This window comes from Pseudomonas sp. NFACC41-3, from assembly GCF_900109505.1.
GTDB classification, from domain to species: domain Bacteria; phylum Pseudomonadota; class Gammaproteobacteria; order Pseudomonadales; family Pseudomonadaceae; genus Aquipseudomonas; species Aquipseudomonas chlororaphis.
The window spans coordinates 57,672-114,583 of record NZ_FOAE01000005.1 but is presented as its reverse complement, the minus strand read 5'-3'; the positions used below and the strand labels follow the sequence as shown (position 1 = coordinate 114,583).

At 63.2% G+C, this 56,912-nt stretch carries 48 protein-coding genes and 1 pseudogene (2 of these 49 cut by a window edge); 29 read left to right on the top strand and 20 right to left on the bottom strand.

Going from position 1 to position 56,912, the window contains the following annotated elements; all coding sequences use genetic code 11:
- From BMY68_RS22160 to BMY68_RS22135, 6 genes are all read left to right on the top strand, one after another.
- Positions 1 to 431: the 3' portion of a monovalent cation:proton antiporter-2 (CPA2) family protein gene (locus tag BMY68_RS22160; protein ID WP_085534359.1), read on the top strand. The gene continues 1,324 nt to the left of window position 1, outside the view; the window shows 431 of its 1,755 coding nt (coding positions 1,325-1,755); its start codon lies beyond the left edge, outside the window; its stop codon occupies positions 429 to 431.
- Complete coding sequence (locus BMY68_RS22155) at positions 428 to 985, top strand: DUF924 family protein (RefSeq protein WP_085534361.1); 558 nt, start codon at positions 428 to 430, stop codon at positions 983 to 985. Before BMY68_RS22160 ends, BMY68_RS22155 begins: the two co-directional genes overlap by 4 nt.
- Positions 986 to 993: 8 nt before the next feature.
- Positions 994 to 1,911: a LysR family transcriptional regulator gene (locus BMY68_RS22150; protein ID WP_085534363.1), complete on the top strand. Its 918-nt coding sequence runs from the start codon at positions 994 to 996 to the stop codon at positions 1,909 to 1,911.
- 571 nt (positions 1,912 to 2,482) lie between these two features.
- Positions 2,483 to 3,232, top strand: a complete 750-nt coding sequence (locus BMY68_RS22145; RefSeq protein ID WP_085534364.1) for a glucose 1-dehydrogenase — start codon at positions 2,483 to 2,485, stop codon at positions 3,230 to 3,232.
- Positions 3,233 to 3,288: 56 nt separating this feature from the next.
- Complete coding sequence (locus BMY68_RS22140; RefSeq protein ID WP_085534366.1) at positions 3,289 to 4,302, top strand: alcohol dehydrogenase catalytic domain-containing protein; 1,014 nt, start codon at positions 3,289 to 3,291, stop codon at positions 4,300 to 4,302.
- 1,209 nt (positions 4,303 to 5,511) lie between these two features.
- Positions 5,512 to 6,504 carry a lipase family protein gene (locus tag BMY68_RS22135; RefSeq protein ID WP_085534368.1) on the top strand — a complete coding sequence of 331 codons (993 nt, stop codon included), beginning with the start codon at positions 5,512 to 5,514 and terminating at the stop codon, positions 6,502 to 6,504.
- A 232-nt stretch (positions 6,505 to 6,736) separates the two neighbouring features.
- On the opposite strand, the gene BMY68_RS22130 is transcribed toward BMY68_RS22135, so the two are convergent.
- The 11 genes from BMY68_RS22130 to BMY68_RS22085 form a co-directional block, all read right to left on the bottom strand.
- The gene (locus tag BMY68_RS22130; protein ID WP_081232172.1) at positions 6,737 to 7,021 is read right to left on the bottom strand and encodes a hypothetical protein; all 285 of its coding nucleotides are present in this window, start codon (positions 7,019 to 7,021) and stop codon (positions 6,737 to 6,739) included.
- 123 nt (positions 7,022 to 7,144) lie between these two features.
- Positions 7,145 to 7,327, bottom strand: a complete 183-nt coding sequence (locus BMY68_RS30180) for a RidA family protein (protein ID WP_239694122.1) — start codon at positions 7,325 to 7,327, stop codon at positions 7,145 to 7,147.
- 15 nt (positions 7,328 to 7,342) lie between these two features.
- Complete coding sequence (locus tag BMY68_RS30175) at positions 7,343 to 7,621, bottom strand: RidA family protein (protein ID WP_239694121.1); 279 nt, start codon at positions 7,619 to 7,621, stop codon at positions 7,343 to 7,345.
- Between the two features lie 78 nt (positions 7,622 to 7,699).
- The gene (locus BMY68_RS22120) at positions 7,700 to 10,882 is read right to left on the bottom strand and encodes an efflux RND transporter permease subunit (RefSeq protein ID WP_085534370.1); all 3,183 of its coding nucleotides are present in this window, start codon (positions 10,880 to 10,882) and stop codon (positions 7,700 to 7,702) included.
- Entirely contained in the window at positions 10,879 to 12,108 is a 1,230-nt protein-coding gene (locus BMY68_RS22115) for an efflux RND transporter periplasmic adaptor subunit (RefSeq protein WP_085534372.1), read from the bottom strand. Before BMY68_RS22115 ends, BMY68_RS22120 begins: the two co-directional genes overlap by 4 nt.
- Before the next feature lie 42 nt (positions 12,109 to 12,150).
- A complete protein-coding gene (locus BMY68_RS22110; protein WP_085534374.1) occupies positions 12,151 to 12,819 on the bottom strand; it encodes a hypothetical protein in 669 nt (222 codons plus the stop codon).
- Positions 12,816 to 13,382 carry a DUF2165 family protein gene (locus BMY68_RS22105; protein WP_062822769.1) on the bottom strand — a complete coding sequence of 189 codons (567 nt, stop codon included), beginning with the start codon at positions 13,380 to 13,382 and terminating at the stop codon, positions 12,816 to 12,818. The genes BMY68_RS22110 and BMY68_RS22105 overlap by 4 nt, the downstream gene beginning before the upstream one ends.
- Positions 13,382 to 14,080 carry an HAD family hydrolase gene (locus BMY68_RS22100; protein ID WP_062822768.1) on the bottom strand — a complete coding sequence of 233 codons (699 nt, stop codon included), beginning with the start codon at positions 14,078 to 14,080 and terminating at the stop codon, positions 13,382 to 13,384. Before BMY68_RS22100 ends, BMY68_RS22105 begins: the two co-directional genes overlap by 1 nt.
- 49 nt (positions 14,081 to 14,129) lie before the next feature.
- Positions 14,130 to 14,936 carry an AfsA-related hotdog domain-containing protein gene (locus BMY68_RS22095; RefSeq protein ID WP_085534376.1) on the bottom strand — a complete coding sequence of 269 codons (807 nt, stop codon included), beginning with the start codon at positions 14,934 to 14,936 and terminating at the stop codon, positions 14,130 to 14,132.
- 117 nt (positions 14,937 to 15,053) lie between these two features.
- Positions 15,054 to 16,232, bottom strand: coding sequence for an MFS transporter (locus BMY68_RS22090; protein ID WP_239694120.1), 1,179 nt, complete (start codon positions 16,230 to 16,232; stop codon positions 15,054 to 15,056).
- Between the two features lie 162 nt (positions 16,233 to 16,394).
- A complete protein-coding gene (locus BMY68_RS22085; RefSeq protein WP_009044382.1) occupies positions 16,395 to 16,913 on the bottom strand; it encodes a MarR family winged helix-turn-helix transcriptional regulator in 519 nt (172 codons plus the stop codon).
- A gap of 309 nt (positions 16,914 to 17,222) precedes the next feature.
- On the opposite strand from BMY68_RS22085, the gene BMY68_RS22080 reads away from it, so the two are divergent.
- Positions 17,223 to 20,102, top strand: coding sequence for an ATP-binding protein (locus BMY68_RS22080; protein ID WP_085534380.1), 2,880 nt, complete (start codon positions 17,223 to 17,225; stop codon positions 20,100 to 20,102).
- A 92-nt stretch (positions 20,103 to 20,194) separates the two neighbouring features.
- On the opposite strand, the gene BMY68_RS22075 is transcribed toward BMY68_RS22080, so the two are convergent.
- The 4 genes from BMY68_RS22075 to BMY68_RS22060 form a co-directional block, all read right to left on the bottom strand.
- Complete coding sequence (locus BMY68_RS22075; RefSeq protein ID WP_085534382.1) at positions 20,195 to 21,307, bottom strand: alkene reductase; 1,113 nt, start codon at positions 21,305 to 21,307, stop codon at positions 20,195 to 20,197.
- 287 nt (positions 21,308 to 21,594) lie between these two features.
- Positions 21,595 to 23,832, bottom strand: a complete 2,238-nt coding sequence (locus BMY68_RS22070) for a xanthine dehydrogenase family protein molybdopterin-binding subunit (RefSeq protein ID WP_085534384.1) — start codon at positions 23,830 to 23,832, stop codon at positions 21,595 to 21,597.
- Positions 23,829 to 24,302 carry a (2Fe-2S)-binding protein gene (locus tag BMY68_RS22065; RefSeq protein ID WP_009044378.1) on the bottom strand — a complete coding sequence of 158 codons (474 nt, stop codon included), beginning with the start codon at positions 24,300 to 24,302 and terminating at the stop codon, positions 23,829 to 23,831. The genes BMY68_RS22070 and BMY68_RS22065 overlap by 4 nt, the downstream gene beginning before the upstream one ends.
- Positions 24,299 to 25,564: a c-type cytochrome gene (locus BMY68_RS22060; protein ID WP_085534386.1), complete on the bottom strand. Its 1,266-nt coding sequence runs from the start codon at positions 25,562 to 25,564 to the stop codon at positions 24,299 to 24,301. The genes BMY68_RS22065 and BMY68_RS22060 overlap by 4 nt, the downstream gene beginning before the upstream one ends.
- Before the next feature lie 302 nt (positions 25,565 to 25,866).
- On the opposite strand from BMY68_RS22060, the gene BMY68_RS22055 reads away from it, so the two are divergent.
- The 3 genes from BMY68_RS22055 to BMY68_RS22045 all read left to right on the top strand — a co-directional run bounded on the left by BMY68_RS22055 (position 25,867) and on the right by BMY68_RS22045 (position 28,861).
- The gene (locus BMY68_RS22055; protein WP_085534388.1) at positions 25,867 to 27,081 is read left to right on the top strand and encodes an MFS transporter; all 1,215 of its coding nucleotides are present in this window, start codon (positions 25,867 to 25,869) and stop codon (positions 27,079 to 27,081) included.
- 116 nt (positions 27,082 to 27,197) lie between these two features.
- Positions 27,198 to 28,097, top strand: a complete 900-nt coding sequence (locus BMY68_RS22050) for a LysR family transcriptional regulator (RefSeq protein WP_085534390.1) — start codon at positions 27,198 to 27,200, stop codon at positions 28,095 to 28,097.
- Positions 28,098 to 28,204: 107 nt separating this feature from the next.
- Positions 28,205 to 28,861, top strand: a complete 657-nt coding sequence (locus BMY68_RS22045; protein ID WP_085534392.1) for a DsbA family protein — start codon at positions 28,205 to 28,207, stop codon at positions 28,859 to 28,861.
- A 70-nt stretch (positions 28,862 to 28,931) separates the two neighbouring features.
- On the opposite strand, the gene BMY68_RS22040 is transcribed toward BMY68_RS22045, so the two are convergent.
- On the bottom strand, positions 28,932 to 30,290 hold the full coding sequence (locus tag BMY68_RS22040) for an OprD family porin (RefSeq protein WP_085534393.1): 1,359 nt from the start codon (positions 30,288 to 30,290) through the stop codon (positions 28,932 to 28,934).
- Positions 30,291 to 30,696: 406 nt separating this feature from the next.
- Between BMY68_RS22040 and BMY68_RS22035 the strand changes: the two genes are divergently transcribed.
- The 3 genes from BMY68_RS22035 (at position 30,697) to BMY68_RS22025 (ending at position 34,028) form a co-directional block, all read left to right on the top strand.
- Positions 30,697 to 31,341 carry a hydrolase gene (locus tag BMY68_RS22035; RefSeq protein WP_092160535.1) on the top strand — a complete coding sequence of 215 codons (645 nt, stop codon included), beginning with the start codon at positions 30,697 to 30,699 and terminating at the stop codon, positions 31,339 to 31,341.
- 109 nt (positions 31,342 to 31,450) lie between these two features.
- Positions 31,451 to 33,058, top strand: a complete 1,608-nt coding sequence (locus tag BMY68_RS22030) for an MFS transporter (protein WP_085530516.1) — start codon at positions 31,451 to 31,453, stop codon at positions 33,056 to 33,058.
- A 565-nt stretch (positions 33,059 to 33,623) separates the two neighbouring features.
- On the top strand, positions 33,624 to 34,028 hold the full coding sequence (locus tag BMY68_RS22025; RefSeq protein WP_009044370.1) for a DUF3077 domain-containing protein: 405 nt from the start codon (positions 33,624 to 33,626) through the stop codon (positions 34,026 to 34,028).
- A 210-nt stretch (positions 34,029 to 34,238) separates the two neighbouring features.
- Here BMY68_RS22025 and BMY68_RS22020 read toward each other — a convergent pair whose 3' ends face one another.
- Positions 34,239 to 34,961 (bottom strand): pirin family protein, encoded by a 723-nt coding sequence (locus BMY68_RS22020; protein ID WP_085530517.1) that lies wholly within the window; start codon positions 34,959 to 34,961, stop codon positions 34,239 to 34,241.
- Positions 34,962 to 35,183: 222 nt separating this feature from the next.
- Between BMY68_RS22020 and BMY68_RS22015 the strand changes: the two genes are divergently transcribed.
- Positions 35,184 to 36,134 (top strand): GlxA family transcriptional regulator, encoded by a 951-nt coding sequence (locus BMY68_RS22015; protein WP_085530518.1) that lies wholly within the window; start codon positions 35,184 to 35,186, stop codon positions 36,132 to 36,134.
- Between the two features lie 152 nt (positions 36,135 to 36,286).
- On the top strand, positions 36,287 to 37,783 hold the full coding sequence (locus tag BMY68_RS22010; protein ID WP_085531527.1) for an ATP-binding protein: 1,497 nt from the start codon (positions 36,287 to 36,289) through the stop codon (positions 37,781 to 37,783).
- Here BMY68_RS22010 and BMY68_RS22005 read toward each other — a convergent pair.
- On the bottom strand, positions 37,730 to 40,546 hold the full coding sequence (locus BMY68_RS22005; RefSeq protein WP_085530519.1) for an ATP-binding protein: 2,817 nt from the start codon (positions 40,544 to 40,546) through the stop codon (positions 37,730 to 37,732). The two genes, BMY68_RS22010 and BMY68_RS22005, sit on opposite strands and share 54 nt — an antisense overlap.
- Before the next feature lie 383 nt (positions 40,547 to 40,929).
- On the opposite strand from BMY68_RS22005, the gene BMY68_RS22000 reads away from it, so the two are divergent.
- From BMY68_RS22000 to BMY68_RS21970, 7 genes and pseudogenes are all read left to right on the top strand, one after another.
- A complete protein-coding gene (locus BMY68_RS22000; protein WP_085530520.1) occupies positions 40,930 to 41,505 on the top strand; it encodes a flavodoxin family protein in 576 nt (191 codons plus the stop codon).
- Between the two features lie 32 nt (positions 41,506 to 41,537).
- Complete coding sequence (locus BMY68_RS21995) at positions 41,538 to 42,362, top strand: alpha/beta fold hydrolase (protein ID WP_085530521.1); 825 nt, start codon at positions 41,538 to 41,540, stop codon at positions 42,360 to 42,362.
- A 348-nt stretch (positions 42,363 to 42,710) separates the two neighbouring features.
- The gene (locus BMY68_RS21990; protein ID WP_085530522.1) at positions 42,711 to 44,786 is read left to right on the top strand and encodes a type VI secretion system Vgr family protein; all 2,076 of its coding nucleotides are present in this window, start codon (positions 42,711 to 42,713) and stop codon (positions 44,784 to 44,786) included.
- Positions 44,783 to 45,631, top strand: coding sequence for a DUF4123 domain-containing protein (locus BMY68_RS21985; RefSeq protein ID WP_085530523.1), 849 nt, complete (start codon positions 44,783 to 44,785; stop codon positions 45,629 to 45,631). The genes BMY68_RS21990 and BMY68_RS21985 overlap by 4 nt, the downstream gene beginning before the upstream one ends.
- A pseudogene (locus tag BMY68_RS21980) lies at positions 45,628 to 46,416 on the top strand (hypothetical protein); the annotation flags it as partial. The gene BMY68_RS21985 and the pseudogene BMY68_RS21980, both read left to right, overlap by 4 nt.
- A 100-nt stretch (positions 46,417 to 46,516) precedes the next feature.
- Positions 46,517 to 47,305, top strand: coding sequence for a hypothetical protein (locus BMY68_RS21975; RefSeq protein ID WP_085531529.1), 789 nt, complete (start codon positions 46,517 to 46,519; stop codon positions 47,303 to 47,305).
- Entirely contained in the window at positions 47,302 to 49,548 is a 2,247-nt protein-coding gene (locus tag BMY68_RS21970; protein ID WP_085530525.1) for a lipase family protein, read from the top strand. The genes BMY68_RS21975 and BMY68_RS21970 overlap by 4 nt, the downstream gene beginning before the upstream one ends.
- A 133-nt stretch (positions 49,549 to 49,681) precedes the next feature.
- On the opposite strand, the gene BMY68_RS21965 is transcribed toward BMY68_RS21970, so the two are convergent.
- Entirely contained in the window at positions 49,682 to 50,107 is a 426-nt protein-coding gene (locus BMY68_RS21965; protein WP_085530526.1) for a helix-turn-helix transcriptional regulator, read from the bottom strand.
- 278 nt (positions 50,108 to 50,385) lie between these two features.
- Here BMY68_RS21965 and BMY68_RS21960 point away from each other — a divergent pair, with 278 nt between their 5' ends.
- The 6 genes from BMY68_RS21960 (at position 50,386) to ycaC (ending at position 56,151) form a co-directional block, all read left to right on the top strand.
- Positions 50,386 to 51,375, top strand: coding sequence for an MBL fold metallo-hydrolase (locus BMY68_RS21960; protein ID WP_085530527.1), 990 nt, complete (start codon positions 50,386 to 50,388; stop codon positions 51,373 to 51,375).
- A gap of 35 nt (positions 51,376 to 51,410) precedes the next feature.
- On the top strand, positions 51,411 to 52,334 hold the full coding sequence (locus tag BMY68_RS21955) for a LysR family transcriptional regulator (protein ID WP_085530528.1): 924 nt from the start codon (positions 51,411 to 51,413) through the stop codon (positions 52,332 to 52,334).
- A gap of 126 nt (positions 52,335 to 52,460) precedes the next feature.
- On the top strand, positions 52,461 to 52,877 hold the full coding sequence (locus BMY68_RS21950) for a DoxX family protein (protein ID WP_085530529.1): 417 nt from the start codon (positions 52,461 to 52,463) through the stop codon (positions 52,875 to 52,877).
- A complete protein-coding gene (locus BMY68_RS21945) occupies positions 52,870 to 53,499 on the top strand; it encodes an antibiotic biosynthesis monooxygenase (RefSeq protein ID WP_085530530.1) in 630 nt (209 codons plus the stop codon). Before BMY68_RS21950 ends, BMY68_RS21945 begins: the two co-directional genes overlap by 8 nt.
- A 118-nt stretch (positions 53,500 to 53,617) precedes the next feature.
- Complete coding sequence (locus tag BMY68_RS21940; protein ID WP_009049582.1) at positions 53,618 to 55,456, top strand: amidohydrolase; 1,839 nt, start codon at positions 53,618 to 53,620, stop codon at positions 55,454 to 55,456.
- A gap of 68 nt (positions 55,457 to 55,524) precedes the next feature.
- Positions 55,525 to 56,151 (top strand): isochorismate family cysteine hydrolase YcaC, encoded by a 627-nt coding sequence (ycaC, locus tag BMY68_RS21935; RefSeq protein ID WP_007924341.1) that lies wholly within the window; start codon positions 55,525 to 55,527, stop codon positions 56,149 to 56,151.
- On the opposite strand, the gene BMY68_RS29695 is transcribed toward ycaC, so the two are convergent.
- Positions 56,138 to 56,560 (bottom strand): hypothetical protein, encoded by a 423-nt coding sequence (locus tag BMY68_RS29695; RefSeq protein WP_139214900.1) that lies wholly within the window; start codon positions 56,558 to 56,560, stop codon positions 56,138 to 56,140. The two genes, ycaC and BMY68_RS29695, sit on opposite strands and share 14 nt — an antisense overlap.
- Here BMY68_RS29695 and BMY68_RS21930 point away from each other — a divergent pair.
- Positions 56,520 to 56,912: the start of a LysR family transcriptional regulator gene (locus tag BMY68_RS21930; RefSeq protein ID WP_085530531.1), read on the top strand. It continues 513 nt past the right edge of the window; the window shows 393 of its 906 coding nt (coding positions 1-393); the start codon lies at positions 56,520 to 56,522; the stop codon falls past the right edge of the window. The two genes, BMY68_RS29695 and BMY68_RS21930, sit on opposite strands and share 41 nt — an antisense overlap.

Genomic DNA, 56,912 nt, shown 5'->3' with positions numbered 1-56,912 from the left:
ACGCCAAGGATTTCGGCTTCAAGGTGTACTACGGCGACGGCACCTACCCCGACATATTGCATGCCGCCGGGGCGCACCACGCCCGCGCCATCCTGGTATGCGTCGACGACCGCAAGGCTGCCACGCGAATCGTCGAGTATGCCAAGACCCGGTTCCCCCATGCCCGTGTGCTGGCACGCGCACTCGACCGGGAGCACGCTATCGAACTGATCAACGCCGATGTGGATTACCAGATCCGCGTCACCTTCGAGTCGGCCATGACCTTTGGGCAAGAGGCATCGAAGGTGCTGGGCGCGACACCCGATGGGGCCGAGGAGATTGCCGCCGATCTACGCCGCAAGGACGCCGAGCGCCTGGCGCTGGAAGTAGCGGGTGGCATTTATGCCGGCAAGTCCATGATCCTGGGCAATACGGTCGCCAAGGACCGATGATCATGGCCTCTATCATCGACACGCAGGCAACTGCCGTCGTCCGGTTCTGGCGGGAGGCGGGCGCCAGTCAGTGGTTCGCCAAGGACCCAGCGTTCGACCGACGCTTTCGCGAGCGTTTTCTCGACCTGCATCGGTCGGTGGTTCGCGGTGAACGCGACGCTTGGCTGGATACCCCCGAGGGCGCGCTGGCGCTGCTGATCCTGCTCGACCAGTTTCCGCGCAACGCCTTTCGTGGCACCGCGGACATGTACGCAACGGACACCCTGGCCCGACATGTCGCCCGCCTGGCGCAGGCAGCGGGGCATATGGAGGCGGTCGATGCTGATCTGAGGCTGTTCTTCTGCCTGCCCTTTGCCCATTCCGAGGACCTCGTCGACCAGGATTTTTCGGTCCTGCTCAATACTCGATTGGGGCAACCCTGGCTCGCCCATGCCGAAGGGCATCGAGATGTCATCCGCCGATTTGCTCGTTTCCCCCATCGCAATCGACTGCTCGGACGCGAGAGTACGCCTGAGGAAAAACGTTTTCTGGAGGAGGGGGGCTTCGCCGGTTAGGCATTATTATGGACAAGCTTATCCAGTACCGTATTTTCATCCAGGTCTCCGAAATGGGCAGCTTCATCAAGGCGGCCCACATGCTCGAATTGCCGCGGGCTTCGGTATCTGCCGCTATTCAGGAGTTGGAGACAGATCTGGGCGTACGGCTATTGCATCGAACGACACGACGGGTGCAATTGACCGCCGATGGCACTCAGTTGCTGGAGCGGGTACGACGGCTACTGGCGGATGCTGACGACATCCAGCGGCTGTTTCAGCTGCATCAACACCAGGTCTCTGGACGCTTGAACATCAATGTTCCCAGCCGTATCGCCCGAAGGCTGATCGCACCGGCCCTGCCGACTCTCAAGCGCAGCTATCCAGAGCTGCAGCTCGCTTTGGGCTCCACAGATCGCGCTATCGATCTGGTGCAGGAAGGGGTCGACTGCGTCGTCCGCGTTGGTCATCTGCTCGACAGCAGTCTGTTCGCCCGGACGATCGGGCATATCGCGCTGATCAACTGTGCCTCCGTTGATTATCTTCGCCAGCATGGCACCCCGAAGGAGCCGGGAGACCTGACACATGGGCATTTCTCGGTAGGGTATGCCTCGCCGAATAACGGTCGTGAGCTACCTTGGGAGTATGTAAGCGATGGCAAGACCCATGAGGTGGCAGTACCCAGCTGGGTGATCGTCAATAACGCCGAGAGCTATATCGCCTGCTGCATGGCGGGAATGGGGTTGATTCAGATCCCCCGGTTCGATGTGCAACACCTGCTCGATTCCAGGCAACTGGTGGAAGTCATGCCCGAGTTTCGGGCCGCGTCGATGCCTGTCTCGCTGCTGTACCCACATCGACGCCAACGCTCGCGTCGGCTCAATGCGTTCATCGAATGGTTTGAGGGGTTGATGCTGTCATCTCTTGAGGCTCCGGATTCGCTCTGATCCGCTCATGTTCGTTCAGCATCCGCCACTCGCGGCGCGGACTTTGCCTCGGCCTGTCATCAGCTTGACCTCCAGTACTTCGCCAATGTCGGAGGCGCTATGCAAGGGCGCAATATTTGTATCGAAGTTGAAGTCCTGGAGGGTGGTCGGACCGATGTGGTCGTCTCATCTATATATGTGTCAGTCGCCGTGGCCGTTATCCAGACCGATAGACACTTGCTGATTCTGATGTTCAGAGACGAACAAACACGGAGAGGTTTGCCACTTCGAATAAAGCGATCTATCAACCAGCCTATCAAGTTGAGGTCATAGAACTTGACGCCTCGAAGTCAGAAACGGTTGCCAAACTGTACAAGCAGTATCCGCAAGGGATTGGATGTTTTTCCTGGATTGTTTGTCTGGATTTTATGGGCTTTCCATTGAGTTCCGATTAATTACACTTAATCTTCAGACATAGAGGACTATCTAGCTGTAAACAGGATGACCGTGATCGACGACTTCGTCGAATACACTCACATACCCCACGCCTCCAGTTTTATTCAACGCAGTTAATTAACAGGAGTATGCAGTCATGAATTTGCAAGGAAAAGTTGCAATAGTCACGGGGTCGTCCAAGGGGCTCGGGCGCGCCATTGCGCTACGCCTGGCCGAACGCGGTGCCAATGTCGTGATCAATTACTCGAGAGACAAAGCACCTGCTGATGAAGTAGTGGCTGCGGCGATAGCTGAAGGTGTCAAGGCGATCAGCGTACAAGCAGATGTGTCCAACGTTGTTGAAATTGAAGCGTTGTTTCAGGCCGGGCTCAGGACATTCGGCAAAATCGATATTGTCGTGGCCAACGCGGGCATAGAAAAGGTCAACATTCAGGTGGTCGACGTGACCGAGGAGGACTTTGATCTACTATTTCGCGTTAACACCAAGGGTCCCTACTTCGTCATGCAGGCTGCAGCTCGCCACATCGCTGATGGCGGCCGAATCATCAATATTGCCTCCAGCTCGACATCGCGCCCGCAACCAGGACTTGGTCTTTACGGGACTAGCAAATCCGCGCCGAAATATCTCGTGCGGGTGTTAGCCCAGGAAATCGGTCATCGCAAAGTCACCGTCAATTCACTTGTCCCTGGCCCGATCGACGGCGCCGGCATCTTCACCGGAGTCGGTGACGACGATCCTTACAAAAAGAGTTTGCTCGAGACGATCCCGATTGGGAGGCTCGCAAAGGCACAAGATGTCGCTGATATCGCGGAATTTCTCGCCAGCGACCAATCGTTCTTCATTACCGGTGAAGAGATTCTGATGAATGGCGGCTCAAGCAACTGAATCGGGCAAACGAAACCGCATCCGGTTTCTATTGCCCTCTAATTGGGAGGTGTGTAATGACTGAGACAATGCTAATGAAGGCGGTACAGGCCGTAGAGGTAGGTGGAACTTTCGTCGTGTCCCAGATTCCCGTACCCGTACCTGGTCCAAAACAGGTTAGGGTCAAAGTACATGCGTGTGGCGTCTGTGCTGGGGAAAATATTGCTCGAATGGGCATGCTGGGTGTGACTTATCCCCGAGTACCTGGGCATGAAGTGGCCGGTGAGATCGACTCGGTAGGCGCCGAGGTGACGACCTGGAAACCTGGAGACCGTGTGGGAGTTGGCTGGCACGGGGGGAGTTGTTTTAACTGTGAGTATTGCCGTCAGGGCGACTTCACCAACTGCATCGACCGTATGATCGTGGGGGCGAGTTACGATGGAGGGTATGCCGAATATATGGTGGTACCGCAAGATGCTCTAGCGCGGATTCCCAATGTGCTGTCTTTTGCGGAGGCTGCTCCGCTGATGTGTGCGGGTATTACAACATTCAACGCGTTACGTCATTCTGGCGCTCGTCCGGGCGATACAGTTGCGATTCATGGCGTGGGAGGGTTAGGCCATCTTGCCGTTCAGTTTGCGAATAAAATGGGGTTCCGCACGGTAGTGGTGAGCCGTGGTCGCGCCAAGGAAGTCCTGGCCCGCAAGCTTGGAGCTGACGAATACATCGACAGTACTGAGGGGAGCGCAGGAGAGGCCCTGGCACGTTTAGGTGGAGCGACAGTAGTGCTCTCAACGGTAGGATCAGGCGTAGCACAGGTGGATCTGACCTTGGGTCTCAAGCCTAATGGTCGTCTTGTGTTTGTAGCGACCGACCATCAGCCTCTGGGTGTTTCCCCTGACTTACTGGTATTTGGTCGGCGTAGTATCGCTGGTTGGTATAGTGGCAATGCCAAAGACAGCGAGGAAACTATGGCGTTTGCGGCGCTCAAGGGGGTGCGGGCAATGATTGAAACCTATCCGCTTGAAGACGCAGAGGAAGTCTTCCTGAATATGAGCAAAGCGAAATTTCGTTCGGTGCTTACGATTTAACGCATTGTGTAGAAGTGCGGGTCTGATCTGACAGTTGCTAGGCTCTCTAGTTTTGACTGTCAGATCGATCCTCAATCGACCCCAAGTTGATGGAATACCAGAAGGTGCAACTCACCTGCACTTACCAACAGCAGTATGTCAGCCACGTGTTGAGCGATGTGATGGCGACACAAGTTGGAAAGTCCGAAGTAAGCAGAAAATTAAGATGAATCCCGAATTGAGGTACTTACTTCTCGTCTTGGTTGTTACCTGTGGTGTTTCTGGCTGTGACTCGCGAAAGAGTTGGCTGCAAAGGTCGCCAGGCCGGGCACCATTCTCGAAATGCTTTCAGGAATGCTGTTAATGTCACCAGGTGATTTTCCGGATGCCGGGCGAGCGCCAAGTCTATTACAGGCGGGGCATCAACCAGCGGTCGAGCCACTACATCTTGTGAAAACAGGCGCGCTGGCTTGATGATCGTTCATCCGATTGACTATGGGTAGAATCCAGTAGCGTAGCTTGGAATCACTCCTTCTTGGCCCTTGATACACCCCAAAAACAAGTCCAGAGTTGAGTCTTTTCCTACTTTGGCAAGAAAAGAAATCCCTTAGATTTCAATGGGTAGGACGCTAGATGCGAGTCTCGTTTCCTGCTCCAAGATTCAGAAAAAAGCCACTCAGATGAGTGGCTTTTTTTTGCCCTGTTGTTTCCCGTTTCAGGCTCTGTGCGAAATCCTTTGAAGCCGCTGCCGCACTTGAGCACCGGGGTTCGGTAGAGTTCGTGGCCATCGAAGGCAGTAGGCCACGATGGCAAAACGGTACGAACCCCCGATGCGGCTGGGGAGCGGGTTGCTGAATCTCTTCGAACAGCCCCGACGAAGTGGCCGACCGATGGCTACTCCAGTGGCTGCCCATCAAGTTGAACGAGCAGGGTTGAGCGCATCGCGTCGACAAACTTGCAGAAAGCTATGCAGCGATGGCCTCGTTAGTTTGAGCCATGCGGTGTTTGCGACGTTACTTTGCGTACAGAACTTAGCGAATAGGCACTGCCGCAGGGCAGCCCTCTGACCCTTGGCCATCGGGGCGAATTGCGGCGATGCATTCGTCCAGTGCACCGTACTCACGCTTCCAAAACTGCGACTACACTCGATCTTGCTGGCCCGGAAGGATCGACGGCAGCCATAAGTTTTCGTTGGTCCCTTGAAAATTTTCTTCGAGACAAGGAGCAGTCATGACTTCGCTAGACTCACTTCAGCAAAGGCAAATCAGTCTTACACACGCTTTCGTGGTCAATAATGCGGCGAGGTATTCGCCGACCTGGGAAAACATCAAGAACCCTTCACCAAGCCAGGTTAAAGACAACATTCTTTCGCGTCTTAATGGCTCCAAGGTAGGCGGCGGCTATGGCGTAGCCTGGGGCCCCGCGCTGGTGATGGATGGCGATTACACGGCTCACATCACAGTGGTGCTGATCGGCGGGAAAAATGAGAACGACATCGTAGTAGTGACAAGCGGGACCCTTCTCAATTCTCCCTTGGATCAGCTGGACGATCTTGATATTTTTCCAATGGTGCCGTTGCAGAAACTTATCAAGAGCTGCCCGGTGCCGGCGAACATATCTCAGGGAACTGAGGGGGGGGTACACGCGATATTGCATACGGCATCCAAGATCGGTTCTCAGGGCACGCTGTGTGATTTTCTAGGGAAGCAGCGAAGCGGGGCGACGATCCGGTTGGTCGGTCATAGCCTTGGCGGGGCGCTCATGTCAGTGGTCGCGCTTTATCTGAAAGACAAATTCTCGGGCTTTAACTTTTATTGCGAAACGATTGCTGCACCAACGGCTGGCGATGGTTTTTTTGCGAGCTATTTCAATAAGCAAATGGCCGGTAATGCGCTACGGATATACAACACTCTGGATGCTATACCGATGGCGTGGTGCGCCACTTCTCTCGACTTCTCCTTGACGCTCTATGAACCAACCAATGTCATTGATGAAGACACGAAGAAAGCGGTTTGCCTTGGAATAGATATCGTTACAAACAATAATTTGAACTATACGCAATGGGGCATGGGCAGCGCACAAATGGAGCTGCGGCTCTGTGGGAAACTGCAATCCAGTTGCACAAGCTATAAGGCCCAATCCGGCTATCAGCACATCTACGAGTACATGTCGCTGCTGGGGTTGCAGCCTGGCGATATACCGATGCCACCGTTTGGCAGCTAGTGCGATAGTCTCGTCGCCAAGATGTTCGAGTTGCAGTTGTCGGCATTGCTTCGGGAAGCCTGCGCAACTGCAATTCGCGCATCCGGGAACGGCTTGGGAAGCTCCGGACAAGTTCCCAAGCCTGCTGAAACAGGGCCTCACTGCAAAACTGGTTCTCCCTGAGTGATCATCGAGCGCCTACCCGAGGGTCTAAGTTAGCGCACGATAAGGTGTAACGAGACGCTGAACAACGTTAGAGTCGGGCATCAATCCAGGCCCAAACATCTTTGTTAAGCCAACCTTGATATTCCCCTTTGTTCAGTTTGGTGACGAAGATACGGTCATTGCTGTCAAGTTTAAGTCGAAGATCTTCATCGATCTGGGCTGCTGTGGCGTTACTGCTAATCCAGCGAACAGATTCCAGCCCAGGATCTTTAACATTCTGATAGCGATCCAAATGTTGGATGAACACTTGGCGAGCTTGAGCGTAATTGCCGCGTTCCTTGTTGAGATTCCATGTGACCAAAAAAACAGACATCTGCTACCCCTTGTTTTCATCATGGGAACGCCGGGCATGCCAATTGCTGGCACACAGTGGGCGTCGATATAGGGATGGCGCCTCTTCTCCGATGAGGGCCAGCCACAGGTTCGATGGCCGAACTCAGCCAGGTACTGCGAATACCGCCTCGATCTCGATATTGACCTCTGGCGAGAACAAGCCGGCCACCCTCACCAGTGAGCTGGCCGGGTAGGCACCGCCATAGTTTTTCGACAGGACTTCACGCAATGCGCCGACTTCGTCCATCGAGGTCACGAAGATGGTCACCTTGATGAGGTCGCGCATGCCGATTCCTTCGGCCTAGGTGACGCGCTTGATCTGTTCGAATATGGCTTCGGCCTGCCTGGCGATGTCTTTGCCCTGGGCCGGCGTACCGAAGGCTGTCATGCCGGACAGGTACAGGGTGCCGTTGTGACGAACCGAAACGGAGTAGGGGCCGGCCGGTTCGGGCAGGGTGGGATAGTTTTTTCTGGTGACCACTGAGGTTTCTCCATTACCGGAAATTGGGCTATCTGCCGCCGATGCGGGCAGAGCATTGACCAGGCCTGCCAACACACAGGCAACTGCAAGAGCTTTCATAACGCTACTTCTCCTTCGACAAAAAATGCTGCTTCAACTGGGCTGCCAGCCTCCGCCAAGAGTCCGATAGCAGGCGGCTCATGTTTTGCCCTCCCAACGCATCTTCTTTATGGTCGCGCGCCGTTGGGCGCGTCTTTCCACCAGGCGACGCAGCCATACATAGAAGACCGGGGTCAGGAGCAGGCCGAAGAAGGTGACACCGACCATCCCCGAGAACACCGCGACTCCCATGGCCCGGCGCATCTCGGCGCCGGCACCGGAGGACAACACCAAAGGCACCACGCCCATGATGAAGGCGATGGAGGTCATCAGAATCGGGCGTAAGCGCAGATGGCAGGCCTTTAGCACTGCACTGACGCAATCCAGGCCCTGCTGCTGTTTCTCCCGGGCAAACTCCACCAGCAGGATGGCGTTCTTGCACGCGAGCCCCGCCAATACGATCAGGCTGATCTGGGTGAAGATGTTGTTGTCGCCGCCGGTGAGCAGCACCCCGGCAATGGCCGACAGCAGGGTCATCGGGACGATCAGCACCACCGCCAGCGGCAGGCTCCAGCTCTCGTACTGCGCGGCCAGCACCAGGAACGCCAGCAGCACGCACAAGGGAAAAACCAGCAGGGCGGTATTGCCGGCGAGAATCTGCTGGTAGGTCAGCTCGGTCCACTCATAGGCCATGCCGTTGGGCAGTTCCTGCTGCAACAGCCGTTCCATGGCTGCCTGGGCCTGGCCGGAGCTGTACCCCGGAGCCGGGCTGCCGTTGATCTCGGCGGACAGGAAGCCGTTGTAATGCATCACACGGTCGGGACCGGACGACTCCCGTATCCGGACGAAGGACGACAGCGCAATGAGGTCGCCCTGCCGGTTGCGTACTTTCAGCCTGCCGATCTGCTCCGGCGCCACGCGGTATGCCTGCTCTGCCTGGACATTGACGTGGTAGGTCCGCCCGAAGCGGTTGAAGTCGTTGGCGTACATCGAGCCCAGGTAGACCTGCAGGGTGTCGAAGATTTCGTCGATCGCCACCCCATGGACCTTTGCCTTGTCCCGATCGATATCGGCGTCGATCTGCGGGACGTTCACCCGGTAGCTGGAGAAGACGCCGGCCAGTTCGGGCAGCGCCCTGGCTTTGTCCACCAGCGACTGAATCTGCTGGTAGAGCGCCTCATGCCCCAGGCTGCCGCGGTCCTCGATCTGCACCCGGAAGCCCCCGATAGAGCCCAGGCTTTCCACTGGCGGTGGGGGAACCACCATCACGAAGGCCTCCTGGATCCGCCCATATTCAGCGGCCAAGGCCTGGGCGATGGCGGTGTCGGACATCGAGGCGTCCTTGCGTTCATCGAAGGATTTGAGCGGGATGAACATGAGCCCCGCGCTTGCGCTGTTGACGAAGCCGTTGATGGACAGGCCGCTGAAACTCACGGTATTGGCCACTCCCGGATGCTTCAGGGCAAGCTCGGACATCTTCAGGATGACGGCCTCGGTGCGGTCCAGGCTGGCGCCTTCGGGCAACTGGGCAAAGGCGACCAGGTACTGTTTGTCCTGCTGAGGGATGAAGCCCGTGGGGGTTTTCTCCAGCCCCAGATAGGCCAGTCCCACCAGGCCGACATACAACATCAGGACGATGGCGCCTGCTCGCAGCAGTCGCGTGGCGAGGCTGACATAGCCCGCACTTGCCCGCTGGAACAGTCGGTTGAACGGACCGAACAGCCAGCCCCCGAACAGTCGGTCGATCAGCTTCGACAGACGATCCTTGGGCGCGTCCTTGCCTTTGAGCAGTATCGCCGCCAGGGCGGGCGACAAGGTCAACGAGTTGAACGCCGAGATCACCGTCGATATCGCGATGGTGAGCGCGAATTGCCGGTAGAACTGCCCGGTGAGGCCGGAGATGAAAGCGGTCGGAATGAACACCGCGCATAGAACCAGGGCGGTGGCGATGACCGGGCCGGTCACTTCCTTCATGGCCTGGCGGGTCGCTTCTACCGGCGACTTGCCCATGTCGATGTTGCGCTCGACGTTCTCCACCACGACGATGGCGTCGTCGACCACGATACCGATAGCCAGCACCAGGCCGAACAGCGATAGCGCGTTGATGGAAAAGCCCAGCAGTTGCATGACCGCGAGCGTGCCGATCAGGGACACTGGCACTGCGGCTAGCGGAATGATCGACGCACGCCATGTCTGCAGAAAGAGGATGACCACCAGCACGACGAGCGCGACGGCCTCCAGCAGCGTATACACCACCGCGGTGATGGAGCTGCGCACGAAGATCGTGGGGTCGTAGCCGATCGAGTACTCGACGCCCGGTGGGAAGTCTTGAGCGAGCTCACTCATCCGCTTGCGAATCCGGTCGGACAACTCGATGGCGTTAGCATCCGCGTCCTGGAAAATCTGCAAGGCGGTGGAGGGGCGACCGTCGAGGTGCGCGCGCAGGGCGTACTGGCTCGAGCCCAGTTCGATGCGCGCGACGTCGCGCAGGCGGACGATTTCGCCGCGCTCGCCGACATGCACGATGATGCGCTCGAACTCGTCCTCGTCGACCAGCCGGCCTTGGGCGTTAATGAGCAACTGGAAGGCGTTGTCGCTGGCGTTTGGCGGTGCGCCGAGCGAGCCGACGGCGACCTCCCGGTTCTGCTCGCGGATGGCGCGTATTACATCCGTCGCGGCCAGATTGTAGGAAGCCACCTTGTCCGGATCCAGCCAGACCCGCAGGGCATAATCGCCCATCCCCAGCAGGCGGATGTCGCTGACACCCTCGATCTTGTACAGCTCGTCGATGACGTGAATGGTCAGGTAGTTGGCAAGATAGGTCGGGTCGTACTGGCCGCTCGGCGAATACAGGTGAACGACCTGCGCCAGTGCCGGCGACGTCTTGTCCACCGTCACGCCTAGCCGCTGGACATCGGGAGGCAGCTGGGTGGTCGCGCGGGTGACCCGGCTTTGCACCTGGACCAGCGCGGCATTGAGGTCCGTGCCCAGCGCGAAGGTCAGGGTCAGGGTCATCGAGCCGTCCGAGGTCGACTGGGAGGACATGTAGAGCATGTTCTCCACGCCAGTGATGGCCTGCTCCAGCGGTGAGGCTACGGTCTTGCCGAGCACGTCGGGGTTCGCGCCCGGAAATTGTGCCCGCACCACAATAGTGGGCGGCACGACTTCCGGATACTCGCTGACCGGCAACTGGAACAGAGAAACGATTCCGCCGATCAGAATGAGCAGCGACAGGACGATGGCGAAGATCGGGCGTCGCACAAAGAACTGCGAGATGTTCATGGCGATGTCCTCCGCTCCGGGCCTTGTAGTGCGACAGGCGTCGGTTCGGTAGAGGCATTCAGCCGCGTCAAACGGGCCAGCACCTCAGCGGTCGCCATGGTCACCGGTTCCGGTGCAACCCTGGCACCGGGACGGGCATGCTGCAGGCCATTGACCACGATGCGGTCTCCTGCCTTCAGGCCGTTGCGGATCACGCGCAGGCCTTCGACCTTGGGGCCAAGCTGGACGGCGCGATAGCTCACCACCGCATCTTTGCCCAGCACCAGTACGAACCGATTGCCCAGGTCGGTGCCAATCGCTTCGTCCCGGACCAGCGTGGCGGGGTAGCGGTCGCTGGCGGGTAATTGCAGGCGAACGTAGAGCCCGGGAGTCAGCTCGTTTTCGCCGTTGTCGATGACAGCACGTGCCTGCAGGGTACCGGTACGCGGATTGACTTGGTTGTCGAGGAAGTCCAGGCGACCTTCATACGCGGGTCGTTCGTCGGTACTCAGCGCCAAATGCACCGGCACACGGGAAGGGGAGAAGGCCTTTTCGCTTCGTATGCGGCGAATCTGCTTCAGGTAGGTGGCTTCATCGATATCGAAGTACGCATAGAGCTCCTTCGTGCTCACCAGCGTGGTGAGCAGTGTGGCCCCCTCATTGACCAGGTTCCCGGCGGTCACCCGCGCGCGACCGATGCGGCCGTCGATGGGCGCCGTGATGCGAGTGAAGCTCAGATTCAGACGCGCGGCCTCGAGTTGGGCGCGGATCGCCGCAACGGCGGAACTGGCTTCCTGGTACGCCGTCTTGCGCGCGTCGGCCAGCTCGGCGGAAATCGCCTGGTTGGCCCTCAGCTTCTCGCCGCGCTGGGCTTCACTGGCGGCGCGGGTCTGTTTGGCGCGGGCCTGCTGAAGTTGTGCGTCGAGGCGACTGACCTCCGCCTGCAAGGGCCTGGGGTCGATCTGGAACAACAGCTCGCCTTTCTTGACGAGCGAGCCGTCTCGAAACAAAACCCGGTCGATATGCCCGGAGACCCGTGGCCGTAGATCGACTGACTCCGGGGCTTGAAGCCTGCCCGAGAATTCGTCCCAATCGGCGAGAGACTGGACGACGACCTCCGCGACGCTGACGACGGGAAGGGGTTGTTCCGTACTCGCTCCCTGGTTGGGCTGGCCGCAGGCGCCCAGCGTGCTGACGGCGACCAGAGCCAAGACGTGCTTGATGCTGCTGGAACTGGATATACGCATGGTTGACTCCCAAAGATGGTTCACCCGGCCCTGACAGCGGCGTCAGAGTGACTGGGCCCAAGCGCCTGGTTGCTTTGCCAGCCAGCTGTCATGCAGCCATTTCTCGGTCTGGCGCTTTCCGGGGAAGGTGATCCAGACGATGTCGCGTTCGAACACCATGGGCTTCCCGTCGCTGCCGACGATGATCCAGAACCAGCGACCGTCGGCCAGATTGCGTGCCTTTACTTTCATGCCGCTCAAGGTCACGACCTCTTCGTGGCCGTCGCGCGTAACCTTCAACGGTTCATCGTGGGGTTCGATCCAACTGATCTTCATACGCTCGATCAGGTCGGGGGCATGCAGCTGGAGAAACAGCCTGGCAATTTCCTCGGAGCGTTCGCGCGACGGCAGTGGCTTGCCGACCAGATCCAGCGACATATTGGCGAAGCCCTTGAGCACGCCGGTGTCCGAAACCACGGTGCTGAAGTGTTCGCCATCCAGTCCTGAGTTGCGGCCATCGCTGCGCACGTAGCGGGTGAGTAGCGCTTGCTCGCCGTCGACAGTCACCTGGTGGCGAGCGGACTCCTGGTAGATGGAAGGCACTGCGATCGGGCGGGTGGCGGGCTGGTGCATGGCAGGTTTCTCCTTGGGCGAATCGGTGTTGGCGGTGGCAGTGATCGCTGCCAGAGCCATGGCGAGGGCTATGCTCGTGGTGCGGACCGGCGAGTTCATGGAAGGCTCCTTTCGAGTGGTTGACTGCCAGGCGTGGCAGGGGCTGCGGGCTGTACAGCTGGCCATGATTGGGGCTCGCCTTGAACGAAGAGCAGTGCCACCAGGCCTATCAGAATCAGCGTCATGTGCACCGATTGAATGGCGCCCTGTTTCAGCCAGTAGCCGAACCACAGGCCTCCGCAGATGAAGCCGAACCACAGCAACAGGAAGCAGGTCAGGGCGACGACGGCGCGGTTGCGGGCGACGTCCAGCGCGGTACGACTGCCCAGGCGCCAGGCCTTGGCGTAGGCGAATGCCGCATACCAGAGCAGCATCGAAACGACGACCTGGATGCCTGCCACCGCGTACAGCGCCGTTTCGGCCCAGTGCGCTGGCCAGGCGCGCCAGCGTAGGGCCGCGCCCAGCAGTTCCTCTTCTTCCAGCAACACCATGGAAAGCGTGTTGCCGATATGGAAGCGGTTGGTTTCCGGGTCGGTGAGGTTGTTGAGTACGGCGATGCTCAACCAGAGGGCAAGGCTGGCCAACACCGCCAGGCGGCTGAAGGAGAACGGGTGAAACGACATCATGGTTCTCCTCGATGCATGGCCGCGTCGGGGTAGAGGATGGGCCAGTCACGTTGCTCCGCATGCCTGACCAGGGCCGGGTCGCCCGCCACTACCGTAGGTTTCCCGATGCTCATCAGGAGGGGGAGGTCCGTCAGGTGATCGCCGTACCCGTAGCAGTCGGCTGGATCGACGCTGAGCGTATCCATCAGGCGCAAGGCGGCTTGCTGTTTACCCAGGCCAATGGTTTGCGGCGGGATGAGCCGGCCCGTAAAGCGCCCATCGCGTGTTTCCAGCCGGTTTGCCAGAACATGGGGCACACCCAGCTCGGTCGCCAGTGGCGCCAGAAACTCCACGGCCGAACCTGAAACGAAGGCGACGATGTCTCCGTTGCCCTGGTGCTCCTGAAGTGCCCGCAGAACTGGAAGGATGAAGAATTCCGAGCGCGTCCTTTCCTGTACGTACCAGGCCAGGGCCGCCTCGGCCACCAGTTCGGGCTGGTGATCGCGCAAGTCTTCGTAGAACAGCGTGTTGATGGCAGAGCGATCGAAACCTTTCCTGACGTACTCATCGATACGTTTGGCGGCGGCAACTTCCGCCTCACCGCCACGTTCCTCTCCCCATAGCCGGCGAAAGTAGAACGCTCGGAAACTGAACATGCTCTTGAGGTCGATGAGGGTTTCATCGACGTCGAAGAAAGCGATTCTTCGTGCTTTCATTACGATTACTCGAAAGGCGCTTGCACCTGGGTGCAAGCGGGCGATGGGATCAAAGGGTGGGAATCGGCTCGGTCATCAACTGCGCATGCGGGTGCGGGGCCAAGCGCAAGCGGCGGCGCAAGGTGTCGACTTGAGAGGACAGGGCGCGAGAGGCAAGCGTGGCCTCGCGCAGACCGAGGCGTTCGGCATCCATGACGGAGAATTTGACATCCACGCCCGTGACGGATTGTTCGCCCTGCCAGACCTCCATCGTCGCCTGCACTTCGACGCGGTCGGGGCGCGGTTGCTTCAGGTCGATCAAGCGATAGCGGATCTGCGCCGGCAGGGGGAAGGCGAAGGCGGTGTAGCGGACATTCATCTCGTTGAGGACGAAGTAGCGTTTATGCGGTTTGTAGTCGTCCAGATGGAAGCGCTCCGTCACCGCCAGGAACATCTGGCGGCACGCTTCGAGCAGCACCATGCCTTGCACATGCTGTCCAGTGAGGTGGTCGAGCATCAGCTCGTTTTCGGCATGGAGCAGGAGGCTGGCGGTATAGAGGCCTTCCTCGTTCCTCTCCGGAACGGAGATCAGCACGTTCTTGCGCTGGCGCTTGTGGGCGAGCTCCTGGCCCGCCAGCTCCGCGCCCGTCCACAGGTCCCAATGATCGAACTCATCGGCATGCCCGCTGGCGATCGCCATGCGATAGGCATGCTGAATTTCCTTACGGCCAAGCCCCTGCCCGGCAACGACCTTGCAACCTCTCAGCACGGATGGTCCCGATGTCTTCAGCACCTGCAGCAGCGTGCTGTAGGACATCACGTTTTCATGCCTTGTGAAGTCTTCGAACTGGTTTGCAACTACAACGTAGATACCCATCAATGGATTCCCTTTCTATATCCGGGGCCTTCGGCAGGTCGTTTGGCCGATACCGGATTACTACAAAAACAGACCTACTTCCCACTGACGTCCTGCGTGGAAACCAAGGTCGGTCGACTAGCGCACACGGGAGCTGTCATCTACCCGTACTGCGCTGTACAGCGCTGCAGCGCCGAGCCCCGCTGCGAGTACCAGAAGAAAAGATTCCACCTGCCAGGCGCGACTGATGTTTCCCAGCCAGGGTCCAAGGCTCGCCCCGACAAAGAGCACGAAGGTGTAGAAGGACACCGCCAGGCCGCGAACATCGGGCGATGCCGCCGCGGCGATTCGAGCGATCAGCCCGGGGACACTGATGGCCACTCCCGCGACATAGACGACACTGGCTGCCAGCAGCAGGGGAATGTGTTCTTGACCCGCACTTGCACAGAGCACCAGCCCAAACGCCGCGACGCCCAGCCCGGTGGTGGCGACCCGGTTGGCTCCCCAGCGACCAATCAATTTGGCGGCGAGCAGTGGCGCGAGAAACGCCGGCAACGCCACGCCACGTGCCTGCATCCTGCTGATGCCCTGGCTTTCGATGAGCTCGCCCAGGTGCATATCCAGTCCTATGTAAAAGGCGACGAATGACATCAGCAGCAGGAGCGCGGGCAGATAGACACGGCGCAGGGCCGGGTTACCGAGCAAGGTGAAGATGGGTCGATATCCTTCCCACATCGAGCTCATCGGACGTGCCGCTCGAGTTCCTTCCGGGACTGTGGCCAGCCGCAACGCGGTCGCGGCATAGATCACCACCAGCGGCATAAGGGCGTAACCCAGGCCCCAACGCCCCGCGACGAGGCTGCCGTAGATCTGCCCGAGCAAACCTGCCGACAGGAATGCCGTACTCATCCAGGCCACTCCCCACACACGTTGCTTGGGAGTACCGCGCTCGGACAAGTAGGCGAGGGCCACGGGCGGGAAGGAGGCGGCGGCGAACCCCTGCAATGCACGGCCGCAGATGAACAGGGTCGGCGTCTGCACCCATGCGAGCCCCAGCGTGATGATGGCCAGCAGCACCAGGCCGCCGACCATGACCGTCCTGCGGCCAAGGCGATCGGATAAAGGCCCGAACACCAGAAAACCCGTGGCGTACGCGAACCCGAAGGCGCCCAGTGCGAGGCCAGCCTGTTCCTGCGGCAACTGATAGGCCTGTGCCAAAAGGGGCAGGATAGGCACCGGGATATACAAGAGAGAGACCACGGCGAGCGCGCAGAACACCATCTGCACCAGCAGAGTTGCTGTGGGTTGTTGAGCCATATCCTGTGTAGATGTGTGCATTGCTACATATCTCGATCAATAGAGGCGCCAGGGCATTGAAGTCACGGCGTTACTGGCCGCGACGCGAGGGAGCCGCCCAATATTTAATTTTCTGTAGGTTGCTGTGTAGCGTGCTACATGATTTTTAAAAGACTCGGCCGATCAGCCGAGTTCCGTTTCCAGGCGCATTGTCCGCAGGGCAGGGGCCACCCTCATCATCAGCTTCACCAGGAGCTCGCGTTCATCTTCATTGAAGTGGCGCATGAACCTGGCGACCCACTCGTAGTGTTTGGGCAGCACCCGGCCAAGGGTGCTGTCGCCCTCCGGGGTCAGCCGGACGATCCAGTAGCGCCCATCGTCCGGGTCCGGATGTTTCGTACAAAGACCGGCAGCTTCCATCTGCTTGATGGCGCGCGTCATCGTCTGCGAAGCCACGGCTACCCCATCAGCCAGCGCACCGATCGAGAGCCCCCCGGGGTTACGCTTGAGCAGGAGCAGGACGAAGAACGGTGTCTGTGCAAGATTCTCGTGCGCGAGGTTGGCATTAAACGCCGAGAGCATTTCATCCGTCGCCGATGCCCATACCAGCCAGGTATAGAGCCCTTCGACATCGGGGTTGTCATAGAGCTTGCCGAAGTGCTCGAGGGTTTCGCGCGAAGGCAGGTCTTTCAGTTCGAACATGATATCTGTGCATGGCTGTGTAGTCGGCTGCATGTTGGTGACCGAGTCGTCGGGATGTCAAGCCAAGGCGAATTGGGCTGACCAATTCAGATAAATCATGGAGGGGGCGAGAAGCAGCGGTACTCATTGTGCGGTATTCGTCTGTCAGTCCCTGTCCTCGATGGTCTACGATGCGGTATTTGCTGTCGGCAAAGCCGCCAAGACCTAGAGTTGCAGTTGAGTTCACGACATTTTCGACCGCGCCGCAGTGACCGCCTGCGAATCGCCACCTGCCGCAAATCCCGCAAGTACCTCAAGGAAGGTTCCCCCATGCTACTGAGGTCCCTCGCAGCTATCGGCATTCTGTTGCTGGGTTTTCTTTCACCGATATTTCCGGCTCACGCGCAAGACATCGCGTTGTCCGGTCGGATGACCACCAGCAGTCACCCCTGGCTGGATGCCAGGGCGCGGCAGTGGCTGGAAGGGCGGGGGCCGCTCACGGTGGGGGTCGTGCGTCTCGATTATCCGCCCCTGTCAGTACTCTATGGCGACCGCTACCAGGGCATCACCGCCGACTATCTGGCCCTGATGTTCGAGCGGCCGCCCAAGGTGCGCGCCTACTCGTCGCGGGCATCCGCGCTGGCGGCCTTGCGCAGTGGCGAGATCGACCTGCTGGGCGTGGGCAGCGATGTCGAAGGCCGGGAAAATGGCCTGCTGCTCAGCGAGGCTTACCTGCCCGACCGGCCGGTGCTGGTGACATCGCAGGCCCAGCCCTTCGATCCCGACCAGGCCGGTAGCGTTCTGGGAATGACCGTCGGCTATCTTCAGCAACAGGCGGTACGAGAGGTCTATCCCCATAGCAAGGTCGAGCTTTTCGATTCGCCCCAACGCGCGCTCGAAGCGCTGGTACTGGGAGATGTCGACGCAGTGTTGGGGGATGCGCTGTCCTCGCATTACCTGATTCAAACCCATTACCTGCTGGGCCTGCGCATCGACAACTTCGCTCCTGTCGACAGCCAGGGTTTCCGCTTCCTTCTGCGTCCGGGCGACGAGCCGCTGAGGGGCATCATCGACCGGGCGATCCCCAGGATATCCAAGCGCTATGGGGACGACATCCTGCGCAGCTGGAGCGCCGGCCGCCGCTTGAGCATCGACGAAGCGCGGGTGAAGCTGGCGCCCGCGGAACAGCGCTGGCTGGACAGCCACCCGCAGGTCCCCGTGGCCATCAATTACTCGCTTGGGGCGCTGGGCGAGCTGGGACGGGATCGCGACGTCACCGGCATTGGCCGCGACTACCTGGAGTTGATCAGCCAGCGCAGCGGCCTGAAGTTCTCCTACCTGGGCACGCCAAACACCCTTGAAACCAACAAGCTCATCGCCGAGGGGCGCGTGCTGTTGACCCCGGCCATGCCTCAGTCCGAGCTGTTCGAGACGCCACTGGATGTCTTGCCGCCGTACCTGCGCAGCTCCACCGTGCTGATGACCGCGGCCGGTGCTGGCCGCCACGCCGGCAGGCGTTTCACCGGGCTTGCCGATCTGAATGGGAAGACGCTGGCGACGGGTGAAGGCTACTTTTTCATCGATACCATAAGACGTGACTATCCGGCGATTCAGCTCAAGGTATACCCCACGTTCCTCGAGGCCATGCGCTCGGTCGATTCGGGGCAGAACGAGGTGTACCTGAGCAGCGACTACACCGGCCGCTATCTGTCGGCCCAGTACTTCGACAATCGCATCCAGGTCACCGGGATCCTGCAAAGCACCTCCACGCCCATTGGCATCGGGGTGGCGAAGAACCAGCCGGAGTTGCGCAGCATCCTGGAGAAGGCGCAGCTGGCAATCACGCCTGAAGAGGTCGCGGAAATAGTCAAAGCCTGGGAGCCGCGTTTCTCCAGGGGCGGGAGCGACTTCTGGCGTGACCATCGCGACAAGATTCTCCAGTTGGGCAGCCTCTTCGCGATCCTGATCGCCATCTCGCTGATCTGGGCCTTCTACCTGCGACGCCAGGTCCGCAGGACCCGGGCGGCCGAGGAACGGGCCGAGGCCGCCAACCAGGCCAAGAGCGTCTTCCTGTCGACGATGAGCCATGAGATACGCACGCCGCTGAACGCGATCATCGGCCTGCAGGAACTCGCCCTGCGCAGAGCGAACCAGGGGGAGGCCGACAGCGTATCCCTGTCCGTGGCCCAGGAAGCGGCCCAGGGGCTCCTGTTGCTGCTGGGCAATGTGCTGGATATTTCTCGCATCGAGTCTGGAAAGATCGATTCGTTTCCTGAGCCGGTGCTCATCAAAAAACAGATTGAAGGCGTCGCCTCGGTCGTCGCGGGCATGGCGCGACAAAAAGGCCTGACCCTGGACGTCAAGGTCGAAGGCGACCTGCAGGCATGGGTGCTGCTGGACCCGCTGCATTTCAAGCAGGTGCTGTTCAACCTGCTCAGCAACGCCATCAAATTCACCGAGCGCGGAGGCGTCACCCTGCAGGCCCGCATCCGCCGTGAGGGGGAGCGCTTGTGCCTGGACCTCGATGTCATCGATACGGGCATCGGTATTGGCGCCGAAGACATGGGCAAGCTGTTCAAGCCCTTCTCCCAGGTGGGCGTACCAGGCACTGAGCAGATGTCCGGAAGCGGCCTGGGGCTGAACATCAGCCGCCGCCTGGTGCAACTGATGGGGGGCACGATCAACCCGCGTAGCGAACCTGGCAAAGGGTCGTGCTTCAGCCTCGAATTGAGCCTGCCCATCTGCGACCCTCCAGCCGCTGTCGAGGGCGAAGCTGCGCAGCAGGAGCCGCCCGTTTCTGCCCAAGTGCAGCCATTGTCCATCTTGCTGGCCGAAGATAACGCCTTCAATCGCGTCACCCTCAACACCCAGCTTGAGACCCTGGGGCATCGAGTCGTGGTCGCGGAAGACGGGCAGGAAGCCTTCAAACGCTGGCTGAGCGCGGACTTCGACATCGTGCTCACGGACGGCATGATGCCCAGAATGGACGGCTTCGAACTCGCCAGGCGGATCCGCTGGGAGGAGTCCCACAGCGGCCTGCGACGCTGTCGCATCATTGCCCTGACGGCCAGCATCGAGGCGAGTGCCGTGGAGCGCTGCATGGCCGCCGGGATGGACGAGATTCTGTTCAAGCCCGCGACACTGGAAACGCTTCGGCAGGCTATCGCGTCCAGCCCGGCAGGCGGAACCGGCCCCGAGCAGCCCCGATAAGCCGAAGCGGCCCTTTGCACGCTGGGTATCGGCCGCCCCCGCAAGCGCGGCCGATTCGATGAACCCGGGAGCAGGGTCACCGGGATCGCTCCTTATGGATGAACGGGGTAGTCGATGTATCCGCGCTGGTCGCCGCCAAAGAAAGTGCTTGGGTCGGGTGCGTTCAGCGCCAGCCCGTCGCGGATCCGCCGGGGCAGGTCGGGGTTGGCCAGGAAGGGGCGGCCAAAGGCAATGAGGTCGGCGCGGTTGGCGGCCAGGGCCTGCTCCGCCGATTGCGGATCGTAGCCGCCGGCGAGCATCAGCACGCCTTTCCACTCCGTGCGCAGTTGCCCGATGATCGCGTCCCAGCGCGGGTCGAAGTTCTCGTCCTTGACGGTGCCGACCACAGCCGGTTCCACAAGGTGCAGGTAGGCCAGGGGCCAGCGGTTCAGGGAGCGGACGATATGGCCGAAGGTGGCCTCGGGCGTTGCGTCGCCCATGCCCATGAAGCGCCCCATGGGAGTGAGGCGTACCGCCACTCGTTCGGCGCCCACCTCATCGGCGACGGCCTCCACGACTTCCAGCAACAGCCGGGCGCGATTTTCCACGCTGCCGCCGTACTGGTCCTCGCGCTGGTTGCTGTTGCTGTTGATGAACTGGTCGAGCAGGTAGCCGTTGCCCGCGTGGATTTCCACGCCGTCCATGCCGGCCTTCAGGGCGTTACGCGCCGCGCGCCGATAGTCGTCGACGATCTGCGCGATCTCCACCACTTGCAGGGCGCGCGGCACCGGCACATCGCCCCAGACGCCGTTGCCCTCGTCGTCGACGATAAAGGTCTTGCCTGGAACCGGCAGTGCGCTGGGTGCCACCGGCAGGGCGTTGTCGGGCTGGAAGCTCGGGTGAGAGACACGCCCCACATGCCACAGCTGCATGAAAATCAGCCCGCCGGCTTCGTGCACTTGGCTGCTCACCTGGCGCCAGGCCGCCACCTGGGCATCGCTGTAGATTCCCGGGGTCCAGGCGTAGCCCTGGCCCTGGCGGGAAATCTGCGTGGCCTCGGTAACGATCAGCGCGGCACTCGCGCGTTGCCGGTAATACTCGGCGTTCATGGCGGTCGGCAGGTCGCCCGGCTGGCCGGCGCGGGAGCGGGTCAGAGGGGCCATGGCCACGCGGTGAGCCAGGGTGTAGGGGCCGACCGCAAGGGGTTGGAACAGGTGCTGAGTCATGGGGTATTTCCTTATGAGGGCATCGATCGGGATGCTGTGGGTGCTCAGGCGGACGGTGCCTGGTTGAACAACAGGTGATTGCCGATTGCGTGTCTTTGCTGGGCACTAACCTAATCTGCCGGGCCGTGGTTGATAATCCAGCCGCCGCTCTACGCTGCATTGCGTGAAACGCAACGCCCTGAAGGGCGACGGAGGCATGGCGATGTGCCCGCTCGATTCTCGATGCCTTGGTAGCGCGCGAAGGACCGCCGCCGAAGCAGCGGCCTGGCCCTGTGCCGGACTCCAGGCTAGGCCGGCTGCTCGGAGCGGGTCAGGGGCAGGTTCAGCCAGCGCCGGCCGGTGGCATTGGCCACGGCATTGCCGATGGCGGCGGCCATGGGGCCCTGGACGATCTCGGCGGCGCCGAGGAACGGCTGTCCCGGCTGATCGAGCAAATGCACCTCGACCTGCCGGGGCAACTGCGGAAAACGCAGGATCGGATAACCGCTCCAGTCGTAGCTGCGCACACCGCCCGGGTCGTAGCCGACCTTTTCGAACAGGGTCCAGCTGGCGGACTGCACGATGCCGCCTTCCACCTGGTTGCGCAGGCCATCGGGGTTGACGATCTGGCCCACGTCCACCGCTGTGACCACTCGATCGAGCTGGACCTCGCCGGTCTGCGGATGCACCCGCAGCAGGACGGCGATGGCGCAGTAGCCCATGATGTTTTTGTAGCGGGCAAACGCGAAGCCGATGCCCGCGCCGGGCTCCTTGCCCTTGTGCGGCCAGCCGCTGGCGTCCCGCACCCGTTCGACCACCGCCCGTGCCCGCGGGTCGCTCAGGTGGGCGAGGCGCAAGGCCACCGGATCGGCGCCGGCCCGGGTGGCCAGTTCATCGATGCAGGCTTCGATGGCGAAGATATTGATGTGGGCCCCCAGCGAGCGCATGGCGGAGGTGCGAAACGGCATGCGGGTGACGAAGTTCATGTCGATGCGGGTGGACGCCAGGCTGTACAGCGGCACGGCATTGCGATCGCCATCCCCTTCGGGCTGGGCGATGGGGATCGACGGCGCGGAAACGAACGGCCGGGCCAGCAGCCGCGCGGGGATCAAGCGGCCGGCATTGACGATGCGTTCGTTGTGCGGCGTGGTCCACAGCTCATAGGCCCAGTCCTGCAATCGGCCCTGGGCGTCGAGGCTGGCCTGGACCTCGGTGAGCATGGCGCTGCTGTAGGGCTCCCAGAGGTTTTCCTGCTCGCGCATCCACTGCACCCGCACCGGCGTGCCGGCGAGCCGCATTGCGATCAGCGCGGCATCGGCGGCCGCGTCGTCCGCGCCGTTGTGGCCGTAGCACCCGGAGCCCTCGGTATGGATGCAGCGCACCCGCTCCGGTGCCAGCCCGACCATCTCGGCGATCCCCGCGCGCAGCGGATAGACCCCCTGGGTGTGGGTCCAGACCGTGAGCACGCCGTCCTTGAACCAGGCCACGGCGCAGGACGGGCCGATGGAACCGTGCATCAGGTACTGCTTGCTGAAGCGCGCGCGATAGCGGGTGCTGGCGCCGGCCGCCGGGTTGCCTTCATGGCTGATCGGGTAGCGGCGCGCGGGCAGGCGGGTCAGTAGCGCGTGGATGTCCCGCGCTTCGGGGATCGCTTCTCCGGCGCTCCAGCGAGCCAGCTCATAACCGTTGCGCATCGCCTTGATGGCTTGCCACTCATCCCGGGCGATCACCGCCAGGTAGTTGCCGTCCTGCACCACCCGCACCACGCCGGGCAGGGCCTTTAGCGCCTCGGCATCGAAGGCTTCCAGGGCGCAGCCAGGGCGGGGCGGGCGGATCACCCGGGCATGCAGCATGCCCGGCAGGCGCAGGTCCTGGACGAACGCGGGGCCGCCACTGACCTTGGCCGGGATGTCCAGGCGAGGCAGCGAATGGCCGATCAGCTTGAACGCGGACGGCGGCATCGAGGGCGATTGCGCCTGCGCATAGTGGTGCAGGTCCACGCCCTTGACCGCCTCGGCATAGGGCATGCGCTGCCCGGCCGGGCTCTGGATCACACCCTCGTGCGTCGTCAGCAGCGCGGCGTCGACGGCCCAACTGCGTGCCGCCGACGCCAGCAGCAATTGCCGGACCTGGGCCGCGGCGTTGAACAGGGCCGTGCCGCTGTCGAAAATGCTGTGGCTGCCTGCGGTGTAGCCTTCGTTGGGCGTCAGGGCGGTGTCCGCGGTAAGCAGCGTGATCGCGCCTGGCGCGAGGTCCAGGCGTTCGGCAGCAATCTGCAACAGCGCAGTTTTCACCCCCGTCCCCAATTCGGCCTTGCCGGTGTAGACGGTGACGCCTTCGGCCGCGACGCGGATCCAGGCATCGAGGTAGGGATTGGTGCGCAGGCTGCCCGGGAGATCGGGCGCCAGCACCAGCGTGCCGAGGGTATCGACTTCGCTGTCGGCCAGCGCCTGGCGCGCCGCCGGGACCAAGGTGAACGCCAGTATCAGCGCACCACCACGCAGGAACGCGCGGCGCCCCTGGTCGACTTCATCGTGCCGGGTCATGGGGCGCTCCGCTCTTGCCTGGCCACGCGGCCGATGGCGTCGATGATCCGCAAGTGGGTGCCGCAGCGGCACAGGTTGCTCGCCATATGCTCGCGAATGGTGGCTTCGTCCGGATGAGGGTCGCGCTCCAGCAGCGCCTGGGCGCGCATCAGCATGCCGGCGATGCAGTAGCCGCACTGGGCGGCCTGGGCCTCGATAAAGGCTTTTTGCAAAGGCCCTGGACGCACCGCCGTACCCAGGCTCTCCACCGTGCGGATGGCCTTGCCCTCCAGGCCGCTGCAGGGTGTCAGGCAGGAGAAGACCGGCTGGTCATCCACCAGCACCGTGCAGGCTCCGCATTGTCCCAGGCCGCAACCGTACTTGGCGCCATTGAGCCCCAGGTGATTGCGCAGCGCATACAGCAACGGCATGTCGGGCTCCAGCTCCAGCGCATGGGGCGAGCCGTTGACGTTGAGGGTCATGTGGGTCATTGCGCCTCCTGGCGTAATTCGTGAAGGGTGGAGGAAAGGTCGGCCCACGGCTGGCCCGGGCTGGCCTGTTCGCGCAGGAACGAGGCCAGCACCGCCAGCTGCTGGTTGTCCAGGCTGGCGGCGAAGGGCGGCATGACCGGGCCGGGCAACCCCGGGGTGGCGGGCACGCCTTCGAGCACGGTCTTGAGAAAGTTGCGCGCGCTTGAGGCATGCAGCGCCGACGTCCGCGCCAGGGCCGGGCGCCCATCGATCTGGCGCATCGGCGCGGCCGGGCCATGGCAACCGGCGCAGGCACTCTGGAACAGCTGGGCGCCAGGCGCCTGCTCGACCACCTCGGCAGGGCGCGCGGTGGCTGAAGCGGGTGCGGCGGGAGCGGGGTCCTTGAGGCTCAGCAGGTAGTCGGCAATGGCCTCGACGTCGCTGCCCGGCATGGTGCCCAGGCTGAGGCTGACCGGTCGCATCGGCCCGGCGGCGGTGCCATGGTCCTCGACCACCTCAGCCCGCAGGTAGCCGGCCAATTGCTCGCGGCTCCAGGGCGCGTTCCGGTCGGCCAGGCCCAGCAGGGACGGCGCCTGCCAGCCGTCCACCATCCCGCCGGCAAGATGCTGGGCGGACTGCTCGGCGCCCAGCGGGTTGAGCGGAGAATGGCAGCCGGCGCAATGGCCGGGGCCTTCGACCAGATAACGGCCACGGTTCCAGGTTGCGGATTGCTGCGCCACGGGCGCCAAGGGCTCCGTGTGCAGGAACAGCAGGTTCCAGAACGACACCAGCGGGCGGATGTTCATCGGGAAATTCATCCGGTTCTGCATGGCCGGCGAATGCACGGCGGGGCCGCTCATCAGATAGGCGTAGAGGTCCGTGATGTCCCGGTCCGTCATGCGTCGGTAGTAGGCGTAAGGGAAGGCCGGATACAGCAAATGCCCGTCGCGGGCGACCCCTTCGCGCATCGCCCGCTCGAAGGCCGGCAATGACCATTGGCCAATCCCGGTCTCGGCGTCCGGGGTGATGTTGGTGCTGTAGAGCGTGCCAAAGGGCGTCACCAGCGCCAGCCCGCCGGCCAGGTAGCGGCCGCCGGGGCGGGTGTGGCACACCGCGCAATCGCCGGCTTCGGCGACCCGCGCGCCGCGTTGCACCTGGGCGGCGTCGAAGCGTTGTGGCTGTTCGGCCGGCGCGATCGCCGGGCGCCACATCAACAGCGCGGCGCCTATTGCGCCTGCCGTGGCGAGAACCACAGCGCCCAGCCACAACTGCCTGGCGTTCATCGGGTGACCCTTCATTGGTCCGTGGAATCCGCGTGGGCGGACAGTGATGCAGTCGGGGTCATGGAAGTCTCCTTGAGCCGCTGAGGAGAGCGGTGACGGACCGCCCGGTGGCAAGTGCCCAAGGGTAGAGAAGGGCTAGGGATGGCGGAATTGGCAAACCGCGCAAAGGCCTTTTGCGCCATCGGCAACGCCGGGATCGTTGCGTGATGCGCATCGCTCAATTGCCCCGGCGGTGGATTCTCCCGATTGAGCGTCGCGCCTAGCCTTGGCGAAACTTTTCTCCACGCGAACGAGGTTTCATCATGCCTACCGGCAACTTTGCAACGACGGCCAGCACGGCGGTGAAGGGCGAACGGCCCGCCACCCTCTCTGGCGCTCTGGTGGCCTTGCTGGCCTTCTGTTGTGGCGCGGTCGTCGCCAACCTTTACTACGCCCAGCCGATCGTCGAGCTGATCGCCCCGCAGATCGGCCTGTCGAGCGCCCATGCCAGCCTGATTGTCTCGCTGACCCAACTCGGCTACGCCGCGGGCCTGCTGCTGTTGGTGCCCCTGGCCGACCTGATGGAAAACCGTCGCCTGGTGGTGGGGTTCACGCTCGCCGTGAGCCTGTGCCTGATCGCCGCGGGCTTTACTGAGTCGCCTTCGCTGTTCCTGGCGCTGTCGTTGCTCATCGGCCTGACTTCGGTGGCGGTGCAGATTCTGGTGCCGTTGGCCGCGCACATGGCGCCCGAGGAAAGCCGCGGGCGGGTGGTTGGCAACATCATGAGCGGGCTGCTGCTGGGCATTCTGTTGTCGCGCCCGCTGTCGAGCCTGCTGGCCCAGGCGTTCGGCTGGCGCGGGGTGTTCTTCAGCGCCGCGGGCCTGATGGTGGTGATCGCCTGCGTCATGGCCGTTGCCCTGCCACGGCGCATGCCGACGCATCAGTCCTCCTATGGCGAGTTGATCGGCTCGGTCTTCGCCCTTGCGCGCCGCCATGCCGGCCTGCGTGAGCGCTCCTTGTACCAGGGCTTGTTGTTCGCCAGCTTCAGCCTGTTCTGGACCATCGTGCCCATCGAGCTGATTCGCCAGCACGGCTTCAGCCAGGCGCACGTGGCGGTGTTCGCCCTGGTGGGCGCGGTGGGGGCGATCGCGGCGCCGATCGCCGGCCGGCTGGCCGACGCCGGGCATGGCCAGCGCGGCACTCTCGTGGCCTTGTTGCTGGCGCCGCTGTCCCTGCTGATAGGTGCGCTGCCGGGCAGTGGCTACCTGTGGCTGGTGGTGTGCGCGGTGCTGCTGGATTTTGCCGTGCAGTTGAACATGGTGCTTGGCCAGCGTGAGGTGTACGCCATCGACCCGCACAGCCGGGCGCGCCTGAATGCGGTGTACATGACCAGCATCTTCGTCGGCGGCGCCCTGGGTTCGCTGGTGGCCAGCCCGTTGTATGAGCAGGTGGGGTGGAGCCTGTCGGCGACCTCGATTGCCGCGGTCCCTGGCTTGGCGCTGCTGCTGTTTCTGATCCGTCACTACCGCCAGGGCTGAGGATCCGGGGCGAAGGTGCAAGCGCAGGCCGCGGCGCTTGAGCACAACCGTACAAGACACTCGATGTGTGCTCAGGCATAGTCCCTGGCGTGATTTTTCGCTCTCGGAATCGGCTTATGGACAAGTTGCTGGCGCTGAAAATGTTCGTTGAAACCGTGCGCTGTGGCGGCTATTCATCGGCGGCGCGCAAGCTCGGCCTGTCGACGTCTTCGGTGACGCGGCAGGTGGCGGGGCTGGAAAGCGAACTGGGCGCCAGCCTGCTCAATCGCACCACGCGCAACACCAGTGTCACGCTCGCCGGGCAGGCCTATTTCGACAAGGCCGTGGCGATTCTCGAAGCCATCGACGAAGCCGACGCCAGCGTCGCCGACCGTGGCAGCGAGGCCCAGGGGCATCTGCGGGCCAGCGTTCCGGTGGAGTTCGGCCGGCGCATCATCGCCCCGCACCTGGGGCGTCTGCTCGAACGCCATCCGGGGCTGGAGATCAGCCTGTCGTTGAGCGACCGGGTCAGCGACCTGATCAGCGAGCGCATCGATGTCTCGGTGCGCCTCGGTTCCTCGGTGGTCAGCGATGATATCGTCAGCAAGAAGATCGGCGACTTCCAGCGTTGGGTCGTGGCCAGCCCCGACTACCTGGCACGCACCGGCCTGCCGCGCCAGCCGAGCGACCTGCTGCAACACCAGTGCCTGCGCTTCGACTATGGCGGCGTGCACCAGGACTGGACCTTCCAGGGTGACGAAAACCCCCAGCGCCTGGGGGTGCAGGGGCGGTTGCAGAGCAACAACGCCGACATCCTGCGCGAGGCGGCGCTGGCCGGTGGCGGCGTGGCGCTGCTGGCCGACTGGCTGGTGCGCGACGATGTCGGCCAGGGCCGCCTGACCCGCGTGCTGGAGCAGTACGAGGTCAATCCCGGCACCGCCAGTACCTGCATCAACGCGCTGTACCTGCCCAACCATCGCGGCTCCAGTCGCATCAATGTGTTTATCGAGTTCCTCGAGGAAATCCTCGCCGCCTGAGCCTCCCTCGGGTCTTGAGCAAGACAGCGTTGCGCGCCCTGTGACTACTCGTCCGGCAGGTGTGCGCCTAGAGTCTGGCCATCATGGGTAGAAGCAAGGTGGTCGCTATGAGTAACGTCATTCATCTGGCGTACGACTTCATCAATCCTTGGTGCTGGATCGGCGAGCTGAACCTGCGCCAGGCCATGGCGGCCGCGCACCGGTCACGGCCGATCGTCTATGTGCCGAGCCGCTGCGCGTTCGACCTTCCTGCCAGCCGCATCGAGCAGGGCGAGTACGCCCGGCGCCGGTTCGGCAGCCTGTCGCGCAGCCGGCTGTTCGAAGCGCAGATCACCCGGGCCGGCCAGGCGCTGGGGCTGCGTTTCGCCTTCGAGCGAATCGAGCACCTGGTCGACAGCGACCCGGCGCACAGCCTGATGCTCGTGCGGGCCGCGCGCGGTGGCGATTGCGCCGCGCTGTTCGCGCGGATCTTCTGTGCCTATTTCTGCGAGGGCCGCGATATTGGCGATGCGCGGGTGCTCGTGGAGCTGGGCGGGGACAGTAAGCGCGAACAGGAGCGGCTGCTCGACTACCTGCGCAGCGGCGCAGGATCGGCCGCGCTGCAGCGCCACAAATGCGATGCCGCGGACTGGTCGGGCGGGGTGCTGCCGGCCTTTCGCATCGGCGACACCCGGGTCTCGGGCGCCCAGCCCGGCGCCTTGCTGGCGCGGGTGTTGCGGGACGCGACAGTGCCAGAGGCGCAGGTGGCCCATGCCTTGGGTTAGCGGCGATCTGGCCGCTGCCAGCGGGCCCCCCCGGCGCACGGCCCGAGCCGGTTCGGCCCGCCGCGCAGGGTCAGAACGGCCCGAGCTTGAGCGGGTACTGAATGACGATGTACAGCCGGTCGATGTCGTCGCCGGCCTGGGCCGCGTTGGCCCGGTGGCTGACGTGGGACAGTTGCAGCGACAGGTCCTTGGCCGGGCCCGACTGCACGATGTAGTGCAGGTCCAGGTCGCGTTCCCAATGGCGTCCGCCCCGGCCCTGTTGCGGGCTGTAGGTGCCGCTGGCGCTGTCGAAGGGGTTGTAGGCGCCACCCTGGGGCGCGTGGCTGCCGTCGATGCCGCGACCGCTCACATAGCGCGCCATGAAACTCAGGCCGGGAATGCCCAGGGCGCCGAGGTCGAGGTCGTAGCGCGCTTGCCAGGAGCGTTCGCCGGGGCCGTTGAAGTCGGCGTACTTGATCGAGTTGGCGAGGTAGATGGAGTCGCCGCCGACGAAGTCGAAGGGCGTGTCGCCGTGGATTTTCTGATAGGCCAGGGTGAATGCCTGGGCGTCGATCCGGTATTTGCCGGAGAGGCTGTAGGCCGTGGTGTCGATGGCGCCGGCCGCGGCCTGGCCCTGGTCGCGGGTGCGGTACAGGTTACCGTCGAGGAACCACTGGCCAAGGCTGGCATGCAGGTTGGCGTAGTACTGGCGCCAGGTGTCGCTCAGCTCCGAGGCGTAGAGGGCGCCGCCCAGGGCTTGGCCGGTGAACAGATCGGCGCCGATAAAGTCGATGCTGGCGTGGCGGGTGGTCGCCCCGTAGCCGGAAAAGTCGCCCTTGGCGGTCGAGGCGTCCTGGTTCTTGAAGGCGTTGAAGTGACCGGCCTGCAACTCGACCCCCTCGAACTCCCGACTGGAGAGCAGCAGGCCACTGGCGTATTCCGGTTGCAGGCGTTTGTCGGCGGTGTCGAATACCGGAGTCGCCACGGTCATTTCACCGAGCGCCAGGGTGGTTCGCGAGGCCTTGAATTTCAGCGCGCCACCGGCGCTGGAGTAGCTGTCTTCGCTGCGCCCGTCATGATCCAGCGGCAACAGGCCCGTCCCGGAATGCCCCTTGCCGCCGTCCAGTTTCAAGCCCAGGAAGCCATGGGCATCGACCTCCACGCCAACAGTGCCAGGCGTGAAGCCGGACTCGAACGAGGCAATGAAGCCCTGGGCCCATTCCTGCTTGTAGCTCTTGCCGGCCGGGGTCGGGGAGCGATAGTCGTTGTTGAGGTAGAAGTTGCGGCTGAGCACTTCAAGGCTCGCCCCCTCAAGGAAACCGGGGGTGTCCTGCGCGCTCTGTGCCGCCAGCGCCGGGGCGCCGCCGCTGAGCAAGGCGAGCAGCCACAGCGGCTTCAGGTGGGTGCGCATCGGCCCTGGGGCGGTGAGGTGTTTCGAGGCAAGCAGCATGCTTATATCCCGCGTCAAGGTGGGTGGCCCCGGACGCGGCTGGCCGCGGTTCCGGCAGCTGCCGGCACGCCTTCGGTCAACCCGCGTCCGCTCGGCGTGGCCATCGGATCGAGGCGAGGCATGGTTGCCTATTACACCGCGCGGGGATTGTACGGCTGTGCTGCATTCGGCCGTTTGCGCGGGCGGGCAGGCGACAGGTGCCGTTCGCAGTGGGCGCTGCGGCAGTTTTTGAATTGTCCCTGTTTTGGAATCAATTATTCTCTGTTTTGCTGGATTGTCCCTTTTTGTTTTGACCCCTAAATTAGCCACCAAGCCGGCAGCAAAGCCTCCCCAGCGGAACCCGCGCCGAGCTCCCTAATTGTGCAACTCAACGTTTGAACCTACTCGACAGCAAAAGGAACGCGCCATGTCTATCCGTGAACTGCTCAACCCAAACAACTCCGCCCTGATCCTGATCGACCACCAGCCGCAGATGTCCTTCGGCGTGCAGTCGATCGACCGCCAGACCCTGAAGAACAACACCGTGGGCCTGGCCAAGGCGGCGAAGATCTTCAACGTGCCGACCCTCTTTACTTCGGTGGAAACCGAGAGCTTCAGCGGCTACATCTGGCCGGAACTGCTCAGCGTGTTCCCGGATCATCAGCCGATCGAGCGCACCTCGATGAACTCCTGGGAAGACAAGAAACTGGTGGAAGCAGTCAAGGCCACCGGGCGCAAGAAACTGATCATGGCCGCGCTGTGGACCGAGGTCTGCCTGAACTTCCCGGCCCTGGAAGCCCTGGCCGAAGGTTATGAGGTGTACATCGTCACCGACGCTTCCGGCGGCACCAGCCAGGAAGCCCACGACATGTCGGTGCAGCGCATGATCCAGGCCGGCGCGGTGCCGGTGACCTGGCAGCAAGTGTTGCTCGAATTCCAGCGCGACTGGGCGCACAAGGACACCTACGACGCGGTGATGGACCTGGTGCGCGAGCACAGCGGCGCCTACGGCATGGGCGTGGACTATGCCTACACCATGGTGCACAAGGCGCCGCAACGGCAGGTCAAGTAAGCCTGTCGCCAACGACCACCGGCCGACGCAACCTGCTTGCGTCGGCCAGTGGTCGTTAGCGGTAAAAAACATCCGGACTGCACAGCGTTCCCACGACTCAAGGATCGTCATGAAACAGACCCTCGATTCCCCCCGTAGCGCGGCCTCCCTTTCGCCCTGGAGCCCGCTCAAGCATGGCCTGTTTCGCGGGCTGTGGCTGGCCAGCATCGCCTCGAACATCGGCACCTGGATGCACGAGGTGGGCGCCGGCTGGCTGATGACCTCGCTGTCGGCCAGCCCGATGACGGTGGCGCTGGTGCAGGTGGCCGCCGCGGCGCCGATGTTTTTCCTCGCGCTGCCGGCGGGGGCGCTGGCCGATATCGTCGACAAGCGCCGCTACCTGTTGCTGGTGCAGGGCTGGATGGCCAGCGTCGCCATGCTCCTGGCGTTCCTGACCCTCAGCGGCCTGATGACGGTGCCCTTGTTGCTGCTGTTGACCCTGGCCATGGGCATCGGCACGGCCCTGATGATGCCGGCCTGGTCGGCCCTGACCCCGGAACTGGTGCCCGCCGGCGAGTTGCCCGCGGCCATCGCCTTGAGCAGCGTCGGGACCAACGTGGCGCGCGCCGTCGGCCCGGCCATCGCCGGGGTCCTGGTGAGCCTGGCCGGGCCCTGGGCGACCTTCGCGGTGAATGCGCTGTCGTTCTTTGCGGTGATCGCCGTGCTCGCCTGCTGGCGGCGCGAGCCGAAGGTCGCGGTGTTGCCGGCGGAGCGGCTGTTCGGTGCGATCCGCGTGGGCTGGCGCTACGCCCGCAGTTCCCACCCTCTGCAACGGGTGCTGATTCGTACCCTGGGGTTTTTCTTCGGCGCCAGCGCCGGCATGTCCTTGCTGCCGTTGATCGTGCGCGGCGAGTTGCAGGGCAGCGCGACCCAGTTCGGCGTGTTGCTCGGCAGCGTCGGCCTCGGCGCCGTGCTGGGGGCGATGCTGTTGCCAAAGCTGCGCCAGCGCCTGGCGGTGGATCGCCTGGTGGCGCTGGCCAGCGTGATCTACGCCCTGGTGCTGTTCGCCCTGGCCTGGCTGCGCGACTTCTATCTGTTGATCCCGGTGATGCTGATCAGCGGCGGCGCCTGGATCGCCGTGCTCTCGAGTTTCCAGGTGGCGGCCCAGACCTCGGTGCCGGCCTGGGTGCGGGCACGAGCGCTGGCGGTGTATATCCTGATGTTCTTCGGCAGCATGGCCCTGGGCGGGTTGCTCTGGGGCTGGGTGGCCAGCCTGTTGTCCATGAGCGTTGCCCTGAGCCTGGCGGCAGCGGTGCTGCTGGCCGGGGTCGGGCTGACCTGGCGGGTCGGCTTGCCCCAGCGCAGCGCCGAAGACTTGGCGCCGTCGCTGCACTGGCCGCAACCGCTGCTCAGTGACGACCAGGACCTGGAACGCGGGCCGGTGATGATCAGCCTGGAATACGACATCGCCCCCGAACACGCCCAGGCCTTCCAGCAGGCGATGAGCCCGGTGCGGCGCATGCGCCAGCGCAACGGTTCGTTTTCCTGGTGCCTGCTGCAGGACAGCGAAAACCCGCGCCTGTGGTGCGAGATGTTCTTCGACGAATCCTGGGTCGGCCACCTGCGTCACCATGAGCGGGTGACCCGCGCCGAGCTGAAGATCGAGGCCGCCGCCCGCCGCTTCCAGAGCGACGGGGTGAAGATCCGGATCCGTCATTTGCTCAAGGGGCAGGGCTGAAGGGGCGCCTGGTGGTCGGATGCGGGCTTTCACGTACCCTGTAGCCGCTGCCGCAGGCTGCGATAGGACCGAAGGTCCTCCAGCGGTCTCAAGACCCAGCGCCCGCTATGCGGTCGATCGCAGCCTGCGGCAGCGGCTACAGGGATTGGGGCGTTCTCCGGTTGTGCATTTGGCCTTTGTAGGAGCAGCCGGTCGACGCTCGATTGCTCGCGAAAAAAGCTCACGGTTTGAGCGGTTTTTCTCTTTGATTTGTAGGGTATTTCCGAGAGAATCGCCGGGTTACATTTCTGTGGTTTTGGCGTCTTGTGTCTGCTGAATGTTCGGGGCTAGGCTGCCCCGGTCGCTGCAAAATCAGCGGCCGGGACTGCAAGCCCGAACAAGCAAGAAGCGCTGGACGCACACCCAGGATCGTTGAGATGTCATCGCGATTTATGGTGGCTGCGTGCGGGAGACTTTCGGGTCTGCCGGGTTTGCTTCTTCTTCCCGGTCTTGCAGACCTGCACGTAGCCGCCACCCATCATCTGCAAGTGATGCTGGCGGTCTTCATCAAAGAAGGAGCCGCGTCATGAAAAAGATCGTCCCCGATCCGCCCATTCTTTCGCCCAGCCGCGAGCGGATCGTCCAACTGGAAATCCCCAATCAAACCCTCCGTCAGGCGCTGGAACGCAGCGATGGCGGCGAGCCTTTGCACCGTAGCTTGCAGGAAACCGGCAGCAGCTCTTTCGGCTGTCGCGACGGCAACGGCCGTCCGCTATTCGCCGTTCGCCCTGGCGTCAGCGCCGAGGAGGCGTTGTTGCATGTGTCGTTGTTGCTCAAGTGCGCCGAGGAGACGGCGGATGAGATCACCAGTGCCAGCGGGATCGAGCGCGGCTTGATCTGGTCGATGATCCACTCAGTGGAGATGGCGCGGGCGGTGGTGGATGCGTTGCTGGATGGGGCGCGAGGCCAGGGAGCAGCGCAGACGTTTTGAGGCGGGAGCGCATCGCATGCCGGCCGAACGGCCGCAGAGGGGCAGGGGAAAAAGGCGAACGCCCCTTGGGCAATTCGGTCAGGCTGGTTGAAGCGAACGAATAGGCGCTAGCGGCTGTCAGCCGCTGCGGTCGAGGGCTTCCACTGGCCCTTGGCCGCCTGTCAACGTCGAAAAAAGGCCCGGGGACGCAAGCCCCCGGGCCGGTGCCGGTCAAGGCATTTCCGGCAGTTCCTGCGCCCGCAGATCGAACACCAGCACTTCGGCATTCGCGCCGTTGCTCAAGGTCAGCGCCTGTTCCTCGCGTACCCGCACGCCATCGCCTTCCTGCAAGAGCAGGCCGTTGAGGTCGACCGAGCCGCGGGCCACATGCACATAGGCGTAGCGGTTGGCGTCAAGCTTGAGGGTGGCGCTTTCCTGGCCGTCGATCAGCCCGGCATACACCCGCGCATCCTGGCGCACCTGCAGCGAGCCGTCGGCCCCCTCGGGGGAGATGATCAGTTGCAGGCGACCGCGTTTTTGCTGCGGGCTGAAATGCTCTTGCTGGTAACGCGGCTTGGCGCCGCTGACGTTCGGCACTATCCAGATCTGCAGGAAGTGCACCGGCTGGGTGGCCGAGTGGTTGTACTCGCTGTGCGCCACGCCGCTGCCGGCGCTCATCAGTTGCACGTCGCCAGGGCGGATCACCGAACCGGTGCCCAGGGTGTCCTTGTGTTCCAGGGCGCCTTCGAGCACATAGGAGAAAATCTCCATGTCCCGGTGCGGGTGTTGGCCGAAGCCTTTGCCGGCGGCGACCCTGTCGTCGTTGATCACCAGCAGGTCGGAAAAACCCTGTTCCCGCGGGTTGCGATAGTTGGCGAAGGAAAAGGTGTGGAACGACTTCAACCAACCGTGGTTGGCGGCGCCGCGATCAGAGGCTTTGCGAAGGGTCAGCATGAGGGAATCTCCTGTCGGAACGGGAATTCGTCCGGTTGAGGAGAAGGCTAATGTTTACCCTGCGGCGCAATAAGTAGATGGAAGCTGAAATACTGTCCCGTTCAGGTTGACAATTTTGTGCGATGAATCACGTATTCTTGTCCGATGAGCGCGCGCCGTCCGGGCATAATGTCCAAGGTCGGCGTTATGCTTCCAACCCTTTGATATCAGTGATATTTACCCATGAAGACCGTGGCAATGGTGTTGTTTCCGGACTTTCTCCTGCTCGACATGGCCGGGCCCATGGAGGTGTTTTCCATCGCCAACCGTTATCTGGAGCCGAAGGACCATTACCAGCTCTCGACGATCGGCACCGAGCACGGTCCGTTGCGCGCCTCCAACGGCGTCAAGGTGCAGGCCGATCTGCATATCGACCAGGCGCGCGGCAGCTATGACCTGCTGCTGGTGCCCGGGGGGCCGGGGGCCTATAACGAAAAGCACCTCCCTTTGCTCGACTGGCTGGCGGCGGCCGTACGTCGTTCGGCGGTCTATGGCTCGATCTGCACCGGGGCCTTTATCCTCGGACACGCCGGTTTGCTCGACGGTTATCGGGTGACGACCCACTGGCACTACACGGAACGCCTGATCCGGGCCTTCCCCAAGGCGACGGTGGAGACCGACCAGATCTTTGTCGAGGATCGCAACCTGATCACCTCGGGCGGGGTCACCGCCGGCATCGATCTGGCGCTGGCGGTGGTCGCACGGGACCACGGCAAGAAAGTCGCCCAGGACGTGGCCAAGGTGTTGCTGGTGGTGATGAAGCGCCAGGGTGGGCAGGCGCAGTTCAGCCCGTTGATGGCCACGGTGGCGCCGCAGGAGACGCCGGTGACCCGGGTGCAGAACCATGTGCTCGAACACCTGGACGAAGCCTTCAGCATCGAGCGCATGGCCAGCCTGGCGAACATGAGTACGCGGCATTTCGCCCGGGTGTTTGCCCGGGAAGTGAACATGACGCCCATGGAGTTCCTGCAAAGCGCGCGCATCGACCGCGCCAGGAACCTGCTGGAGACCAGCGACCTGCCGCTCAAGACCGTGGCCTACAAAAGCGGCTTCGGCAGCGTGCGGCACATGCGCTTCCTGTTCGGCGAAAAGCTCGGCCTGACCCCCACCCAGTACCGCGAACAGTTCAGCTAGCGCCGGCTTGTCCGTCTGGCGCACCGCGATGGCCGTGACGCTCCCTCCAGGGCGGTTGTACCGTCATCGGTGCCTGCCAAGATACCGGGGAACTCTCGGAAATGGAGGTGCGGGAGCCTGGCGCCGGCCGGGTTTCCAGCACGTGGATGGGCATGAACAGCATCAGAGATTTGAACGGCGATGGGCTGCTGCGGTTCGGCCCCTACGCCTTCCACCTGCGGCAGCGGCTGGTCCTCGACGGCGACCGGCCGTTGCGCATGGGCGGGCGTGCCCTGGACATCCTGCGGGTGCTGGTCGAGCGCGCCGGCCAGGTGGTGGGCAAGGACGAATTGATCGCCAGCGTCTGGCCGGACTCGGTGGTCGAGGACATCAACCTGCGCGTGCACATCGCCGCCCTGCGGCGCGCCCTCGGCGACGGCCAGGACGGGCAGCGCTACATCGTCAACATTCCACAGCGCGGTTATTGCTTCAGCGCCCCGGTGCTGCGCGAGGCGCAAGCAGAGCCGCTCGCGCTCGCGAACCTGCAGAGGCCCCAGCACAACCTACCGGCACGGCTGACCCCGGTCATCGGTCGCGACCCGGTGGTCGGCAGCCTGGTCCGGCAACTGCCGGTGCGCCGGTTCATGACCCTGGTCGGTCCGGCGGGGATCGGCAAGACCACGGTCGCGCTGCAGGTCGCCGAGTTGCTGTTGCAGCACTACCGCGACGGCGTGTGGTTCGTCGATCTGGCGAGCATCGACGACCCGGCGCAACTGGTCGAGCACGTCAGGCACAGCCTCGAACTGGACGCCGGCCTGGAGGCGCTGGCAACCCGGCATGCCTTGCTGGTGCTGGACAATTGCGAGCACCTGCTCGAACGCTGCCAGACAGTGGTGGAGCAGTTACTGGCCTCGGCGCCACGGCTGTCGATCCTGGCCACCAGCCGCGAGCCGCTACAGGCTGCGGGGGAGACCGTGCATGGCCTGGGGGCCTTGTCGGTGCCGCCGGCCTCGTCGTTGCACAGCGTGACCGAGGTCATGAGCCATTCGGCGGTGCAGCTGTTTGTCAGCTGTGCCCGGGCGCGCCAGCAAGGCTTTGCCTTGCGGGAACAGGACCTGAGGGCGGTGCGCGAGATCTGCCGCCGGCTCGATGGCTTGCCATTGGCCATCGAACTGGCGGCGGCGCAGATCGATGCGCTGGCGCTGGTGGGGCTGCAAGCGCAGCTGGACAACTGCTTTCAACTGTTGACCCAGGGCCGGCGCACGGCCGTGGCGCGGCATCAGACGCTCAAGTCCGCCCTGGACTGGAGCTATCAACGGCTGAGCCCGCTGGAGCAGACCCTGTTGCAGCGCCTGGCGGTGTTCGACACGGCCTTCACCGTACGGGCCGCCACCGACGTCATCAGCTGTGCGGTGTTGCGGCCCGAGTGCGTGGCCGAGGTGATGGCGCAGCTGGCGCGCAAATCGCTGCTGGCGGTGGAGCAGGGCCAGGGCACGGCGCATTACCGCTTTCTCGACACCACCCGCGCCTACGCGCTGCAAAAGCTGGAACACAGCGGGCAGTTGCGGGTGTTCGAAAGGCGGCATGCCCACGCCATCGGCAAGGCTCGCTGGCTGTCAGTCCGGCACCTGTCGTTGCAGCTCATCGAGCAGTTCCCGGACGCGGGTTAGGTCCGGCGTGGCAAAACCTTCGGTGAAGCGGGCATAGAGCGGTTCGAGCAGCTCATGGGCGCGCCGGGCCTGGCCCTGGCGCTGCCAGAGCCGGGCCAGCGAGGTGGCGCTGCGCAACTCCCAGGTCAGCGCGCCCTGGGCCCTGGCCACTGCCAACGCCTGGTGCAGCACCGCCTCGGCGGCGTCAGGCGCATTGTCGGTCAGCAGCGCCTCGGCCCTGGCGCGCAGGATCTCCGCCGTGCTCCAGCCGGCCGTGCCGCTTTCGGCCCGTTGCAGCAAGGCGTTGTCGATGAAAGCGCCGTCCAGGGTCACCATGATTTCGCCGATCAGCCCGGTGCCGGATTGCGGCGGCGAGAACTCCGGGGCGCCTTCGATGACCTGCGCGTAGTGCCGGCCCCAGGTGTAGAACAGCAGCACCGAATGCTTCTGCGCCTGCTCCAGCAGCAGGCGCAGGAGTTCGCGGGCAGTCGCGGCGTCACCGTTGTAGTGGGCGATCAGGCAGCCGGCCAGGGCCAGGGTGTAGCAGATGGACGTGCCGTGGTTGATCTGCAGGGCGATGTCCAGGGCCTGGCGCGCGGTGCGCCAGGCTTTTTCCGGGTGGCCTTGCAGCCAGAGGATCCGCGCCAGGATCGTCAGGGCGGCGACGCTCTGGTCGTACTGCACGCCGAAGCCGCGGGTGAAGCGGTTCATATGCCCGCTCTGGGCCATCAGCTGGATGACTTGCTCGGCCTTGTCCCGGGCCTGCGGCTGATCGCCGGCAAAGTGCAGGGCCAGCACCTGTAGGCGCTGGGTGCTGAGGGACATCGCGGCAGGGCCGGCATCGCGCAGCGCCAGGTGGTCGAACTGCCGGCTTTGCTCCAGGGCCAGTTGGTAGTGACCGCAACTGAGGTTGACCGCCATGTGCCCGGACACCGCCTTGAGCTGGGCGGCCACGTCGTCGGTGCTTTCGGCCAGGGCCCTGGCCGCGACGAAGGCCTCGATGGCCTCGGTGCTGTTGCCCTGGGTGTGGTAGCAGGCGCTGCCGAGGGCCAGCTTGAGGGCCTGGGTCAGGCGCGGGCAGGCCTCGCCCGCCGCGTGCAGCAGGGCCAGGGCCTGGCGCACATAGCCGCCGTGTTCCTTGAGCAGCGACAGCTCCTGCCACAGCGGTGCGGAGGCCGCGGCCAGGTGGATCGCCAGCTGTTGCGGACCCTGGGCATTCAAGCCCCAGTCGAGCGCCACCCGGATGTCTTCCAGGCTGCGGGCGTGACGCTCGATCCAGAGCGTCGAGGGCGTCTGCTCCCAGTCGTCCCGGGCCTGATGCATCAAGGCCAGGCAACGTTCGGCGTGCCGCCTGCGGGTAGCCGGCAGTTCGGCGGCCTGCTCGAGTTTTTCCAGGGCATAGCTGCGGGTGGTGTCCAGCAGGCGATAGAACACTTCCTCGTCGCCGACCTCCACGTTCAGCAGGGACTTGGCCACCAACTGGGTGATCGCGGTAAAAACCACGCTGGCTTCGATGTGCGCGTCGACGATCACCGCCGCGGCCGATGGCAGGGTGAAGCCGCCCCTGAACACGCCCAGCCGGCGCAGGCAGGTCTGCTCGCAGGCGCTGAGCAGGTCGAAGCTCCAGTCCAGGGTGGCGCGCAGGGTCTGATGACGGCCCGGGGTGACCTGGCAGCCCTGGGTCAGCAGGCGGAAACTGCCGTGCAACTGGCTGAGCAGGCCCGCGAGCCCCAGGTTGCCGACCTGGGCGGCGGCCAGCTCGATGGCCAGGGGAATGCCGTCCAGGCGCCGGCAGATCTCGATCGCCAGGGGCAGTTCGTCCTGGCTCAGTTCGAAGCTGTCGTGGCTGGCCATCGCCCGCTCGACGAACAATTGCAGGGCCGAGAAGGTCAGGGCCTGGTCGCGGTCCAGCACCGCGATGGGCGGTGGGCAATCCAGGGATTCCAGGCGCTGCACGAATTCGCCCTCGGCGCGCAGGCTCTCGCGGCTGGTGGCCAGGACATGCACCTGTGGCGCCGCGCGCAGAATGCTTTCGCAGAGCGGTGCGATGGCATCGAGCAGGTGCTCGCAGTTGTCGATCACCAGCAGCATCTGCCGCTCGCGCAGGAAGTTCGCCAGGCTGGCCAGCGGTTCGTCGTCGTGCAGCGCCAGGTCGAGCAGGGTCGCCAGGTGGCTGGTGATCATCCGCGGGTCGTTGAGCGGGGCCAGGTCCAGCAGGCGGATGCCGTCCCGGTACTGGCCGATCAGCTGTTCGGCGACCCGCAGGGCCACGGTGGTCTTGCCGATGCCGCCGGGGCCGACCAGGGTGATGAAGCGCTGGCGCGCCAGTTGCGTCATCACATTGTCCACCAGGGCCTGGCGCCCGATCAGGCGGGTGCGGCGCACCGGCAGGTTATGCCCGCCCGGCTCGGCCGAAGGGTCCTTGGGGCCTTGCTCGAAGCGCTCGGGGGCGAAGGGTTCCAGGGAGAAGGGCGCGACGAAGCTATAGCCGCGCTGGGCCACGGTGACGATGTAGCGCTGGCCGGCCTGGCCGTCGCCCAGGGCCTTGCGCAGCGCCGCCATGTGCACCCGCAGGTTGGTGTCTTCGACCACGCTCCTGGGCCAGACCCGGGCGATCAGTTGCTGCTTGCTGACCACCTCGCCGGCGTGCTCCAGCAGGATCAGCAGGATGTCCATGGAGCGGCGGCCCAGGCGCAAGGGCCGCTCGGCTTCCAGTATCAGGCGTTGCCCCGGGTAGATCCGGTAGGGGCCGAAATGCACAGCCTGTTCGGGGGGTAGGGTCAACGGCTCACTCCTGTTGCTGTTTTTTTATCCTCCCCGTGGCACCTGCGCGGGGCGGGCGGACGAAGGGCACGGCCTTCTATCCCGCGGTTTTCGAGCATGTTCCTCAGGTTTCCTGAACAACGCAACGCAACGCGGACGGGCGTGCCTCGAGTGCGCTAGCCGCAGCAATCTTCTTGCCAGTGATGGGCCCCGTATTTATTGGCCGCGGCCTTGGCGACGAGCGGGCAGGGGTGGTGCCTGGGCGCTTGAAAATTAACAACGTTTAACTCGCCCTGGGTCCGCCCTACGGCCAAAACTCCAGACCTTCACGGTCGCCAACCGCAGGGCCGGTCGGGTGTGCCGCGCGCAGGAAAAAGGGATGAACACCTCTGGAGGATGCCGGAATGAGCAAGGTGGTGGTGGTCTATCACAGTGGCTATGGCCATACCCGGGTCATGGCCGAAGCCGTGGCCCAGGGGGTGGAGAGTCACCTGGGCAGCGCCTGCCGGCTGATTCCGGTGGAGGAGGTGCACGACCAGTGGGAGTGCCTGCACCAGGCCGATGCCATCATCTTCGGCGCGCCGACCTACATGGGCAGCGCCTCGGCGCCCTTCAAGGGGTTCATGGAGGCCAGCGCGGCGTTCTACCTGGCCCAGCCCTGGCGCGACAAGCTCGCCGCCGGCTTCACCAATTCCGGTTGCCTGTGTGGCGACAAGCTCAACACCCTGGTGCAGATGGCGGTCTTCGCGGCCCAGCACTCGATGATCTGGGTCGGCCTCGACCTGCTGCCGGCGCGCTCCAGCCGCGGGGTGTTCGATGGCCAGTTGAATCGCCTCGGCAGTTCCCTGGGCGCCATGGCCCAGTCGAATGTCGAACAGTCCCCCGAGCACGCGCCGCCCCTGGAAGACCGCCGCACCGCCGCGCACCTGGGCGAGCGGGTGGCGCGCCTGGCCGAGCGTATGGCCCATCCATCGATTTGAGTCACCCCACCCCCTGAAGGAGCAAAAACGCCATGAGTACATTCACCACCCGCGACGGTACCGAGATCTATTACAAGGACTGGGGCAGCGGCCAACCCGTCATCTTCAGCCATGGCTGGCCGCTGAATGCCGACAGCTGGGAGTCGCAGATGATCTTCCTGGCATCCAGGGGCTACCGGGTCATCGCCCATGACCGCCGCGGGCATGGCCGTTCCAGCCAGCCCTGGTCGGGCAACGAGATGGACACCTACGCCGACGACCTGGCGCAGTTGATCGAACACCTGGACCTGCAAGACGCGGTGCTGTTCGGCTTCTCCACCGGCGGTGGCGAAGTGGCGCGCTACATCGGTCGCCACGGCACGGCGCGGGTCGCCAAGGCCGGGCTGATTTCCGCGGTGCCGCCGCTGATGCTCAGGACCGCGGCCAACCCCGGCGGCCTGCCGATCGAGGTCTTCGACGGCCTGCGCGAAGCGTCCCTGGCCGACCGTTCGCAGCTGTACAAGGACGTCGCCAGCGGGCCGTTCTTCGGCTTCAACCAGCCTGGCGCCAAGCCGTCCCAGGGCATGATCGACTGGTTCTGGATGCAGGGCATGACGGCGGGCCACAAGAACGCCTATGACTGCATCAAGGCCTTCTCCGAAACCGACTTCACCGAAGACCTGAAGAAGTTCGACGTGCCGACCCTGGTGGTGCACGGCGACGCCGACCAGATCGTGCCGATCGAAGCCGCCGGCATCGCCTCGGCCAAGCTGGTCAAGGACGCGAAGCTGCTGGTCTACCCAGGCGCGCCCCATGGCCTGACCGACACCCACAAGGATCAGCTCAACGCCGACCTGCTGGCGTTCATCGAGGCCTGAGTGGTTCGGCGACCTGCGCCTGATCCATAAAAAAACGCCGGGAGGTTTTGCCCCCCGGCGTTTTTTATTTTCACGATGATTCCAGTACCGAAGTTTGCTGGACTACGCCGCAGTCTGATACGGCAGATTTATCAATTGCTTGGGCGAGTTCAACCTATGCCGGTGCTTTGCGAAACCTGACCTGACTGCCGACCGCCTGACGCCTATTCGGCCCTTGGAATCCTCTCAAAATCCCCATCGACTTTAAGTAAAGTCCCGCAGACGTTGGGGGGCGACATTGCTAATGTCCTGCCAGCCATTTGCTCCGGGTCATTGAAAGGCCCGCTGTCTCGCTTAAGGAAAAGCTAAATGTTTGCGCCCGCCAACACCGCGCACTTCACGCTGTCGATCCCAGCCGTCCGCAATGACTTCAAGGTACTGGCTTTCGACGGCACCGAAGCCCTCAGCACCCTCTATGGGATCCGCGTCGAGCTGGTCAGCGAGAACCCTGACGTCGACCTGGAGAGCCTGCTCAATCAGCCGGCCTTCCTTCGGTTCGGGCTGAATGGCGAAGGCCTTCATGGGCATATCGAAGACCTGTACGTGGGCGAGGCAGGCAAGCGCCTGACGCGCTATCACCTGACCCTGGTGCCGGTGCTGCACTACCTGCAGTTCAGCTGCAACCAGCGGATCTTCCAGCACCTGACAGTGCCGCAAATCATCGCCCAGGTGCTGGGTGGCCACGGCATCCAGGCCGACGTCTACAGCTTCAATGTCAGCACCAGCCCGGAGCGTGAATACTGCACCCAGTACGGGGAAAGCGATTTCGATTTTCTCCAGAGGCTGTGCGCCGAGGACGGCATCGCCTGGCACCACCAGCACTCGGCCGAGGGCCATCGGCTGGTGTTCACTGATGACCAGACCTGTTTCCCCCTGTTGGGGGATACACCCTATCAGCAGGACACCGGCACGGTAGCGGACCATCCGGTGGTCAGCCGGTTCTCCCAGCGCTTCAGCACTCGTACCAGCACCGTGACGCGTCGCGATTACGATCTGAAACGTCCGAGTCTGCTGCTCGAAAGCCAGTTCACCGCGGACTTCCAGCCGGTGCTTGAGGACTACAGTTACCCTGTACCTATCACCACGCTGGAGCGCGGCAGAGTGTTGGCCAGGCAAGCCCTGGAGCGGCACCGTGTCGATTACCAGTTGGCCGAAGGCCAAAGCGATCAGCCGACGCTGCGCAGTGGGCACTTCTTCAACCTGACCGGACACCCGCGCAACAGTTGCAACGACTTGTGGTTGTTGCTGAGCGTCACGCATTGCGGCCGACAACCGCAGTCACTCGAAGAGTCCGTCACCAGCGACACCCAGCCCGAAGACGGCTTCACCCAGGGCTATCGCAACAGCTTCACTGCGATTCCGTGGGACGTATTTTTCCGTCCGCCGCTGCTGACGCGCCGACCCTTGCTGGGCTGTCAAACCGCCCGGGTCACCGGCCCGACCGGCGAGGAAATCTTCTGCGATGAGTTTGGCAGGGTGAAGGTCGAACTCCATTGGGACCGACGGGAGCTGGGCAGCGACAAAAGCAGCTGCTGGCTACGGGTTTCTTCAAGTTGGGCGGGGGAGAACTTTGGTGCAGTGACCATCCCGCGAATCGGCATGGAAGTGGTGGTGACTTTCCTCGAAGGCAACCCGGACAATCCTTTAATTACAGGCGTTGTGCCGAACAAGACCACACCCGTGCCTTACGCGTTACCGGCGAACAAAAGCAAGACCGTGTTACGCAGTCGCAGCACGCCGGACAGTGGCGGCTACAACGAACTGTCGATCGAGGACCGTGCCGGGCAGGAAAAAATCTACCTGCGCGCGCAACGTGATATCGAGCAGCTGATCCTCAACGACAGCGACACCCAAATCGGCAACGACCGGCGCGAACAGATCACCCGGGACAGCCATAGCCTGATCGGCAACGACCGCTTTGATCAGGTGGACAGCAACAGCTCCAGCCTGGTCAAGGGTGACGAACTGCACACTACCCAAGGCGTACGGAACACGCAGATCGGCGGCAATGAACTGCTTTCCATCTCGGGCAATGGCAGCATCACCATAGGCGGAACCTGGGTCGTGCAAGCGGGGCCCCAGGCCCGCGTCACCGCCACCCATGTGGTGGTTGATGCGAGTACAAGCCTGACGCTTAAAGCAGGCGGCCAGCACATCGTCATTACCCCTGGGGGGATCTTCAGCAGCGTGCCGATCGTTCAGGGCGGAGCCCCGGTGGCAGGGATTGCGCCGCAACAGACCCTACAGGCACTGGCCGAGGAGCCGCAGACCCGCGTTGCCAATTCGTTGGCGCTCGTTGCCGCCGCCAGGCAACGCGCTGCGGACTTCTGCCCACTCTGCGAAGCCTGCCGCGACGGACAGTGCGCTATTGGAGAGGTTGCATGAGTACGCCCGAACAATGGATGCGCGTCCAGGGTGAGCTCGGCCAGCGCCTCTACCTGATACTGGATTCCGTTGGTCAGCTGGATGAGCGCAATGCGCTGCTCAACGAGAGGGATGACGACCAGTACAGCAATCTGTATAGCGGTACGCCCGCCAGCGCGTTGGCAGCAATAGGCCCATACCTTTTTCAGCTCGATACGCTGGATCATCCAGCGATCCAGGTCTTGCTCAAAACGCCGGAGCGTCATTGGGGCTGGCTGGCCAGCAGCGCAAGCGGCGATCTGGGTCAACTGGCCCGCCATTGGCGCGCCCGCCTGGTAACGGGGGAGCGGGCGAACCAGGCCCTCTATCGTTTTCATGACAATCGTGTCCTGGGGCGAGCCTTGGCACACCTGCGCCCCGAACAACGCAGCGAATTCCTCGGGCCGATAGCCAGCGTGTGTTACTGGCAGGATGGGCAATGGGCGGCCGCCTACAATCCCGCCCCGGGCGAATACCCGGTACCACCCGCCCCGGCGTGGCTCGCTGTTCCGCCGACCGCGGACACGACGGCAGGCATACAAATCGATAACGCCCGGCGCTACCTGATGGTTGAGCAGATGGAGCGGCTGGCCGAACTTGCCAGGCAACAGGATGCGGACACCTGGCTACAGGCTCAGTTAGAGTTGGCCCGCGCGTGGGGCTGGCAGGCGCCTGAGCAAGTCCGGTTCCTGCTCGTTCAACGTTTGCAAGCACCGCGGGAAGCACTGCCCAGGTCCTGGTTACCTCAACTCGACGAAACACCCCTGACGCATTTTCAGCGTGTGTATCAGCAAGTGCAGTTTTGGCAAGGAGATGCCGCCGTATGAACCGAACCCTTCAACGCCTGATTCTTGTCAGCAGCCTGGCGCTGGTACAAGGCTGCGCCGCCCTGGGCAAGTCCAACAGCTTCACCCTCACGGCTGACTTGCCACCGGACTTCGCCTATGTCGCGTCGGTGTATTACGTGCCCGCCAAAGGGCAAACCTGCACCGTGCCGAGGGCAGATAATCGGGTGCCGCAGTTCAACCGTGAGTGGCGCACCGAATACAAACCCGACGCGCAAATCGAGATACGTCGGACTCGCAAGGGGTGCGAGCTGGTGATCGATCACGTCGAGCTGGAAATCAACGCGACCTATGGTAAGGACTGGAGTGATTTAGGGCGCGAATATGCCCGGGTTTCGGTACGCGAAGAATTGCCGGAAGCGTTTAAAGGTACGTTCGACGCCGCCGGGAAAAGTGAGTTTTCCGGTCAGTGTCAGTGGCTGTTTCGTACGTTTGGCGGCCTGCGCTGTATCGTGAAGATTCTCGACTGCAAAAAGACCGATGCATCCGGCGAGCTGTTGAAGAGCCGTCCTTTTGCGGCTTATACCCTCGACGAGTTGCCGGGTAAAACCGTGAAGATGAAGATCAAGCTGGCCGATGAAGAGAGGCCGGGGTGGGGCGACACCTGGGTCAAGGTACCTGGTGGGTGGAAGCGCTGCATGGGCAAGGGCTTTGATGATCAACGAGCCTATTGCAACGGGAACTACAAGGATTTCAGCACCTTCAGAATGCCAGATGGGCGCAACTGCTCCATCTACCCTGGCTGCACTGAAGAGAAGGAGGTGACGCGAGCTCTTTGGACCGATGGAAGAATGGGAGCGGCCTTTCTTCGAGACGCGCATGCATGCTTGTCCGATGCAGACACATTCGAGCAGTTTTCAGGAGGCTGTGAAACGAACCCTGCAAAGTCTGATGCTTGGCAGTTGTCTGGCACTGACGCAGGGCTGCGTCGCCACGTCCAACAGCTTCACCTTTACGGCCGACCTGCCTCCAGACTTCGCCTATGTCGCGTCGGTGTATTACGTGCCCGCCAAAGGGCAAACCTGCACCGTGCCGAGGGCAGACAATCGGGTGCCGCAGTTCAACCGTGAGTGGCGCACCGAATACAAACCCGACGCGCAAATCGAGATACGTCGGACTCGCAAGGGGTGCGAGCTGGTGATCGATTACGTCGAGCTGGAAATCAACGCGACCTATGGTAAGGACTGGGGCGACTTGGGGCGCGAGTATGCCCGGGTTTCGGTGCGCGAAGAATTGCCGGAAGCGTTTAAAGGTACGTTCGACGCCGCCGGGAAAAGTGAGTTTTCCGGTCAGTGTCAATGGCTGTTTCGTACGTCTGGAGGACTGCGCCGTATCGTGAAAATCCTCGACTGCAAAAAGACCGATGCATCCGGCGAACTGCTGAAAACCCGACCTTTCGCGGCCTATACCCTCGACGAGCTGCCGGGTAAAACCGTGAAGATGAAAATCAAGCTGGCCGACGAGGAGAGGCCGTACATGAAGGACACCTGGGTCAAGGTGTCCGGTGGCTGGAAACGCTGCATGGGCGAAAGTTTCGAAGATCAAGATGCGTTTTGCTTTGGCAACTACAAGGATTTCAGTACCTTCAGAATGCCCGGCGGCCGCATCTGCACCATCTATCCAGGCTGCACCGAAGACAAGGAGGTGACCCCATGAGCCTTGAGCCGATGGAAGAATGGGAGCGGCCTTTCTTCGAGACGCGCATGCATGCTTGTCCGATGCAGACACATTCGACCAGCTTTCAACTGGTGGACGAAAGGGGTGACGGCACGCCCTATGCCGGTTTGGCCTATGAGGCCACCGATTACGAAGGCGCCATTTACCTGGGTGTCCTGGACGAAACAGGCACAGGCAAGGTCACTCGACACTATTGCGGGCCGGTAGTGCTCAAGGTTGATCAAGCCTATCAAGGAAGTGATAAGACATATGTACGTAAAGTCGGAAGAGAACACTACCCGCTACCTATCACTGAGTTGCAAGTGCGCGCCGAAAAGACCCGCTTTCTGAACCCAAGCGGCGCCCGTACTCAGTCCAACCCCGCGCAAGCCCAAGCCGGTTTCTTCTGCCAGGTCGAGGTGAGCGAATTGGTGGCGCATCGTGCCCACCTACCGCCGCTGGCACTCCGCAACTTTCCGCCCCAGCACCATGTGCACTCGCTGATGCGCCGGCCCTCAGAAGCGGCCGCCATGGCGGAATTGGGATTTGGCCCCACGCCTCCTAAGGTGCAGGGCATTGCGCTATTACCGAACAAACACCATGTGCTGGAGGTGCGCCCGCTGCGGTCCCTGAGTCCAGTCCTGTCTACGGGCGAAAAATTCTGCTCACTCAATCTGTACCAGTTGGCCCTGATGGCAACCCTGAGCTATAGCCCGTTTGGCCAGGACCCCAATTCGCAACCCGTGGAAAGCAGCCGTGTGAGCTTCCCGGCGCAACCCAGCGTCGGCAACTGGTTTGGCGATGCCCTGGCCAAGTCTGATGAGCTCTGGCAAGTGGATGCCAGTCAGACAGCCGGGAAAACTTACTACCCGCTGTATGCCGACGTAGCGTATTCCAAACGTCTGGAGATCGTACCGTTCGACCCAGAGCTGTACCCCGAAGTAAACAGCCCAGAGTTGGGGGCCGGACAGGAGCATCCTGCCAAGCTTCACTACTTGGACGATGCGGAGAATGACGATGGCACCGACTCTCAGGCGTTCATCACTCATAACGATGAACTGGTTTTGCTGGCGGTACGGGGGACAGCCGGTGGCGCTGATGTGCTGCGTGATTTGGATGCCGCACAAGTGCCTTTCGAGGAAGGGCTGGGTAAGGTGCATAGCGGCTTCTATGATTCCGCAAAGGCCGTTCGGACCTTCGTCGCAACTTATCTGGACAAATTCTACAGCGGGCAAAAACTGGTGATCACCGGCCACAGCCTGGGTGGTGCGGTGGCCCTCCTGGTCGCAGAGATGCTGCGCCTCAGAGAGGGTTTCACCTACGACATCCTGCTCTATACCTACGGCAGCCCACGCGTAGGCGACAAGACCTTCGTGGAAAACGCCAAGGCTTTGGTGCACCACCGCATAGTCAACCAGAACGACCCGGTGCCCAGTGTCCCGGCGACCTGGATGAACACCTCCTGGCGTATGTCGGGGATGGGCGCTGTGCTTACGTTCTTCAATCCTGCCCTCGGGGGGGTGGTCTTGTTCCTCAGTCCCGTCAACATCACCGGTGAACCCTACACACACCACGGCACTCTGCGCCATTTCATGCCAGTGTCGTTTGCCGATGGCCACAAGTCCGCAATCCTTTGGACGCCCGGGTGTAAAACGATTACCGAGCGGGGTGGTGCGGCGGTCTGCGCCAAGGCGCTGGATGCCAAGAATGGTTTGCCAAAGCGAGGGGGGCTGCTGCAACAAATGGTGGATAACGCCCACCACAAGATGGTCGTCAGCTACATCCCGCATTGCTGGGCCTCCTTGCGCCGTGCGCAAGAGGCTCTGCAGGAGGGGCGCACCCTGGTGACTTCGACTGAGTATGATCGGGTCCATGAAGCGCTACAGGACTTCGAGACACAGTTGAGAGAAAAGGAGGTGGCGGCACGCGGTTCTGTCAGGGAACACCAGATCGTAGGTCCGCTGCGCGCTGAAATCGGCAGGTTGCAAGAGACCGCCGCGCGCCTGAAAGACCTGAGCGAAGAACGTGTCACCAAGGCGAAGGTATACGGACGGGTTGCAGATCAGCCCGAGGTATTGGCGATGAGTCTGGACCGCTGGCTAGCGCACTCCTTCAATCGCACGCAGGAACAACTCGCGATGGCGCCGCCAGATGCCGACAGCAACGATCGTGCGATTGCTGCTTTGGTCGGCGGCCACGTCCCGGGCACCACCTTCAATCTGGACATCGATGCAATAGGGTAGAACGGAGCAACAAGGGGGGCTTCCCAATTGCCCCCCTGCCGGTCTCGCGCTCAATGAGCCACAGCAGCCTTGGCTATCTCCGTGCGGCTTGCCAGATTCAAGCCCGTGATACGACAAGGTTCGAACCGCGGCCTTATGCGCTCGCCTGGTCGAGGCAGGGGCGGGCGCCCAGGACCCGACACCGCCAGGCAAACGGATTGATGCCTTCGCTGTGGGTGAAGATGTGGCAGAAGTGCGCCTGGTCGCAGAAGCCGCATTCCAGGCTGATCTGCGTCAGGGTCAGGTGGGTGTTGCGGATCAGTTGCTTGGCCCGGGCGATGCGCTGGCAGCGAATCCACTCCTGGGGGGACAGGCCGGTGCTGCACTTGAAGGCGCGGGAGAAATGGCTGCGGGACAGGGCGCAGGCGCGGGCGAGTTCGGTGACTTCCAGGGTGTCGCTCAGGCCGTCGAGGATCATTTGCTTGACCAGGCTTTCGCGCCAGGGAGAAAGGCCGCCGGGGGTGGTTTTTCGGGTTTGCGGGGCGGGTGCCCTGACGGCGTTGTGCTGAGCGTGGGCCATGACGAAATTCCGTGTCGGTGGGCATGCGCCGGCGCACCGCGGGGTGGGTCGGGCGCTTCCCGATTTAGAAAACAGGTCTGCGCAGAGGGCTTCATTCTTGGTGGCGGGGCGGGGGCTTGCGAGTTAAACGTTGTTAATTCCGCTCAGCCGCAAGTTGCGTATTCGCGGCAACTGAGCACATGCCTGCAATTTTCGCGGTGCGCTGGCGGTGCATGATCGACCGGGTGCGGCTGGCTCGGGAGTGGCCGTTTTTCTGACTCGATCGAAAAGGTGAAGGCATGACGCATTCTCTGGTTTGCACGCTACGCGGAGCAGCCCTGGCATTGGCCCTGACATCGCTTGGCGCCCAGGCGCAGGCACCGGTCCAGGGCACCCAGGTACCCGGTTACTACCGCCTGGCGGTGGGCGACTACGAAGTGACGGCGCTGTTCGATGGCTACAACGACCTGTCGCCGAAGCTGCTCCAGGGCATGACCCAGGGCCAGATCCGCGCCTTGCTGGCCCGTCGCTCGATCGAGACCCCGGGGGTACAGACCGCCTTCAACGCTTTCCTGGTCAACACCGGCAAGCAACTGATCCTGGTGGACACCGGCGCCGGCCAGTGCATCGGCGCCACCGCCGGCATGCTCACGGCGAACATGCAGGCCGCCGGTTATCGCCCGGAGCAGGTCGACGCCATCCTGCTCACCCACCTGCACCTGGACCATGTGTGCGGGCTGGTGGATGGCCAGCAGCAACCGCTGTTCGCCAACGCCACGGTCTACGCCGCCCAGGCCGAAGCCGATTACTGGCTCGATCCGCAGGCGCTGGCTAAGGCGCCCGCCGGTGCCCGGGAGTTCTTCAAGATCGCCCAGGACTCCACCGCCCCGTACCGCGCCGCCGGACGCTTCAAGACCTTCGCCAGCGGCCAGTCGCCGGTGCCGGGCGTCGAGGCCCGGCTGGAGGCCGGGCATACCCCGGGCAGCACCACCTACCGCTTTACCTCCCAGGGCCAGAGCATCCTGTTCATGGGCGACCTGGTGCATAACCTGGCGGTGCAGTTCGAGCATCCGGAAGTGTCGATCCGTTTCGACGTCGACGACCGGCAGGCGATCAAGAGCCGGGCCAAGGTCTTCAGCGAGGCGGCCAGCAGCAAGACCTGGGTGACCGCGGCGCACCTGCCGTTCCCGGGCGTGGGCCATATCGCCGCGGTGGGCGGGCATTTCCAGTGGGTGCCGGCCGAGTACGGGCCTTACCAGCGGGCGGCCAGGGTGCCGATGATCGAGTGACGTGCGCTGGCTGAACACACAAGGGGACCGTACCGATGAACCGTAACGATCTGCGCCGCATCGACATGAACCTGTTGGTGATTTTTGAAGCCCTGATGTTCGAAAAGAACCTGACCCGGGTCGCCGAAAAACTGTTCATGGGCCAGCCCGCGGTGAGCGCCGCGCTGGGCCGCCTGCGCGACCTGTTCGACGATCCGCTGCTGTTGCGCAACGGTCGCGGCATGGAGCCGACGGCCCGGGCATTGGTGATCCTCAAGGAGCTGCAACCGGCGATGGACGCGATCTCGGGCGCGGTCAGCCGAGCCAAGGAATTCGACCCGGCGACCAGCTGCGACCTGTTTCGCATCGGCCTCTCGGACGATGCCGAGTTCGGTCTATTTCCGCCGCTGTTGAGCCAGTTACGCGAGGAGGCCCCGGGCATAGTCGTGGTGGTGCGCCGGGCCAACTACCTGTTGATGCCGGCCTTGCTGGCCTCGGGGGAGATCTCGGTGGGGGTCAGCTACACCACCGAGTTGCCGGCCAATGCCAAGCGCAAGAAGCTGCGGGACATCGGTTGCAAGGTGCTGCGCGGCGACAACCGGCCCGAACCCTTGACCCTCGATGAATACTGCCGGCGGCCCCACGCCATGGTGTCGTTCTCCGGCGACCTGAGCGGCAATATCGACCTCGACCTGGCCAAGGTCGGGCGCACCCGCCGCGTGGTCCTGGGCGTGCCGCAGTTCAGCGGTCTGCGGGCCTTGCTCGCCGGCACTGAGATGATCGCCACCGTGCCCGACTACGCGGCCTGTGCCCTGGTCGAAGGCTGCGCCTTGCGCGCCGAGGACCCGCCGTTCGCCATCGAGGCGGCGCAGCTGTCCATGGCCTGGAGCGGGGTGCATGACAACGATCCGGCCGAGCGCTGGTTGCGCTCGCGAATCGCCCAGTTCATGTCCGAGCCCTTGAAGATCCACGCGGCCTAGGTGCGGGCGGTCGATCCGGACCCTGCGGCAAGAGAGCACATACATTCAATTTTTCCCGCCCGCGCAGCGGCACCATGCAATCTCGGCGGCGATGCCGGGGATCTTTCAAATTGTGCGAGTGCGCCAATGAACGCTTCACCATGGGATGAACGAGCCCGGGATCTCGGGCTGTTGTTTTTGCGGGTCAGCGCCGGGTTGTTTCTGCTGTGGGTGCACGGCCTGCCGAAACTGCTCGACTACAGCGCGGAACTGCAACGCATCGAAGACCCGTTCCGGCTGGGCGCCAACCTGACGCTGATGTTGGCGATTTTCGCCGAGGTGCTGTGCCCGTTGCTGATTGTCGCCGGGGTGGTGGTGCGCCTGGCGTGCCTGCCGATCCTCGCGGTGCTGCTGGTGGCACTGCTGGTGGTGCACCCGCAATGGAGCCTGGCCGAAGGCCAGTTCGCCTGGCTGCTGTTGATCCTGTTCAGCAGCATTCTTATCGCCGGCCCGGGACGGCTGGCCCTCAATGATCGTTTCGCCGGAGCCTTGCGTTATGTCTGATTCCAATCGCCTCGAAGCCACTGCGCGGCCGGACTCCGATGAGGTCGTGACGCTGATCGTCAAGCACCGGGTCAAGGCTGGCCTGGAAGCGCCCTATGAAGCCTGGTTGCGGCGCATTGTCGGGGTTGCCGGACAGTACGCGGGGCATCTGGGCGTGGACGTGATTCGCGGCAAGAGCGGCGGCCTCGACCTGTTCACCTGCGTGCTGCGCTTTTGCTCCACCGAGGCGATGCAGCGCTGGCTCGACTCGCCGCAACGTCGGGCACTGGTGGACGAAGCCGCGCCGATGCTGGCCGACGGCGACCTGACCGAAGTCCACCCGGTCCATGAATTCTGGTTTTCCATCCAGACCGACACCGCTTCGCCACCGCCACGGTGGAAACAGGCGCTGTTGACTATGCTGGTAATTCTGCCGCACACCCTGCTGGTGCCGCTGATCTGGGGGCCTGTGCTGCAACTGAATGCCTGGCTTGGCAATTACGTGGTCGCCACTTTTCTGATCACCCTGACCATCGTGCTGTCGGTGGTCTATCTGTTCATGCCCCTGGCGACCCGGCTGTTCGCCCCCTGGTTGCAAGCCTCTGCCACCGATCGACACCTGGAGCCCGGCCATGGCCAATAACGATGACCCGACCGATCCGCTGCGCCGCCGCTTGCTCGCAGCCGGGTCCTTGCTCAGCGCCGCGGCGGCTTTCTGGCCGCGCCTGTCCCTTGCCTCTTCCCATTCAGAAGGACATCCGATGAACGCCGATCTGATTCTGTTCAATGGTCAATTCCATACCGTCGACCGCGAGAAGCCCCGCGCCAGCGCGGTTGCCATCAGCCAGGGGCGCTTCGTCGCCGTGGGCACCGATGCCGAGGCCATGGCCCTGCGCGGCAGCGCCACCCAGGTCATCGACCTCAAGGGCCGCACGGTGATCCCCGGCCTCAACGACTCGCACCTGCACCTGATCCGCGGCGGCCTGAACTACAACCTGGAGCTGCGCTGGGAAGGCGTGCCGTCGCTGGCCGACGCCCTGCGCATGCTCAAGGACCAGGCCGACCGCACGCCAACCCCGCAGTGGGTGCGGGTGGTGGGCGGCTGGAACGAATTCCAGTTCGCCGAAAAACGCATGCCGACCCTGGAAGAACTCAACCAGGCGGCGCCGGACACCCCGGTGTTCGTCCTGCACCTGTACGACCGCGCCTTGCTCAACCGCGCGGCCCTGCGTGTTGCCGGCTACACCCGCAACACGCCGAACCCGCCGGGCGGCGAGATCGTCCGCGACAGCAACGGCGAGCCCACCGGCATGCTGGTGGCGCGGCCGAACGCGATGATCCTTTATTCGACCCTGGCCAAGGGGCCGAAGCTGCCGCTGGAATACCAGGTCAACTCGACCCGTCAGTTCATGCGCGAACTCAATCGCCTGGGCCTGACCAGCGCCATCGATGCCGGCGGCGGTTTCCAGAACTACCCGGACGACTACGCGGTGATCGAGCAACTGGCCCGGGAGCAGCAGTTGACGGTGCGCATTGCCTACAACCTGTTCACCCAGAAGCCCAAGGAAGAACTCACCGACTTCAAGAACTGGACCGGCAGCGTCAAGCTGCACCAGGGCGACGACTTCCTGCGCCACAACGGCGCCGGGGAAATGCTGGTGTTCTCCGCCGCCGACTTCGAGGACTTCCTCGAACCGCGTCCGGACCTGCCGCAGACCATGGAGCAGGAGCTGGAGCCGGTGGTACGGCATCTGGTGGAACAGCGCTGGCCGTTCCGCCTGCACGCCACCTACGACGAATCGATCTCGCGCATGCTCGACGTGTTCGAGAAGGTCAACCGCGACATTCCATTCAATGGCCTGCCGTGGTTCTTCGACCACGCCGAAACCATTACGCCGAAAAACATCGAGCGGGTGAGGGCCCTTGGTGGCGGCATCGCGATCCAGGACCGCATGGCGTTCCAGGGCGAATACTTCGTCGATCGCTACGGCGCCAAGGCCGCCGAACAGACCCCGCCGATCAAGCGCATGCTGGCCGAAGGCGTGCCGGTGGGCGCCGGCACCGACGCTACCCGGGTCTCCAGCTACAACCCCTGGACGTCCCTGTACTGGATGGTCAGCGGCAAGACCGTGGGCGGCATGGAGCTGCATGCCGAAGGCCTGCCGCGGCAGACCGCGCTGGAACTGTTCACCCATGGCAGCGCCTGGTTCTCCTCGGAGCAGGGCAAGAAGGGCCAGATCAAGGTCGGCCAGCTGGCGGACCTGGCGGCCCTGTCCGCGGACTTCTTCAGCGTCGAAGAAGAAGCCATCAAGTGGATCGAGTCGGTGCTGACCGTGGTCGACGGCAAGGTGGTGTACGCCGCCGGCGACTTCTCCAAGCTTTCGCCACCGATGGTGCCGGTGCTGCCGGACTGGTCGCCGGTGGTCAAGGTGCCGGGGCACTGGCGTCCGACTTCGCCGCTGGTGGCTCAGGTGCACCAGTGCAGCGGCCCGTGCGCGGTGCACTCCCACAGCCACGAGCGGGCGCGCCTGTCGAATGTGCCGGTCAGTGACTTCCAGGGTTTCTGGGGCGCCTTCGGCTGCTCGTGCTTTGCCTTCTGACGATCCACAACAGTGCCGGCCACAGTGGCCGGCGCCCATAGCGACATCCATCCACCTAGGAGTTTCACATGAGCAACGTACCCTACAAACGTCTGGACATTAATGACGCCGTTGTCTTGTTGGTCGACCACCAGACCGGCCTGATCTCGCTGGTCCAGGATTTCTCGCCCAACGAGTTCAAGAACAACGTGCTGGCCCTGGCCGACTGCGCCAAGTTCTTCAAGCTGCCGACCATTCTCACCACCAGCTTCGAATCCGGCCCGAACGGCCCGCTGGTGCCCGAGCTGAAACAGATGTTCCCGGATGCGCCCTACATCGCTCGCCCAGGCCAGATCAATGCCTGGGACAACGAAGACTTCGTCAAGGCGATCAAGGCCACCGGCCGCAAGCAACTGATCATCGCCGGCGTGGTGACCGACGTCTGCGTGGCGTTCCCGACCCTGTGCGCACTGGAAGAAGGTTTTGACGTGTTCGTCGTGACCGACGCCTCCGGCACCTTCAACGAGGTGGTGCAACAGGCTGCCTGGGCCCGCATGGCCGCCGCCGGCGCGCAACTGGTCAACTGGTTCTCCGTGGCGTGCGAGTTGCAGCGCGACTGGCGCAACGACATGGAAGGCCTGGCCAACCTGCTGTCGCAGCGTATCCCGAACTACCGCAACCTGATGAACAGCTACTCGGCGTTCACTGCCAAATAAGCTTCGCGTCATCGCTGAGCTGAAAAAATGCCCGCCATTGTGCGGGCATTTTTTTGCCTCGCGGACAGCGCGATCCCTGTAGCCGCTGCCGCAGGCTGCGATCGGCGGCGCAGCCGTCGTAAAACCAGGTGATGTGGTTTTCCAGGTAGATCGCGGACTCAGGTTTTGCGGCAACTGCGTTGCCGTTCACAGCCTCGCAAGCTCGGCAGCGGCTACACAGGCATCGCGGTCCCTGTAGCCGCTGCCGCAGGCTGCGATCGGCGGCACAGCCGTCGTAAAACCAGGCGATGTGGTTTTCCAGGTGGAATGAGGTGCCGGAACGCGAAAAAGCCGCTATAAAGCGTTCAGCTGTCAACCAGAGAGTGACAATGAACCCGTTCGAAGACATGCGTATTTTTTGCCAGGTCATGGACGCCGGCAGCTTCACCGCGGCGGCGGATCAGCTGGGCCTGTCCAAGCAGTTCGTCAGCCGGCGCCTGATGCAGCTGGAAGAGCGCCTGGGCGTGCGCCTGCTCAATCGCTCGACCCGACGCCTGGACGTGACGCCCCTGGGCCAGAGCTACTACGAGTCGGCCCTGCGCCTGCTCAGCGAAGTCGAACAGGTGGAGCAGGGCATCGCCGGCCAGACCGTCGAACCCCGGGGCACCATTCGCCTGAGCGCGCCGCTGTCGTTCGCCATGGCCCATCTGGGGGAGCTGTTGCCGCTGTTCCTGCGGCGCTATCGCGATGTCGCGGTCGAGGTCGATCTCAGCGACCGGCCG

What these genes read in the sequence shown, in the direction of transcription:
- BMY68_RS22155 (WP_085534361.1), top strand. Translation starts at nt 428, where the DNA reads ATGATCATGGCCTCTATCATCGACACGCAGGCAACTGCCGTCGTCCGG.
- BMY68_RS22150 (WP_085534363.1), top strand. Translation starts at nt 994, where the DNA reads ATGGACAAGCTTATCCAGTACCGTATTTTCATCCAGGTCTCCGAAATG.
- BMY68_RS22145 (WP_085534364.1), top strand. Translation starts at nt 2,483, where the DNA reads ATGAATTTGCAAGGAAAAGTTGCAATAGTCACGGGGTCGTCCAAGGGG.
- BMY68_RS22140 (WP_085534366.1), top strand. Translation starts at nt 3,289, where the DNA reads ATGACTGAGACAATGCTAATGAAGGCGGTACAGGCCGTAGAGGTAGGT.
- BMY68_RS22135 (WP_085534368.1), top strand. Translation starts at nt 5,512, where the DNA reads ATGACTTCGCTAGACTCACTTCAGCAAAGGCAAATCAGTCTTACACAC.
- BMY68_RS22130 (WP_081232172.1), bottom strand. Translation starts at nt 7,021, where the DNA reads ATGTCTGTTTTTTTGGTCACATGGAATCTCAACAAGGAACGCGGCAAT.
- BMY68_RS30180 (WP_239694122.1), bottom strand. Translation starts at nt 7,327, where the DNA reads ATGCGCGACCTCATCAAGGTGACCATCTTCGTGACCTCGATGGACGAA.
- BMY68_RS30175 (WP_239694121.1), bottom strand. Translation starts at nt 7,621, where the DNA reads ATGAAAGCTCTTGCAGTTGCCTGTGTGTTGGCAGGCCTGGTCAATGCT.
- BMY68_RS22120 (WP_085534370.1), bottom strand. Translation starts at nt 10,882, where the DNA reads ATGAACATCTCGCAGTTCTTTGTGCGACGCCCGATCTTCGCCATCGTC.
- BMY68_RS22115 (WP_085534372.1), bottom strand. Translation starts at nt 12,108, where the DNA reads ATGCGTATATCCAGTTCCAGCAGCATCAAGCACGTCTTGGCTCTGGTC.
- BMY68_RS22110 (WP_085534374.1), bottom strand. Translation starts at nt 12,819, where the DNA reads ATGAACTCGCCGGTCCGCACCACGAGCATAGCCCTCGCCATGGCTCTG.
- BMY68_RS22105 (WP_062822769.1), bottom strand. Translation starts at nt 13,382, where the DNA reads ATGTCGTTTCACCCGTTCTCCTTCAGCCGCCTGGCGGTGTTGGCCAGC.
- BMY68_RS22100 (WP_062822768.1), bottom strand. Translation starts at nt 14,080, where the DNA reads ATGAAAGCACGAAGAATCGCTTTCTTCGACGTCGATGAAACCCTCATC.
- BMY68_RS22095 (WP_085534376.1), bottom strand. Translation starts at nt 14,936, where the DNA reads ATGGGTATCTACGTTGTAGTTGCAAACCAGTTCGAAGACTTCACAAGG.
- BMY68_RS22090 (WP_239694120.1), bottom strand. Translation starts at nt 16,232, where the DNA reads ATGGCTCAACAACCCACAGCAACTCTGCTGGTGCAGATGGTGTTCTGC.
- BMY68_RS22085 (WP_009044382.1), bottom strand. Translation starts at nt 16,913, where the DNA reads ATGTTCGAACTGAAAGACCTGCCTTCGCGCGAAACCCTCGAGCACTTC.
- BMY68_RS22080 (WP_085534380.1), top strand. Translation starts at nt 17,223, where the DNA reads ATGCTACTGAGGTCCCTCGCAGCTATCGGCATTCTGTTGCTGGGTTTT.
- BMY68_RS22075 (WP_085534382.1), bottom strand. Translation starts at nt 21,307, where the DNA reads ATGACTCAGCACCTGTTCCAACCCCTTGCGGTCGGCCCCTACACCCTG.
- BMY68_RS22070 (WP_085534384.1), bottom strand. Translation starts at nt 23,832, where the DNA reads ATGACCCGGCACGATGAAGTCGACCAGGGGCGCCGCGCGTTCCTGCGT.
- BMY68_RS22065 (WP_009044378.1), bottom strand. Translation starts at nt 24,302, where the DNA reads ATGACCCACATGACCCTCAACGTCAACGGCTCGCCCCATGCGCTGGAG.
- BMY68_RS22060 (WP_085534386.1), bottom strand. Translation starts at nt 25,564, where the DNA reads ATGAACGCCAGGCAGTTGTGGCTGGGCGCTGTGGTTCTCGCCACGGCA.
- BMY68_RS22055 (WP_085534388.1), top strand. Translation starts at nt 25,867, where the DNA reads ATGCCTACCGGCAACTTTGCAACGACGGCCAGCACGGCGGTGAAGGGC.
- BMY68_RS22050 (WP_085534390.1), top strand. Translation starts at nt 27,198, where the DNA reads ATGGACAAGTTGCTGGCGCTGAAAATGTTCGTTGAAACCGTGCGCTGT.
- BMY68_RS22045 (WP_085534392.1), top strand. Translation starts at nt 28,205, where the DNA reads ATGAGTAACGTCATTCATCTGGCGTACGACTTCATCAATCCTTGGTGC.
- BMY68_RS22040 (WP_085534393.1), bottom strand. Translation starts at nt 30,290, where the DNA reads ATGCTGCTTGCCTCGAAACACCTCACCGCCCCAGGGCCGATGCGCACC.
- BMY68_RS22035 (WP_092160535.1), top strand. Translation starts at nt 30,697, where the DNA reads ATGTCTATCCGTGAACTGCTCAACCCAAACAACTCCGCCCTGATCCTG.
- BMY68_RS22030 (WP_085530516.1), top strand. Translation starts at nt 31,451, where the DNA reads ATGAAACAGACCCTCGATTCCCCCCGTAGCGCGGCCTCCCTTTCGCCC.
- BMY68_RS22025 (WP_009044370.1), top strand. Translation starts at nt 33,624, where the DNA reads ATGAAAAAGATCGTCCCCGATCCGCCCATTCTTTCGCCCAGCCGCGAG.
- BMY68_RS22020 (WP_085530517.1), bottom strand. Translation starts at nt 34,961, where the DNA reads ATGCTGACCCTTCGCAAAGCCTCTGATCGCGGCGCCGCCAACCACGGT.
- BMY68_RS22015 (WP_085530518.1), top strand. Translation starts at nt 35,184, where the DNA reads ATGAAGACCGTGGCAATGGTGTTGTTTCCGGACTTTCTCCTGCTCGAC.
- BMY68_RS22010 (WP_085531527.1), top strand. Translation starts at nt 36,287, where the DNA reads ATGAACAGCATCAGAGATTTGAACGGCGATGGGCTGCTGCGGTTCGGC.
- BMY68_RS22000 (WP_085530520.1), top strand. Translation starts at nt 40,930, where the DNA reads ATGAGCAAGGTGGTGGTGGTCTATCACAGTGGCTATGGCCATACCCGG.
- BMY68_RS21995 (WP_085530521.1), top strand. Translation starts at nt 41,538, where the DNA reads ATGAGTACATTCACCACCCGCGACGGTACCGAGATCTATTACAAGGAC.
- BMY68_RS21990 (WP_085530522.1), top strand. Translation starts at nt 42,711, where the DNA reads ATGTTTGCGCCCGCCAACACCGCGCACTTCACGCTGTCGATCCCAGCC.
- BMY68_RS21985 (WP_085530523.1), top strand. Translation starts at nt 44,783, where the DNA reads ATGAGTACGCCCGAACAATGGATGCGCGTCCAGGGTGAGCTCGGCCAG.
- BMY68_RS21970 (WP_085530525.1), top strand. Translation starts at nt 47,302, where the DNA reads ATGAGCCTTGAGCCGATGGAAGAATGGGAGCGGCCTTTCTTCGAGACG.
- BMY68_RS21965 (WP_085530526.1), bottom strand. Translation starts at nt 50,107, where the DNA reads ATGGCCCACGCTCAGCACAACGCCGTCAGGGCACCCGCCCCGCAAACC.
- BMY68_RS21960 (WP_085530527.1), top strand. Translation starts at nt 50,386, where the DNA reads ATGACGCATTCTCTGGTTTGCACGCTACGCGGAGCAGCCCTGGCATTG.
- BMY68_RS21955 (WP_085530528.1), top strand. Translation starts at nt 51,411, where the DNA reads ATGAACCGTAACGATCTGCGCCGCATCGACATGAACCTGTTGGTGATT.
- BMY68_RS21950 (WP_085530529.1), top strand. Translation starts at nt 52,461, where the DNA reads ATGAACGCTTCACCATGGGATGAACGAGCCCGGGATCTCGGGCTGTTG.
- BMY68_RS21945 (WP_085530530.1), top strand. Translation starts at nt 52,870, where the DNA reads ATGTCTGATTCCAATCGCCTCGAAGCCACTGCGCGGCCGGACTCCGAT.
- BMY68_RS21940 (WP_009049582.1), top strand. Translation starts at nt 53,618, where the DNA reads ATGAACGCCGATCTGATTCTGTTCAATGGTCAATTCCATACCGTCGAC.
- ycaC (WP_007924341.1), top strand. Translation starts at nt 55,525, where the DNA reads ATGAGCAACGTACCCTACAAACGTCTGGACATTAATGACGCCGTTGTC.
- BMY68_RS29695 (WP_139214900.1), bottom strand. Translation starts at nt 56,560, where the DNA reads ATGACCTGGCAAAAAATACGCATGTCTTCGAACGGGTTCATTGTCACT.